The sequence below is a fragment of the Vreelandella sp. 2A-K22 genome, assembly GCF_054065485.1.
The window spans coordinates 225051-281361 of the sequence record NZ_JBSUGC010000004.1 but is presented as its reverse complement, the minus strand read 5'-3'; the positions used below and the strand labels follow the sequence as shown (position 1 = coordinate 281361).

At 54.2% G+C, this 56311-nt stretch carries 55 protein-coding genes, 2 pseudogenes and 2 riboswitches (2 of these 59 only partly in view); of the genes and pseudogenes, 48 read left to right on the top strand and 9 right to left on the bottom strand.

Going from position 1 to position 56311, the window contains the following annotated elements:
- From ACW17M_RS07695 to ACW17M_RS07660, 8 genes are all read left to right on the top strand, one after another.
- Positions 1-255, top strand: the final stretch of a protein-coding gene (locus tag ACW17M_RS07695; protein ID WP_457547179.1) for a bifunctional adenosylcobinamide kinase/adenosylcobinamide-phosphate guanylyltransferase. 315 nt of this gene lie to the left of the window's left edge; only the last 255 of its 570 coding nucleotides appear in the window; its start codon lies beyond the left edge, outside the window; it ends in the stop codon at positions 253-255.
- A complete protein-coding gene (gene cobS / locus ACW17M_RS07690) occupies positions 252-1022 on the top strand; it encodes an adenosylcobinamide-GDP ribazoletransferase (protein WP_457547178.1) in 771 nt (256 codons plus the stop codon). Before ACW17M_RS07695 ends, cobS begins: the two co-directional genes overlap by 4 nt.
- A complete protein-coding gene (locus ACW17M_RS07685) occupies positions 959-1612 on the top strand; it encodes a histidine phosphatase family protein (RefSeq protein WP_457547177.1) in 654 nt (217 codons plus the stop codon). Before cobS ends, ACW17M_RS07685 begins: the two co-directional genes overlap by 64 nt.
- A complete protein-coding gene (locus ACW17M_RS07680) occupies positions 1564-1989 on the top strand; it encodes a bifunctional adenosylcobinamide kinase/adenosylcobinamide-phosphate guanylyltransferase (protein ID WP_457547176.1) in 426 nt (141 codons plus the stop codon). The genes ACW17M_RS07685 and ACW17M_RS07680 overlap by 49 nt, the downstream gene beginning before the upstream one ends.
- 596 nt (positions 1990-2585) lie before the next feature.
- Positions 2586-3296, top strand: a complete 711-nt coding sequence (locus ACW17M_RS07675) for a hypothetical protein (RefSeq protein ID WP_457547175.1) — start codon at positions 2586-2588, stop codon at positions 3294-3296.
- 41 nt (positions 3297-3337) lie between these two features.
- Positions 3338-3814 carry a DUF6985 domain-containing protein gene (locus tag ACW17M_RS07670; protein ID WP_457547174.1) on the top strand — a complete coding sequence of 159 codons (477 nt, stop codon included), beginning with the start codon at positions 3338-3340 and terminating at the stop codon, positions 3812-3814.
- A 55-nt stretch (positions 3815-3869) separates the two neighbouring features.
- Positions 3870-4166 carry a hypothetical protein gene (locus tag ACW17M_RS07665; RefSeq protein WP_457547173.1) on the top strand — a complete coding sequence of 99 codons (297 nt, stop codon included), beginning with the start codon at positions 3870-3872 and terminating at the stop codon, positions 4164-4166.
- A gap of 345 nt (positions 4167-4511) precedes the next feature.
- On the top strand, positions 4512-6293 hold the full coding sequence (locus ACW17M_RS07660; RefSeq protein ID WP_457547172.1) for a hypothetical protein: 1782 nt from the start codon (positions 4512-4514) through the stop codon (positions 6291-6293).
- Positions 6294-6566: 273 nt separating this feature from the next.
- On the opposite strand, the gene ACW17M_RS07655 is transcribed toward ACW17M_RS07660, so the two are convergent.
- Positions 6567-7184 (bottom strand): hypothetical protein, encoded by a 618-nt coding sequence (locus tag ACW17M_RS07655; RefSeq protein WP_457547171.1) that lies wholly within the window; start codon positions 7182-7184, stop codon positions 6567-6569.
- 74 nt (positions 7185-7258) lie between these two features.
- Positions 7259-7480, top strand: a riboswitch (cobalamin riboswitch).
- Between the two features lie 157 nt (positions 7481-7637).
- On the opposite strand from ACW17M_RS07655, the gene ACW17M_RS07650 reads away from it, so the two are divergent.
- From ACW17M_RS07650 to ACW17M_RS07635, 4 genes are read left to right on the top strand one after another with little or no spacing between them, the layout of a single operon-like run.
- The gene (locus ACW17M_RS07650; RefSeq protein ID WP_457547170.1) at positions 7638-9458 is read left to right on the top strand and encodes a TonB-dependent receptor domain-containing protein; all 1821 of its coding nucleotides are present in this window, start codon (positions 7638-7640) and stop codon (positions 9456-9458) included.
- Complete coding sequence (locus tag ACW17M_RS07645; protein WP_457547169.1) at positions 9439-10362, top strand: cobalamin-binding protein; 924 nt, start codon at positions 9439-9441, stop codon at positions 10360-10362. Before ACW17M_RS07650 ends, ACW17M_RS07645 begins: the two co-directional genes overlap by 20 nt.
- Positions 10362-11348: a FecCD family ABC transporter permease gene (locus ACW17M_RS07640; protein WP_457547168.1), complete on the top strand. Its 987-nt coding sequence runs from the start codon at positions 10362-10364 to the stop codon at positions 11346-11348. The genes ACW17M_RS07645 and ACW17M_RS07640 overlap by 1 nt, the downstream gene beginning before the upstream one ends.
- On the top strand, positions 11348-12118 hold the full coding sequence (locus tag ACW17M_RS07635) for an ABC transporter ATP-binding protein (protein ID WP_457547167.1): 771 nt from the start codon (positions 11348-11350) through the stop codon (positions 12116-12118). The genes ACW17M_RS07640 and ACW17M_RS07635 overlap by 1 nt, the downstream gene beginning before the upstream one ends.
- Before the next feature lie 3 nt (positions 12119-12121).
- Here ACW17M_RS07635 and ACW17M_RS07630 read toward each other — a convergent pair whose 3' ends face one another.
- Positions 12122-13012, bottom strand: a complete 891-nt coding sequence (locus ACW17M_RS07630) for an NAD-dependent epimerase/dehydratase family protein (protein ID WP_457547166.1) — start codon at positions 13010-13012, stop codon at positions 12122-12124.
- 168 nt (positions 13013-13180) lie between these two features.
- Here ACW17M_RS07630 and ACW17M_RS07625 point away from each other — a divergent pair, with 168 nt between their 5' ends.
- Complete coding sequence (locus ACW17M_RS07625) at positions 13181-13792, top strand: Yip1 family protein (RefSeq protein WP_427769806.1); 612 nt, start codon at positions 13181-13183, stop codon at positions 13790-13792.
- Between the two features lie 80 nt (positions 13793-13872).
- On the opposite strand, the gene ACW17M_RS07620 is transcribed toward ACW17M_RS07625, so the two are convergent.
- The 3 genes from ACW17M_RS07620 to ACW17M_RS07610 are packed head-to-tail and all read right to left on the bottom strand — an operon-like array spanning position 13873 to position 16714.
- Positions 13873-14637, bottom strand: a complete 765-nt coding sequence (locus tag ACW17M_RS07620; protein ID WP_457547165.1) for an ABC transporter ATP-binding protein — start codon at positions 14635-14637, stop codon at positions 13873-13875.
- A complete protein-coding gene (locus ACW17M_RS07615; protein ID WP_457547164.1) occupies positions 14637-15701 on the bottom strand; it encodes a FecCD family ABC transporter permease in 1065 nt (354 codons plus the stop codon). Before ACW17M_RS07615 ends, ACW17M_RS07620 begins: the two co-directional genes overlap by 1 nt.
- Positions 15698-16714 carry an ABC transporter substrate-binding protein gene (locus tag ACW17M_RS07610; protein ID WP_457547163.1) on the bottom strand — a complete coding sequence of 339 codons (1017 nt, stop codon included), beginning with the start codon at positions 16712-16714 and terminating at the stop codon, positions 15698-15700. Before ACW17M_RS07610 ends, ACW17M_RS07615 begins: the two co-directional genes overlap by 4 nt.
- Positions 16715-16778: 64 nt before the next feature.
- Positions 16779-16970: riboswitch (cobalamin riboswitch) on the bottom strand.
- Positions 16971-17320: 350 nt separating this feature from the next.
- On the opposite strand from ACW17M_RS07610, the gene ACW17M_RS07605 reads away from it, so the two are divergent.
- The 9 genes from ACW17M_RS07605 to cobJ all read left to right on the top strand — a co-directional run bounded on the left by ACW17M_RS07605 (position 17321) and on the right by cobJ (position 29398).
- A complete protein-coding gene (locus ACW17M_RS07605; protein WP_457547162.1) occupies positions 17321-19078 on the top strand; it encodes an ATP-binding protein in 1758 nt (585 codons plus the stop codon).
- Entirely contained in the window at positions 19075-19668 is a 594-nt protein-coding gene (gene cobO / locus ACW17M_RS07600) for a cob(I)yrinic acid a,c-diamide adenosyltransferase (RefSeq protein ID WP_022523068.1), read from the top strand. Before ACW17M_RS07605 ends, cobO begins: the two co-directional genes overlap by 4 nt.
- Positions 19668-21038, top strand: a complete 1371-nt coding sequence (locus ACW17M_RS07595) for a cobyrinate a,c-diamide synthase (RefSeq protein WP_457547161.1) — start codon at positions 19668-19670, stop codon at positions 21036-21038. The genes cobO and ACW17M_RS07595 overlap by 1 nt, the downstream gene beginning before the upstream one ends.
- Positions 21025-22146: a cobalamin biosynthesis protein CobW gene (gene cobW / locus ACW17M_RS07590; RefSeq protein ID WP_457547160.1), complete on the top strand. Its 1122-nt coding sequence runs from the start codon at positions 21025-21027 to the stop codon at positions 22144-22146. The genes ACW17M_RS07595 and cobW overlap by 14 nt, the downstream gene beginning before the upstream one ends.
- Complete coding sequence (gene cobN / locus ACW17M_RS07585) at positions 22146-25976, top strand: cobaltochelatase subunit CobN (protein ID WP_457547159.1); 3831 nt, start codon at positions 22146-22148, stop codon at positions 25974-25976. The genes cobW and cobN overlap by 1 nt, the downstream gene beginning before the upstream one ends.
- The gene (locus ACW17M_RS07580; protein ID WP_457547158.1) at positions 25954-27105 is read left to right on the top strand and encodes a cobalamin biosynthesis protein CobG; all 1152 of its coding nucleotides are present in this window, start codon (positions 25954-25956) and stop codon (positions 27103-27105) included. The genes cobN and ACW17M_RS07580 overlap by 23 nt, the downstream gene beginning before the upstream one ends.
- Positions 27106-27300: 195 nt before the next feature.
- Positions 27301-27930, top strand: a complete 630-nt coding sequence (locus ACW17M_RS07575; protein WP_457547157.1) for a precorrin-8X methylmutase — start codon at positions 27301-27303, stop codon at positions 27928-27930.
- Entirely contained in the window at positions 27927-28652 is a 726-nt protein-coding gene (gene cobI, locus ACW17M_RS07570) for a precorrin-2 C(20)-methyltransferase (protein ID WP_457547156.1), read from the top strand. The genes ACW17M_RS07575 and cobI overlap by 4 nt, the downstream gene beginning before the upstream one ends.
- The gene (gene cobJ / locus ACW17M_RS07565; protein ID WP_457547155.1) at positions 28649-29398 is read left to right on the top strand and encodes a precorrin-3B C(17)-methyltransferase; all 750 of its coding nucleotides are present in this window, start codon (positions 28649-28651) and stop codon (positions 29396-29398) included. Before cobI ends, cobJ begins: the two co-directional genes overlap by 4 nt.
- On the opposite strand, the gene ACW17M_RS07560 is transcribed toward cobJ, so the two are convergent.
- On the bottom strand, positions 29395-30132 hold the full coding sequence (locus ACW17M_RS07560; protein ID WP_457547154.1) for a cobalt-precorrin-6A reductase: 738 nt from the start codon (positions 30130-30132) through the stop codon (positions 29395-29397). The genes cobJ and ACW17M_RS07560 overlap by 4 nt on opposite strands.
- On the opposite strand from ACW17M_RS07560, the gene cbiE reads away from it, so the two are divergent.
- The 10 genes from cbiE to rho all read left to right on the top strand — a co-directional run bounded on the left by cbiE (position 30131) and on the right by rho (position 41512).
- Positions 30131-31354: a precorrin-6y C5,15-methyltransferase (decarboxylating) subunit CbiE gene (gene cbiE / locus ACW17M_RS07555; RefSeq protein ID WP_457547153.1), complete on the top strand. Its 1224-nt coding sequence runs from the start codon at positions 30131-30133 to the stop codon at positions 31352-31354. The two genes, ACW17M_RS07560 and cbiE, sit on opposite strands and share 2 nt — an antisense overlap.
- Complete coding sequence (locus ACW17M_RS07550) at positions 31351-31746, top strand: cobalamin biosynthesis protein (RefSeq protein ID WP_278371777.1); 396 nt, start codon at positions 31351-31353, stop codon at positions 31744-31746. The genes cbiE and ACW17M_RS07550 overlap by 4 nt, the downstream gene beginning before the upstream one ends.
- Positions 31743-32546, top strand: coding sequence for a precorrin-4 C(11)-methyltransferase (gene cobM, locus ACW17M_RS07545; RefSeq protein WP_457547152.1), 804 nt, complete (start codon positions 31743-31745; stop codon positions 32544-32546). The genes ACW17M_RS07550 and cobM overlap by 4 nt, the downstream gene beginning before the upstream one ends.
- Entirely contained in the window at positions 32543-33295 is a 753-nt protein-coding gene (gene cobF, locus ACW17M_RS07540; protein WP_457547151.1) for a precorrin-6A synthase (deacetylating), read from the top strand. The genes cobM and cobF overlap by 4 nt, the downstream gene beginning before the upstream one ends.
- Positions 33296-33378: 83 nt before the next feature.
- Complete coding sequence (locus ACW17M_RS07535) at positions 33379-33819, top strand: YtoQ family protein (RefSeq protein ID WP_022523082.1); 441 nt, start codon at positions 33379-33381, stop codon at positions 33817-33819.
- Between the two features lie 428 nt (positions 33820-34247).
- On the top strand, positions 34248-34553 hold the full coding sequence (locus tag ACW17M_RS07530; protein ID WP_457547150.1) for a BrnA antitoxin family protein: 306 nt from the start codon (positions 34248-34250) through the stop codon (positions 34551-34553).
- 642 nt (positions 34554-35195) lie between these two features.
- A complete protein-coding gene (locus ACW17M_RS07525) occupies positions 35196-37736 on the top strand; it encodes an RNA-binding domain-containing protein (protein WP_457547149.1) in 2541 nt (846 codons plus the stop codon).
- A 318-nt stretch (positions 37737-38054) separates the two neighbouring features.
- Positions 38055-38945, top strand: coding sequence for a hypothetical protein (locus ACW17M_RS07520; RefSeq protein ID WP_457547148.1), 891 nt, complete (start codon positions 38055-38057; stop codon positions 38943-38945).
- 124 nt (positions 38946-39069) lie between these two features.
- A complete protein-coding gene (locus ACW17M_RS07515) occupies positions 39070-39912 on the top strand; it encodes a DUF5677 domain-containing protein (RefSeq protein ID WP_457547147.1) in 843 nt (280 codons plus the stop codon).
- 643 nt (positions 39913-40555) lie between these two features.
- Positions 40556-41512 carry a transcription termination factor Rho gene (gene rho / locus ACW17M_RS07510; protein WP_457547191.1) on the top strand — a complete coding sequence of 319 codons (957 nt, stop codon included), beginning with the start codon at positions 40556-40558 and terminating at the stop codon, positions 41510-41512.
- A gap of 62 nt (positions 41513-41574) precedes the next feature.
- Here the strand turns inward: rho and ACW17M_RS07505 are convergent, their stop codons facing one another.
- Entirely contained in the window at positions 41575-42762 is a 1188-nt protein-coding gene (locus tag ACW17M_RS07505) for a DEAD/DEAH box helicase (RefSeq protein WP_457547146.1), read from the bottom strand.
- Between the two features lie 219 nt (positions 42763-42981).
- Between ACW17M_RS07505 and ACW17M_RS07500 the strand changes: the two genes are divergently transcribed.
- Entirely contained in the window at positions 42982-43119 is a 138-nt protein-coding gene (locus ACW17M_RS07500; protein WP_201304218.1) for a hypothetical protein, read from the top strand.
- A gap of 107 nt (positions 43120-43226) precedes the next feature.
- Positions 43227-43634, top strand: coding sequence for a hypothetical protein (locus tag ACW17M_RS07495; RefSeq protein WP_159177935.1), 408 nt, complete (start codon positions 43227-43229; stop codon positions 43632-43634).
- Between the two features lie 49 nt (positions 43635-43683).
- Here ACW17M_RS07495 and soxR read toward each other — a convergent pair whose 3' ends face one another.
- The gene (soxR, locus tag ACW17M_RS07490) at positions 43684-44166 is read right to left on the bottom strand and encodes a redox-sensitive transcriptional activator SoxR (protein ID WP_457547145.1); all 483 of its coding nucleotides are present in this window, start codon (positions 44164-44166) and stop codon (positions 43684-43686) included.
- Between the two features lie 104 nt (positions 44167-44270).
- Between soxR and ACW17M_RS07485 the strand changes: the two genes are divergently transcribed.
- Positions 44271-44708: a VOC family protein gene (locus ACW17M_RS07485; protein ID WP_009287048.1), complete on the top strand. Its 438-nt coding sequence runs from the start codon at positions 44271-44273 to the stop codon at positions 44706-44708.
- A 116-nt stretch (positions 44709-44824) separates the two neighbouring features.
- Positions 44825-45247 (top strand): VOC family protein, encoded by a 423-nt coding sequence (locus ACW17M_RS07480; protein WP_141440946.1) that lies wholly within the window; start codon positions 44825-44827, stop codon positions 45245-45247.
- A gap of 158 nt (positions 45248-45405) precedes the next feature.
- On the opposite strand, the pseudogene ACW17M_RS07475 reads toward ACW17M_RS07480, so the two are convergent.
- Positions 45406-45561: pseudogene (locus tag ACW17M_RS07475) on the bottom strand (transposase); the annotation flags it as partial.
- A gap of 407 nt (positions 45562-45968) precedes the next feature.
- On the opposite strand from ACW17M_RS07475, the gene ACW17M_RS07470 reads away from it, so the two are divergent.
- The 12 genes and pseudogenes from ACW17M_RS07470 to ACW17M_RS07415 all read left to right on the top strand — a co-directional run.
- Positions 45969-47801, top strand: a complete 1833-nt coding sequence (locus tag ACW17M_RS07470) for a LodA/GoxA family CTQ-dependent oxidase (RefSeq protein ID WP_457547144.1) — start codon at positions 45969-45971, stop codon at positions 47799-47801.
- Entirely contained in the window at positions 47801-48883 is a 1083-nt protein-coding gene (locus ACW17M_RS07465) for an NAD(P)/FAD-dependent oxidoreductase (protein WP_457547143.1), read from the top strand. Before ACW17M_RS07470 ends, ACW17M_RS07465 begins: the two co-directional genes overlap by 1 nt.
- 3 nt (positions 48884-48886) lie before the next feature.
- A pseudogene (locus tag ACW17M_RS07460) lies at positions 48887-49279 on the top strand (VOC family protein); the annotation flags it as partial.
- Between the two features lie 427 nt (positions 49280-49706).
- Complete coding sequence (locus tag ACW17M_RS07455; protein ID WP_039859136.1) at positions 49707-50585, top strand: class I SAM-dependent methyltransferase; 879 nt, start codon at positions 49707-49709, stop codon at positions 50583-50585.
- A gap of 128 nt (positions 50586-50713) precedes the next feature.
- Positions 50714-51775, top strand: a complete 1062-nt coding sequence (locus tag ACW17M_RS07450) for a MerR family transcriptional regulator (protein ID WP_457547142.1) — start codon at positions 50714-50716, stop codon at positions 51773-51775.
- Between the two features lie 943 nt (positions 51776-52718).
- Positions 52719-53183, top strand: coding sequence for an NUDIX hydrolase (locus ACW17M_RS07445; RefSeq protein WP_457547141.1), 465 nt, complete (start codon positions 52719-52721; stop codon positions 53181-53183).
- A gap of 39 nt (positions 53184-53222) precedes the next feature.
- Positions 53223-53648, top strand: coding sequence for an N-acetyltransferase (locus tag ACW17M_RS07440; protein WP_457547140.1), 426 nt, complete (start codon positions 53223-53225; stop codon positions 53646-53648).
- Positions 53649-53709: 61 nt separating this feature from the next.
- Entirely contained in the window at positions 53710-54144 is a 435-nt protein-coding gene (locus ACW17M_RS07435; RefSeq protein ID WP_457547139.1) for a GFA family protein, read from the top strand.
- A gap of 264 nt (positions 54145-54408) precedes the next feature.
- On the top strand, positions 54409-54831 hold the full coding sequence (locus ACW17M_RS07430; RefSeq protein ID WP_457547138.1) for a tetratricopeptide repeat protein: 423 nt from the start codon (positions 54409-54411) through the stop codon (positions 54829-54831).
- A gap of 144 nt (positions 54832-54975) precedes the next feature.
- Positions 54976-55461: a YehS family protein gene (locus tag ACW17M_RS07425; protein WP_159176910.1), complete on the top strand. Its 486-nt coding sequence runs from the start codon at positions 54976-54978 to the stop codon at positions 55459-55461.
- Between the two features lie 131 nt (positions 55462-55592).
- A complete protein-coding gene (locus ACW17M_RS07420) occupies positions 55593-56036 on the top strand; it encodes a hypothetical protein (protein WP_159176909.1) in 444 nt (147 codons plus the stop codon).
- 65 nt (positions 56037-56101) lie between these two features.
- Positions 56102-56311, top strand: partial view of a hypothetical protein gene (locus tag ACW17M_RS07415; RefSeq protein WP_159176908.1) — the 5' end (the start) only. 351 nt of this gene lie beyond the right edge of the window; the window shows 210 of its 561 coding nt (coding positions 1-210); its start codon is at positions 56102-56104; the stop codon falls past the right edge of the window.

Genomic DNA, 56311 nt, shown 5'->3' with positions numbered 1-56311 from the left:
GAAGAAGGCTTAGCGTTGCTAGTAAACGCACTGGCTGATGCCCGCGCGCGCAGCCTTTATCTAGTGATTGTCTCCAATGATATCAACGAAGCTCTGCCGCCTACGGATGCTGAAACCTGGCGCTATCTGGCATTTCTACAGCGGGCTCACTGCTGGGTAGCGCAAGAGGCCGATTCCGTGCTCGAAGTCGTCGCAGGCTGTGCCATTAAGTGGAAGCATCAGGAATGGAAGCATGAGAAGGAGGTAATCGTTTGAAAAATGCCTTGTTCGGTGTGCTGCTGGCGCTGCAGTTTCTGACCCGAGTCCCGATTCCTATAGCTGTTCCCTGGACGCCCAATACCCGTCGCTGGGCAGTGCGGGCCTATCCATTAGTGGGGCTGATGATAGGGGGCTTGCTGGCGCTAGTAGCGCTGGGGATGCAAAACGTTCCTGCGCCGGTCACCGCGTTGACGGTGCTAAGCCTCTGGGTGGCGCTTTCGGGTGGGCTGCATTTGGACGGCGTAATGGACATCGCCGATGCCCTGGGCAGCAATCAGCCCCTGGCGCGCCGCTGGGAAATCATGAAAGATCCGCAAATCGGCAGCTTTGGAATGCTGGCGCTAGTGTTTTTGCTCGCCTGGAAGGGCGTTCTGCTATGGGCGTTGCTGGCCTATCAGGCTCCCTTGTGGTGGCTGTTGATGTTACCTGCACTAGGTCGCTGGGCTGGTGTTGCATTACTGGTGCTAACGCCCTGCGCCCAGCAGAAGGGCTTGGCGTGGAGCTGGCAGCAATCGCTTAGCGGACAGGATGTGGCACTAGCGCTGGTGCCGATTGTGTTGATAGCCCTACTAGCGCCCGCGATAGTGTTGATGATGCTAACGGTTACTGTTTTCGTGTTACTAATCCGCTGGCTAATGTTGCGACTGTTTAACGGCATTAACGGCGATATGGTCGGTGCCACCATTGAAGGAGGAGAGCTTTGGCTACTGATCTTACTGTGGAGCTGGTGGCAGTTCGCCACGGTATCACCGCTTGGAATTTAGAGCGCCGTTACCAAGGCCAGCAGGACATTCCGCTGCTGTTTCCCGATGCTGAAGCAGGGTTGCTGGAACTGCGTGACGCACTGGCGAATGAGCGATTCGATGCTATCTATTCAAGCGATCTTAGCCGCTGCCAGCAAACCCTGGAGTGGGCTGATGTCGCCAAGGCTGGCGTACCGCTTGTACTTGAGCAACGCCTGCGTGAGCTCGATTTTGGCGAGTACGAAGGCAAAGTTTACGATGAGCTGAAAGACTTACCCCATTACCGTGCCTGGATTGATAGCGTGGGCGAACTGCAAATTCCCGGCGGAGAATCGGCGGCCCAACTGCGTGAGCGTTTAGACGCTTGGTTGCATGACCTGGCTACGAATGGCCGCGTCGACGGCCATAAAAAGATTCTGGCCGTCACCCATGGTGGCGTGATTCGTGAGCTGCGCCGCCGCTTTGAAACGATTCATTTCTGGGACGGCACCGTGCTCCAAGCCCAAGGCAGGCGCTGGCAGCTTATTTATCAGCAAGACGACCATGGACAAGGAGAATGGCAATGCAGCTCTTCATCGGCGGTGCCTGCGCTGGCAAACGAGACGCTGTAGCTGAACGTTTTCTCAAGGCGAATTGGTGGCGACTGGATGCTGCTAAGCCCTTCAGCGATAGCCAGCAAGCGCTCGTAGCCGATACGCCGCTTGTTCTCACAGGTGTGCTTGAATGGCTTGGCGCTGCGCTTGAGCGTGACGATAACGATGCCCTGCGACAGCAGTGGCAGAGCGATATGGCAGCACTCTGCCAGCGCGCCGAAGAGCTAAACGCACCGTTAATCATCATTGCCAACGAAGTTGGCCGTGGGATTGTGCCCATGCAGCCCGAACAGCGCCGCCTACGCGATCTTAATGGCTGGTTTGTTCAGGATTCCACTGCCCAGGCTGAACAGGTGTGGTATGTCCGGCATGGGTTGGTGATGGCGGTTAAGTAGCTGACTTAGTTCGATGCCCCAGCCATTTGATGATTTTCATTGGCTTTGTAAGCCATTGCTTAAAATTTTGTAAGCGATCTCTTACGCGTGTAAGTGATCGCTGTGACTTGCCCAGAATTTAACCTTTAAAGGTTGTTTTTAGCTTTTGACTCGCTATCTTAGTCAATTCTCATGAGCAGTGAATGATCCACGGAGCGACTGTCACTAGTAACGAAAAATTCTATCGAACTATCATGGGATATTGATTCGCTATAAGCGCGCTACCAAATAGCCAGCTACGACAAGAGTATTTTCGCGAGAGAAGAACTTATTGGCTTAAACATGTCGATGCACTGTGGTGAAGAAGTCCATATTGATTGGCTGAAGATGCTCACGACTCCGTTACTGAGGCCAAGAACGAACATTGGATGCGCGACAATGACTTGCCTCTCATCCTCAAAATGGTCATCACAGTAGCGAGTTATAACGTGGTCACCAGGTAACTGAAAGCCTTAAAGCTTGTGTCTGATTTTAAGCTGTAGAGTGCTGAATCTAGACGATGCAGGCAGTCCACACTACGTCGATTAACCACTAGTCGGCACATAAGGAATTGATAAATGTCGATGCATGAATTTGAAGATCTGGTTGAAATGTCGGTCAATTATCTTGACCAAGCTGGTGAGCACGGCAGTTTCGAGCAGCGCGCTTTATTCTGGAATCTCTATCAATTTCAAGAAAGTTGGGATACTGGTTTTACTCACTTGAGGGTTATCGATACCCTACTGAAGCATAGGTTTGTGTATCAATTTAACATTGAACAGCATCCTGAATATTCAGAAAATAAAGAATTTTTTTATAGTATTCAAGACTTTACATTTGTAAATCTACATCCAGAAGAAAAGTGGCATAGTCAGACAAACCCGGCCGTAGGGTATGTTAAACCACCCCATTTATTTTGTGATGCCGGTTCGCTGCTCTGGCAACGATTTGTCGATTTAGGCGTGCTTACGGGTAACGACGCACTGCCGCCAGCAGCGATAGATATTGTAGACATGGTAAAAGAAGTGATGATTGCTGCCGCAGCCCAAAATGACCGTGAGTTGATCAGTATTTGGTACACGGCGTTAGGCGCGCATCTCTGGTCGACTTGCTCTGAAGAAGAGCAGGAAGACGTTAAGAAAAAACCATCCCTCGAGGTAATTAGAGCGATTGTGCAGGAAAAGAAAGCGTTAGAGATCGATCCTGGCTATGGCTTTTTGGTGCAGCCTACACCTGATTTAATCGAAGAAGATCCTTTCTTGTCCGAGTGGTTTCAAATAAGTGAATAGTGAATGATTATTATCATTTGAGCAGGGTCTGGCGTTTAATTATGGAATTAACCAGCTGGTTTAAACGCCTTTGTAGGGAAGATGATCTGTTAGTCGGCGAATTGGAGCTGTCATTCCTCGGCGTGGATACTACCGTGGAAATTTGCTTTATACAGCGAGGAAAAGCTCCTAGTCGTATACAGATTGAAACCATCAACGGCTATCTTCAACATCTTGTTGAGATCCATTCCGCAGCGGCAAACTCAATCTACGCGCAATATAACGCGTCATTAGCTGATTATCGTCGGGCTTTTACGGAATGGGGGAGCGAGCCAGACGAGTTTGCACCGTTTCTCAGCAAAGCGTATGAACTGGCGCCATTATTGACCTATCAATCACTGTTTATTCAGGATGCTGAAACCACTGGTGAGTTTGGAATGGGGTTTTGGTCAAAGTGGGAACAAGAACATGGGGTTGGCGTTAAATTTGTGAATTGGGAGCTTCAACAAGTTGATGAAAATTCGATTCACTACCAATAGGAATAAAAGTAGAGCTGGAAGTCGAGCTGGTTTCCCATGAACGGGGAGTTGGTAGGTGGCTAGAATTTTCAGTGTGTCGTTGCTGGCGCAGCTGGTTATCATTGCATTGTTTCTATACTGGAGCTGGCAGGCTGAACAGTTTATGGGTAAGAGCAGTATAGGCGATTATGCGTTATGGCAGTGCTTTAATGAGTTGGCTGGTATAGCTTTTTATAGCGCTGTATTTGCTTGGCTGTTTACGACTGTTTTGTCAGTCTTAGGTGGTGTGTTGGAATTGGCATCAACTCGACTATCCATTGCGTTACCCCCCGTGTTGTTGTTTTTAGGGTGGTTGCTGGTATTGATCATCTAGCAAATTGTTACAGTATTTGAACCGTATGAGGTCGCAAAATTTAGAAGCGAACTAGTTGAATGTAGATTAAAAATGGTAAGAAAGTATCCAAGTTGTTGGCTTTAGAGGGAAAGGCGTTTCCAATGGTTTGGTTTTCTGTCACCACGTTTATGTTCTTTTGAGCGCTGTATTATTGCCTTTGATAGCGGAATAGTTTTTTCCTTAATGCCTTTGCTGGTGCTGGTGTTAAGTAAGTTTTTAATAGATTTTTCCAGATAAAACGCATGCGCGCTGAAATATAGTTCATTGCATTGATGGAAGTAGTGCTGAATAGGTTGTGTATTTATAGGGGAAGGGAGAAACATGGTGAGTAAGCGCAGAAACACTAAAAAGGAACTCGATCTAAGTGTGGCTACGCCAGTAAATCCTGTGCGTATTGCGACCTTGAGGCCGCTTTCAAACTCGTTAGAATTCAGCTACTTCTATAATGGCAAAGCTATCTATAGTGTTTGTCATCAATTTCCTTGGCCATGCGCCAGCTTTCCAGAGCTTGATCCTACTACTATACAGGCCACTTCGTGGGGAATTCGTGATCACCAGTATGCAGTTATTGGTCAGAACTTGATCAATGTTCCACCGCGCCGCTGTAAGCGTATCGGTAAGCATGCACACTATTATTTTATTATTGATGGGACGGTCTTCATGCCTAGAGCGAAGGGTGCAGAGCTCGAATTAATTGCTATGCAAAACATGGACACTCGCACCCTCAAAGTGCTTGGGGAGACCTTTGCAGAAGATATAAATGCAGTCTATAGAAAAGGTGGTTTTAGAATTGATAAAGATGAGCTTGGTGGCCCGGGTTTTGATATGTTGGATTTTTTAGACACTCAGATAGTTAAGGGCGCTAATAAAGTGTGGCTGGGTGGCATTGGGTTCGTCGATGGTATTGATGCACCTAGTTTTAAAATTGTTAAGAGAATTTGTGGCTACCCAGAATTAAATGGTCTAGAAGCAGAAGATGTTCGCGGTTCCCTGCAAATATTTAACTGCAAAGGAGCTAAAGGGCTGTTTGTTAGAAGGCTTGGTGAAAACGAAGCGGAATTTAAAGCATTTCTTGCAAAAAATGCATCTGAAGCTACTGTTCCTGATACATGGTTTCCGCAAATGCCGGCAGGCAGTATATGCGAGCAATTCTCTGCCCTTAAGCATTGGTTTACTACTGATTTTTCTTTGAAGTGGGAGCGGCATGTTGGTAATCTGAGATTCCACAAGTTAGTCATCTTCTTGCTGCAGCTGTGTTGCGAGCTCTGCAATAAAGGGAAAGTTAATAAAACGACTAGCGACGAAGCTGATTCTGCACTGGAAGTTTTTGCCCACTTTGCAGACTATGTGTGGTTGTCGCCTGAGATTCTGCACCCCGCCGCTTGTCTCTATGCTGCTAGCGGGCGCCAAAAAGAAGTGATGGCATGCTGTGAACAAGCACTTGGATATCGTTATGAAAATGTAGCTCATATGCTTGATGACCCTTTGATTGAGTCGAGTCTTCCCTCCGCGAGCTTAGAGGGTTTAAAAGTCCGAGCAGGCGCTTTACAGCGCCATTTGGGCTATATATCTCTTGAGTTGATGGAAGCTTACGAAAAGGTGGCAGATCAAGCCAAAGATAATAGTGCTTTAGCCCATACATTTGAGCGGCATATTCTGTACGGATGGCAGTATTATAATGCGGAAGAATTACAACAGCTTACTACACAGAATAACCCAGAGCAGGAGTACTGGCGTCAGCTTGATGTGAAAATTCGTTGGTATTTTCAACATAAGATGTTGTTGAATTTAAATTTACAGGCACCACCGGAAGTGCGCAAAAAAGTCGATAGTTGTTTCGTTTTTTATCGCCATCATGATTTCTTTAATCCCGTTGCTCTAATTAGTATGGCAGATAGTTTGTTCAAAGACATGCACCGTTGGGCGGATTGGCAAGAAACTTTCTTTAGTGAAGAGGATAAACGGTTACCTCCTAGTCGAAAGATGCTTCAAGCCAGTGAATTGGTCGAGGCCTTTGAAGCTACTATAAAACCGTTGCCACAGTCTCAGCAGCAAGAGTATCGCCTACAGGCGGCCAGCTACTTTGCATTTGATATGTTGAATTGAGAAGGAAAGTGTTTCTATTGCGGGTTCAGGATTACACTACTCAAGCTGAGCATGTGTGGTATGTACGGCATGGGTTGGTGATGGCGGTTAAGTAGTTAGAAACCTCTGATTAACTACTGCGCTTGACCATACAGCGTTAAAAATCGCCTCGTGCGCGAGTCCGATCAAAATGCTCATTTACAGCTCCTAAATTCGCACGCGAATCCGATCCTTTTTTCGTTGATTTTTGCCTTGTCTGGCCTGCGCTCATCACGTTAATCAGAGGTTCCTTAGCTAAGCCTGGCTCCGCCAGCGCTGCAAGCCAATCATCAGCAAATGCACTGGCAGGTAGACTATTACGGGCCAGAGTAGCGAGAGTAGAAACAGATAGAGCAACGGGTTGAGGCTGTCCTGGGGTTGGCCGAAGGGCCCATGCACCCAATTGATATTGCGCTCGGCTTCGGTCAGCAGATAGGTCAATGGCACCACAATCCAGGTCAGTAGGCTCTGCCACAGTAGGGCGCGGCGCGCATAGCCCAGCTTGGCGACGCAGATACCCGCCACCAGCGGCAGTACCACGTGGTAGAGCGACATGGCTCGCGCCATGGGTGGATGCTCCGGGTCAAACATATACTCGGTGCCGCCGATAGGATGCACGCCAGTGAGCGCAGCCGTGGCGACGTCCAGGCTCCATAAACTGCCGACCAGTGCCACCGCTAGCCATTGCATCGACATCAGAGTGCGCTGCTCGCTCCACAGTGCCACCAATAGCAGAAAACTCGCCACATTACACAGCCAAAAGAAGTTCTGCGCTCCCAGCAGCACTACGTAGCTTGGTGCCCAGACCAGGATCCACAGTGTAAAAGCCAGCTTTAACCAGCGTGGCACACCGGCTGCCGAGAAATCGATCATGGCCGTCTCCTGTTCCGTGCACTGCCTTTACTCTAGCAGCTCATCATGAATTGACCTCTCTTGGGCAAGTTGCTAGCTTACGCCCACTCTCAGGTGCTGGCGGTGGATTAAAGCCGCTAGTGAAACGGGAAGTTGGTGAACGCCTTGCGTGATTCCAACGCTGCCCCCGCAACGGTGATCGAGATAAGAACGGCTAAGACGCCACTGTGCTAACGCACGGGAAGGTGGTCGTTCGGAAAGAATGAAGACGTCTTTCGCTCGTCAGCCCGGAGACCGGCCCGAGAGTAATGGTTCAACCTGAACCGATATATGCCGAGGCGCGGAGGGTGCTCTCAGGGCGATTAACGGTGGCGCGATGCGATCATACAGCGCGACCGAGACTCCCTTGTTTGATCCTCCGTTCGGTCAAAAAAATGCGCTGTGCGGGTGAGCACAACGAGCAAGGGGTCTCACATGAACCACCGTTTCCACACCACCGCCAAATGGGCGGCGTTTAGTATGGCTGCTTTACCGCTAGCCTTTCACATCCAAGCCGACGCCCAATACGCCGAAACAGCGACCGATTTGGCCACGCTTGATCCTGTGGTCGTTACCGCTGCGTTAGCGCCCCGCACCGCCAATGAAAGCCTCTCTTCCGTTAGCGTACTGGATGAAGCCACTTTTCGCCGCCAAGACCCCACCAGCCTGACGGATCTTCTGCGCGGCCAGCCGGGCGTTGATGTCACGAGTAACGGCAGCTTTGGCAAAAGTAGCAGCGTTTATCTACGCGGTGCGCCCAGCGATGCCTCTGTGCTAATGATCGATGGTATCCGGCTACGATCCGCCACGGCGGGCGGTGCTGCATTTCAGTACTTGGACCCGCGTATGTTTGACCGTGCTGAGATCGTGCGCGGCCCCCGCGGTAGCCTTTACGGCGCGGATGCGGTCGGCGGAGTGATTCAACTGTTTACCCCTGAGGGTGACGAAGAAGGGCCGCAACCGAGAATGTCAGTCGGCGGTGGTTCATTCAATACCCAGCGGTTAAGCGCAGGCGTTTCGGGGCGCGATGGGGGCACGCGCTACAGCTTTGCCGCTAGCCATTTCAATACCGATGGTCAGCCCATTCGTCGGGGCGGTGAAGACAAAGGATACGACAATACCTCAGCGCTAGCCCGCGTTGCGCATATCTTTGAGAGTGGCGCTGAAGTCGGCGTGTTGGCACTGCGCGTTCGTGGTAACAACGAATATGACGGTGGAGAGAATGACTTCGTCCAGCAGGTAGCAGGCGTCTACGCTGAGTTGCCGGTAACCGATATGTGGCAGAGCCGACTGACCCTTAGCGAAGCCCGGGATGAGCTGGACACGCGAGACAATTTTGGCGACTCAATCATCGATACCCGCACGCAAACCGCCCGTTGGCAGAATAACATTCAGTTTGGTGCCCATGAGTTAATCGCTGGCGCTGAAATCAGCGAAGACCGCGTTTCAAGCACCAACGATTTTGACGTTACCAGCCGTGATAACAAAGCAGTGTTTACCCAAGGGTTACTCGACTTTTCGCCGTTCGCCATTCAAGCAAGCCTGCGTTATGACGATAACGAAGCCTATGGTGATGAAGTCACCGGCAGCTTGGCGCTGGGCTACGATCTGGATAACTACCACACGCTGCGTGCCAGTGTAGGTACTGCGTTTAAAGCACCGAGCTTCAATGACCTTTATTGGCCGGATTCGGGTAACCCTGATCTCAATCCGGAAACCTCTGAAACCGTCGAGGTGGGCGTTCGCGGCCAATACAGCCAGTGGTTCTGGGACTTGGCCGCCTTTCAAAACGACTACGACGACATGATTGCCTGGGCGCCAACGTCGAGTGGCTTATGGGCGCCGCAAAACGTTAACAGCGCGCGTATACGCGGGGCTGAGCTGTCAAGCGGCGTAGAGGTCAACGACTGGACACTCCAAGCTGCCTTCACCTACCTGGATCCGGAAGACCGGGCAACCGGCAATCGATTAGCCCGCCGGGCCACTCAAAGTGTGCGATTGGATGCAGATCGGGAACTTGGCGATTGGTCGTTGGGGGGCTCCCTAGTAGCGCAGAGTTACCGTTACGATAACACCACCAATACCCAGCGTTTAGGAGGCTATGGGCTGGTTAACCTGCGCGCTGGCTGGCAGTTTGCGCCACTCTGGAGCGCTCGTGTTACGCTAGAAAATGCCTTTGATAAAGAGTATTCAACCACCCGTGATTACATCAACGCTGGCCGAGCAGGGTTCTTGAGTGTTCACTTTGGCCAATAGAAAAAGTGATTTTGCGCGCGGGGCCCTGGGCCTCGCGCTGCTGTTGATGGCGTCATCTGCAGCGGCACGCGAGCACTCGCGCTGCGCAGTGGATGATCGTGACCGTGAGGTCTGTCTGCATAATGCTGCTCAGCGAATAGCCACGCTCTCCCCTGGCGCAACCGAGCTGACTTATGCGGCTGGCGCAGGAGATCAAGTGGTCGCCGTCGTCTCGTATAGCGACTATCCCCCGGAAGCCAAACAAGTGGCGTCAGTGGGCAGCCATACCCGGATTGATTTAGAAAAGCTGGTGGGGCTTGCACCCGATATAGTGATTGGTTGGGTGACGGGTAACCCCGCCGAACAGCTTGAAACCCTGGAAGCCCTGGGCATGCCGGTGTTTTATATCGAGCCCCGCAATGTAGAAGGCGTGGCCAGCGCCATTGAGCGCTTGGCAAGGCTGGCAGGCACAGAAACAGCGGGACAAGCAGTGGCCGCCAATTTCCGCAATACCATGGTGGCCCTTGAAGAGCGCTACCGAGACCGGGAGCCGGTACCCACGTTTTACCAAGTGTGGGATGAGCCGCTAATGAGCGTTAACGACCAGCACCTGATCGGCCAAATGGTTGAGATTTGTGGCGGTGAAAATGTGTTTGGCGAGCAGTCGCGCCTGGTGCCGCGTATCGATGATGAAGCCGTGCTGGCAGCGAATCCTGAAGCGATTGTTGCCGGTGGCATGGGGGAAGAGAATCGCCACTGGCTGACGCACTGGGAGCAGTATCCCAACTTGACGGCGGTTGCGGAAGATAACCTCTTTTTTGTGCCGCCCTCACTGATTCAACGGCCCACGCCGCGACTGATGGAGGGCACCCAGCTCCTCTGTGAGAAGCTCGACATCGCCCGCCAAAAACGTGAGCGCAGTTAATGCTCGCACGCTTGGGACTGCCGCTGAGCCTGCTATTACTAGCGGCCTTGACTTCGCTGGTCATCGCCATTGGTGTCGGTAGCGCGCAAATCTCTCCTGCGCAAATTTGGCAGGTGTTGATGGGTGACTATTTGCAGGGCCAGGGTGATGCCTTGGCGCGCACCATGGTGATCGAGCTGCGCTTGCCCAGAGCGCTAAGTGCCTTTGCGGTGGGTGGCTTGCTGGCGGTAGCCGGTGCGTTGATGCAGGTGTTGCTGCGTAACCCCCTGGCAGACCCTTATGTGCTTGGCCTTTCCGGCGGTGCCTCTATTGGCGCATTGGCAGCCATGCTGGGAGGGCTCGGCGGGCTAGCGATTTCTGGTTCAGCATTTGGCGGTGCGCTATTTTCGACATTTTTAGTGTTTGGTTTGGCCCACGGCAGCGGCGGCTGGACGCCGTCACGGCTGTTGCTAACGGGTGTGGTTGTCGCGGCGGGGTGGGGCGCGGTGATTACCTTGATGCTGGCGTTGAGCCCCGCCGAACGTCTGCCGGGTATGCTTTACTGGCTCATGGGTGATCTCTCCTATGCGCGTACGCCTTGGCCGCCGCTACTGCTGTTACTGGCTACCTGCGTGGTGCTGATTCCGCTCGGGCGGAGCCTGAATGTGCTGGCCCGTGGCCCGCAGCAAGCCGCCGCGCTGGGCGTTGCGGTCAGACCGCTTGAGTGGTGTATCTATATTGCCGCCAGTCTGCTGACTGCTGCTGCCGTTACTACCGCAGGCAGCATTGGTTTTGTCGGTCTAGTGGTACCTCATATGCTGCGTTTACTGCTAGGCAATGATCAACGGCTGATACTGCCCGCCTGCGCACTGGCGGGTGGCACGCTGTTGGTGCTGGCCGATACCCTGGCGCGCACCATGATCGCCCCGGAACAGTTGCCCGTAGGAGTAATCACCGCGCTATTAGGTGTGCCTACCTTCCTGTTTCTGCTCTACCGGAGCCGCTGATGAGCGTACTGGCTACCCGTAATCTCATCATCGATGTGCCTGGCCGCGAAGGCGGTACGCAGCTTAATATAACCATCGAACCAGGGCAGGTGTGGGGTGTGTTAGGGCCTAACGGTGCGGGAAAAACGACGCTATTACACACCTTAGCTGGGCTGCAAGCGCCACGTTCAGGCAGTGTTCAGCTCAACGATTTAGCGCTTGGCCAACTGCGCCGCCGCCATGTTGCTCAGTGCTTGGGGTTAGTGTTTCAAGATCGCCAGGATGGGTTTCCAGCAACCGTGTTGGAAACCGCGCTGATTGGCCGTCACCCTTATCTATCGCCTTGGCAGATGGAGGGGGCTGAAGACTACGCCCGCGCGGAAGCCGCCCTTGAGCGCCTGGATGTTGCGCACCTACGTGACCGTCTGGTAAGCACTCTTTCCGGTGGCGAGCGCCAGCGGGTGGCGATTGCCACGGTGCTGACGCAAGCGCCCAATGTGTGGCTAGCGGATGAACCCACCAACCATCTGGATCTTCATCACCAGAGTGCCGTGATGGCGCTAATGGCAGAGCAGGCTGCCCAGGGGCAGGCGGTCATCATGTGTTTACACGACCTAAACCTTGCTGCCCGCTGGTGCGACCATGTGCTGTTGCTTTATCCCAATGGTGAGGCGTGCTGGGGCCCGCGGGATAGCATGCTGGAGCCCAGTGCGCTGGAAGACCTCTACCGCCAAAAGCTAGCGGTAGTAGAGGTGGATGGTGCACCGGTGTTTGTGCCGATAAAGGGGTGATACTTACTGCTCCAGCTCTTCCCGCCAGGAGTGGCGTGGTTCAAAGCCGACCAGACGACGGGCCTTTTCGATGCAGTAGAAGGTTTCGAATTCGCCCATTTCGTGCTTGATGGGTACGCCGGAGTAGAAGCGCTCTATCACTTGTGCGTTGGTCAGGCCCACTGACAGTTCGTTATTGGCGACGTTAAATACCTGGTAGCCAAGGCCATCCGTTTTCAGGCAGCAATCGACCATCTGGCCCAGGTCGCGGGCGTCGATGTAGGCGAAGATATTGCGGCGGCGCAGGGCGGGATCATCCATGTAGGCTGGGAAATCCTGACGGTACTCGTGGGGCTCGATAACGTTGTTGATGCGCAGGCCGTAGATATCGATGCCCGAGCGCGCCTGGAAGGAGCGTGCCGTTACTTCGTTCACTACCTTGCTTATGGCGTAGCTATCTTGAGGCACGGTGGGGTGCTCTTCATCGACGGGCAAGTAGTCGGGTTTTTGCTCGCCATCAGCGAAGCAGACACCGTAGGTGGTCTCGCTAGAGGCGAAGATAACCTTGGGAATGCCCAGCTTGGTGGCGGCATCAAGAATGTTGTAGGTACTTAGGGTATTGATGCGGTAGGTCTCGTTGTCCGGCCGATGCAGAATGGCTGGTATGGCCGCGAAGTGGACTATCGCATCATAACGCGGCACGCCGGTGCCGGGTTCCAGCTCATCGAACCCAGCGTAGGCTTGGCAAGCATTAAACACTTGCCCAGCATCGGTCAGATCGGTTTTCAGAGTAGTAATACCGGGCACATCAGATGCCACCCAGTCCAAATTGGTGACGCGGTGGCCTTGATCGCGAAGATAAGCGGTCGCATGGCGACCAGCTTTGCCACTGCCGCCGGTGAACAGAATACGCATATGAACTCCACCAATGAATAGAATGAGCTACCCCACCTTAGCAAAGAAAAATCCTCACCTCCGAAAATGATTTTGTGTTCTACACTAAAAATGATTCGGAACCTTGTTGATCCGATCGATCATCGTCTGATCCTAACAATAGCGTGTCCACAAAAACGGGAGGTCGTTATGGTCAATCATGTTTGGGGGCTTCTCCATCATCCTGAACGGGAGTGGTATAAGATCAGTGAGGAGCATGAGTCTGTCAGTCATCTCTATGCTCACCATGTCCTGTTACTCGCTGCCGTTCCTGTTGTCTGTGCCCTGATAGGCACCACCCAGGTAGGCTGGACTTATGGTGGTTCGGAAACCTATAAAGTCTCCCTTGCCAACGGTATTGCCTTAGGCGTGGCTTTTTATGCGCTGATGCTAATGGCTGTGGGGGTGGTGGGGAGTGTGATCCATTGGATGGCCCGCCGTATTGAGAATCGACCTAGCCGCCGCGACTGTATTATCTTCGCAGGTTATATTGCGACCCCGATGTTCCTCAGCGGCGTTTTTGCGCTATATCCGGTTTTCTGGTTGTGTGTGCTAGGGATGGTGATCGGCCTGCTCTATAGCACCTATCTGCTCTACAAGGGAACGCCCAGCTTTCTGGGAATCAGTCATAAGCAGGGGTTTATTCTGTCGACCACGACGCTGGGTATCGGTGTTTTGGTGCTGGAGGCGCTGCTTGTCGTCGTTGTACTTCTGTGGAGTATGGGCACGGACCACAGCGTGGTTTGGCATTTTTTCCGGTGAATGGGCACTGTAGCGCCGGGGGGGCACGAAAGTTTGCGCTGTCGGTAACCGGGCATTTTTCCTAGCAGACTAGGAGCTAGCTAAATCGCACTGTGAAAACGCATGACTTGCTTGCCATCGACAGGATCATCGATCACATGGGCATATACCCCAAAGGTCTGTTGTAGCCTGTTAGGCGTGAGTATGTCTTGGGGGAGGCCGCTATCGATCAGGCGGCCGCCGTCCATCACGCCGATGCGGTCACACTCCATGGCGTGATTAAGATCGTGCAGAGAGATAATCACCGTGATGGGCAGTTGCCTAACCAATTCGAGAATCGATAGCTGGTGGCGAATGTCCAGGTGGTTGGTGGGTTCATCCAGCAACAGAATTTTAGGCTGCTGTGCCAGCGCCCGTGCAATATGCACGCGCTGGCGCTCACCGCCTGAGAGGGTATGCCAAAGGCGGTCCGTCATATGCGCCATATCGACGTCGCGCAGCGCCTGCGCCACGATGGCGTCGTCTTCCTTCGACCAGGGGCGAAGCGCGGAAAGGAAGGGAGTGCGGCCCAGTGAGACCACTTGATGCACGGTAATGCGGTCGGTAGTGTCCGCCTGCTGTTCCACCAGGGCGATGGACTGGGCGATCGCCCGTTGCTTGAGCGTGTGCATTGGCTGGTGGTCAACCAGCACCCGGCCCGCCTTGGGTTTGTTCAACCCCGCCAACAGGCGCAGCAGGGAGGTTTTCCCCGAGCCGTTCGGCCCCACCAGGCCAAAGGTCTGGCCGGGCTCGACGGTGAGGTTGACGCCAGTTAGCAGTGGCGTGCCGTGTACCGACCACGCAAGCTGTTCAGCCGTTAATCGCATCAGGACCTCTTGCCGCGGACCAGAATCAGCGCAAACGCGGGCGCGCCGATCAGTGAGGTAATCACCCCGATGGGGAGCACCTGGCCGGAGACCAGCACCCGGGAAAGAATATCCGAGCCGATCAAAAACACCGCGCCGGCCAGAGCCGTAGCCGGCACCAGGCGGGTATGGCGGCTCCCCACGATAAAACGCATGGCATGGGGGATCACCAGGCCGACAAAGCCAATCGCTCCCACGATAGACACCATCACCGCCGTGACCAGCGCCATGGCGATAATCAGCATGCCGCGCACCGGGCGTACCGCGATACCCATGGAGGCGGCGCTGTCGGCGCCGAAGGTAAACGCATCCAGGGAGCGCCGGTGCCACAGGCAAACCAGCAGTCCGAATAGCGCGGCAGGCACCGCCAGGGTCACATCGGCCCAGCGCACGCCGGAAAGATTGCCCATCAGCCAGAACATGATGCCCCGCGCCTGCTCGGCGCTCGCTGACTTGGTGATGATAAACGCGGTCAGCGCATTGAACAGCTGCGAGCCTGCAATGCCTGCCAGAATAATCGCCCCCGCGGCCTGAACACCGCGGCCGCCACCGACGCCGCTGTTGGCTGCATGGGCGAGCATGACCACGATACCAAAGGAGAGCAGGGCGCCGATAAAGGCACCCAGAGAAAGCGAAAGGGCGCCTGCGCCCAGTCCGGCGACCGCTACTGCCACCGCCCCGGTAGAAGCCCCGGCGGAAATGCCCATCAAGTAAGGATCGGCCAGTGGGTTACGCAGCAGTGCTTGAAGCACGACCCCGGCCAGGGCCAAGCTGGTGCCGCAACAGGCGGCGACCACGGCACGGCTGAGGCGGTAGTTCCAGATAATACCCGCGTCGATGCGATCGACCGCGTAATCGGCGCCCAACAGCTGATTGGCGAGCACTTTCAGAATGGTGTCCACCGGAATCGGCGTCTCGCCGATGGCGGTACCCGCGATCAGTGCCGTCACAAGCACCAGCGGTGTTATCCATAGCCAGCGCAGCCCAAAATCCGCCGTAGATAGCCGCGTTAACGCGATGCTCATTCGTCAAATGCCATTGTCGCTAGCGCCTCGGCCAGTGTTTCAAGGCCGTAAATAGTGCGCATCGTAGCGCTCATGGCATGGGCATCCATCTCGACGATGTGGTTGTTTTTAACTGCCGTCATTTCACGGGTGACCGGGTCACTGCGGAGAAACTCACGCTTGGCTTCAATGTCGTCTGCAGGAAAGCGACGGCGATCCATACTGGCGATAACAAGCACATCGGGGTCAGCCCTGGCGATGCTCTCCCAGCCCACTGTGGGCCACTCCTCATCGGACTCAATCACATTACGAATGCCGAGCTTGTCCATCATATAGCCCGGTGCGCCCAACTGACCCGCAACAAATGGGCTAACCCCCAGGTCTGTCGATGAGAACCAAAATGCCGCCGACAAGTCTTCCGGTAAATCAAGGCTGCTCGCCAAGTCGATAGCGCGCTGTTCGCGGGCGGTAAGGTCGGCTATCAGCGCCTCGCCAGCGTTTTGAACATCGTAGATCTCGGCTAACTCGGTGATCCCTTTATAGATGGAATCGGTCGAGAAGGCGGCGGTGCGGGTGCCATCGCCGCCGGTAGAGTTATCCTTGGTGTCGCAATCGGCGGGCATAATATAGGTATTAATACCCAGCTCATGAAACTGCTCACGGGTGGCGACACTGCCGGTGTGCCCTACGTGCCACTCGTACTGCACGGCCACCAGATCAGGCCGCTTATTGACCACGCTCTCAAAGCTCGGGTCGTCGTTGGCGATCCGCTCGATCGCTTCATTGGCTTCAGTAAACTGGGGCAGAATAGGGGTAAACCACACCGAGGTGCCATTCACTCGATCAGCGAGCCCCAGCGAATAGAGAATCTCCGTAGCTGACTGGCCTACCGTTACGGTTCGCTCCGGGGGCGACGCCACGCTGATCTCTACGCCGCAGTTGGTTAGCGTAAGGGGGTAGTCGGTGGAGGCGTAAGCCGCCTGGGCAAGGCCAACAGCGCTCGCGGCGATGGCCGTGGTCAATCTCAACATCATGTACACTCCCGTGCATGATGAGCTCCGCATTCGGACAGAAAACACTGACCGAGCCACTTCGCTCGATGTAAGTAATATGTCGGCAGTTCTCCTGACTGACGGGTCATGGCTAGCTCGCCTTCCCAGACAATGTGCCCAGTGGCATCAAAGAGCATCGCTCGCCGCCTACAGTTGCGGGGGCAGTTCCGGTTCGCGGCAAGCCGCGGCGGATTCTCTATTAAGTTCCGTGGGGAACACCGACATTAGCCATTCTAGGTGGCAGGGGGATAGCGAACAACACAAAGCCTTAAGGATCTTATGAAACCCTATAGTTTGTGTAATGTTATAACATTGTATTTTGATTGGGTGTAAAAGTCCAACTGCCTTCTTCTCTGAACTGATATAAGTTATCGCTAATGTATCCCAAGTGCAACAAATTGGCCTCGCCGCTACCCCTTACTCTATACTGAACGCCTTTTCTGTTCCCACTTATTTATGAGTAGTTTATTATCATTCAGCTAGTTACCATGAATAAGATTCAAGATCGGCGGTGGTCAAATCAGTTGGCAGAGTTTCAGTTGGAAAAGATTGATCGATTGACGGACTTGGCCAGCACGGGAGGTGCCGGTGAGTGAGTTCCCCTTTGCGGCGGTGGTCGGCCAGGAGTCGCTGAAAACCGCGCTGCTCCTTAACGCCATTAACCCGCGCATCGGCGGGGTGTTGATTAGTGGGCCAAGGGGCAGCGCTAAATCCACCTTAGCTCGGGCGCTGGCCGCTATTCTGCCCAGCGATAGCGAAGGAAAGCATGCCCCTTTTGTCACTCTGCCGCTGGGTGCCAGCGAAGACAGGCTGGTTGGCAGTCTGGATCTGCAAAAGGTACTCGCCAATGGTGAAGCTACCTTTCATGCCGGACTGCTTGCTAAAGCCGACGGCGGGGTGCTCTATGTGGATGAAGTCAATCTGCTGTCGGACACCCTGGTTGATTTGCTGCTGGACGTGGCCGCCAGCGGTACCAATATTGTTGAGCGCGATGGCATTAGCCACTCCCACCCGGCACGCTTTAGCCTGATTGGCACCATGAACCCGGATGAAGGTGAACTGCGCCCTCAGTTGCTTGACCGCTTTGGCCTCTGCCTTGAACAGGCTGGAGCCATAAGCATCGACGAGCGCATTGCCATTGTGCAGCAACGGGAAGCCTTTGACCGCGACCCCACCGACACGCTCGAACGCGTTGAGGATGCCCAGGCCGTTCTGGCCGGGCGCATTGCTAAAGCGCAACGCTTGCTCAAAGAGATCACCACCGATACCTGGGTGTATCGAACGATTGCCAACTGCTGCGAAGCCGCAGGCGTTGAAGGTCTTCGGGCAGACGTTACCTGGCACCGTGCGGCCCAGGCCCATGCTGCCTGGCGTGGCGTGGCTAGCGTGGAGCAGCAAGATATCGATACCGTTGAACCCTGGGTGCTGGCGCATCGGCGTACTCAGCCGCCTGAGCAGAGCCCGCCATCATCTCCACCTAATGGAACACCTTCGAAAGACGAGAGCGGTTCGTCGTCGGGCAATAACGCATCGACCGCTGGTTCATCCCAACAGAGCGCTGAACAGGGCCAGTGGGGCGCAATGCCTCCCATAGCCCAGGAAGCGATTAGCCAGCCAGCGGTGAAATTGCCCGATAGCGAAGATCTTTTTAAGCTGGCCAACCGCACCGATACCACCGCTAGCGCGGGAAAAGGGGGGGCGTTGGGCCAGGGGCGATCCCAAGTGACGACTTCCCGGCTGGATGGGTTTGCGACCGTTATCGCCAATCGCGGCCAGTGGCCCTGGCGGCAGTTAAAAATGCGCAATGCCCGGGCGGGGCAGGCAACAGCGCACCTAGTGTTGCTGGACACCTCCGGTTCCACTCTGGGTCAGCGCCTGCTGGGCCAGGCAAAGGGGCTGGTCGAATCGCTGGTTAGCCAAGCCTACGCCGCGCGGGAGCAGGTTGCGGTGCTGGGGTTTGGCAATGGCGGCGTGGTGCCGATACTCTCTCGCCGCCGAGCGCCCAAGAACGCCCGAGGCACGCTTGAGGCGGCCAAAGGCGGTGGCGGCACCCCGCTGCGGGAAGCCATCATTGAAGCCAAGCGGCTGATCCGCCAGTGGCAGCGCCGCGAGCCCGGCCTGAAGGTGCGCACCTATCTGATCACCGATGGCCGCACCCGGGAAACCGTTGACGATCTCGCCCCGCTGGAGGACTGCCTGCTGATCGATACCGAACAGTCCAGAGTCAAGCGCGGGCAGGGCGCGCGAATCGCCCAGCAGCTGGGCGCGCGCTACTGGCCGGCCTCGTTTGGCAAACCCTCTATGGCGCCTACCGTCTCTGCACATCAACCTGGGAACCTCTCATGAGCGACGCAAGCCATTTAGATCGCATGCAGCGTAAAAAAGACGTGGTCGACGAGCGCATCAGCAAGGCGACGGAAGAGCGCGGCGTGCTGATTCTGCTCAAAGGCAACGGCAAGGGCAAAAGCAGCTCCGCCTTCGGCACCATGGCGCGCTCACTGGGGCACGGCCAGCAGTGCGCGGTGATCCAGTTCATCAAAGGCCGTCGCGAAACCGGCGAGTATCTGTTCTTTCGTGATCATCCCAAGCTTGACTGGCACATTATGGGCCACGGTTTTACCTGGGAAACCCAGAACCGCGAGCGAGATATCGAGGCTGCTCAAGCCGCCTGGGCCGTCGCCAAAGGGCTGCTTGAGAACCCCGCCTATCACATGATCGTGCTGGACGAGATGAGCTATATGTTCAAGTACGGCTATCTCGACCCCGAGCCGGTGGTGGAAGCGCTTAAGCGCCGCCCGGCGCACCAGAACGTCATCATTACCGGCCGCACCATGGCCACGCCGCTGCAGGAAATCGCCGATACCATCAGCGTTGTCCAGGACGAGCGCCACGCTTTTCGCGGCGGCGTCAAAGCCCAGGCGGGGATCGAATACTGATGACGACGCCAACCGCTCGCTGCCCCGCGCTGTTTATCGCCGCCCCGGCCTCAGGCCAGGGCAAAACCACCGTCACGGCGGGCCTGGCGCGCCTGCTGCGCAACCAGGGCAAGGTGGTGCGGGTGTTCAAGACCGGCCCGGATTACCTTGACCCGCAGATTCTTGCTCAGGCCTCCGGCCAGCCGGTGGATCAGCTGGATCTATGGATGGCAGGCGAGGCCTACTGCCGCCAGCGCTTTTATGACGCTGCCTGCGAAGCGGATTTAATTTTAGTCGAAGGCGCCATGGGTCTGTTCGACGGCGAGCCCTCCAGCGCCGATCTGGCGGCCTTGTTCGATATTCCCATGGCGATCGTCATGGACGTAAAAGGCATGGCCCAGACCGCCGCCGCGCTGGTCTCGGGGTTAGTCGGCTTTCGCGATGACATCCATATCGCCGGGCTGATCGCCAACGCCTGCGGCTCGCAGCGCCACCGCGAGCTGATCGAAGGGGCGCTGCCGTCGACGATTCCTCTGCTGGCCGCCATGCCCCGCGACCCCGCGCTATCGCTCCCCGAGCGCCACCTGGGCCTCGTGCAGGCGGCGGAAATTCGCGTGGATCTGGAAGCCCGCTTTGAAGCCGGTGCCAAGGCGCTGGAAGCCGCCGGGCTGCTGGACGCGCTCGCCGCGCTTTCACCCGTGATCTTTACCGCCCCCCAGCAACCGCTCGCGGCCGTTAAGCCGTTGCTCAAAGGCCACACCATTGGCGTGGCCCGGGACGCCGCCTTTAGCTTCGTCTATCAGGCCAACCTCGATTTGCTGGAGCAGATGGGCGCCACGCTGCGCTTCTTTTCGCCGCTGACGGATAGCCACCTACCCGAATGCGACGCCCTATGGCTGCCAGGTGGCTACCCGGAGCTTCACGCTCAAACCCTGGCGGATAACGGCGCCATGCGCTCGGCCATTGAGGCGTTCTATAGCGCCGACAAGCCCATTCTGGCCGAGTGTGGCGGGCTGCTGTACTGCCTGGAAACCCTGACCGACTACGACGATATTACCCACACCATGCTAGGCCTGCTGCCTGGGCAGGGCGCCATGCGCGGGCGCCGCGGCTGCCAGGGGATGCAAACCGCCGAGCTGCCGGAAGGCCCGGTTCGTGGCCATGCGCACCACCGCTCCATGGCGGAAGGCACCCTCGAGCCGATTGGCCACGGCCGCCGCCAGCGGCACCCCGCACCGGGGGAGGCGATTTACCGTCAAAAGCGTCTGACGGCGACCTATTTACATCTGTTTTTCCCTAATAATCCTGACGCTGTGGCAAGGCTCTTTTCTGCCAGCCCGGCGTACTGCGAACCGCAACACAGCGAGGCATTTACCCATGCAACTGAATAAGATTCCTGCCACGGTCGTGACCGGTTTTCTCGGCAGCGGCAAAACCACGCTGCTGGCCAATATTCTGCGTCAGGTGACCGGCAAGCGGATCGCCGTGATCGTCAATGAGTTTGGCGAACAGGATATCGACTCCAGCCTACTGCGCAGCTGTGCGCTGGGCTGTGAAGAGGGGAGCGAAGGCGGGCAGCTAGACGGTGAGGACGGCAGCATCTATGAGCTTGCCAACGGCTGCATCTGCTGCACGGTGGAAGAAGAGTTTCTGCCGGTCATGAAAAAGCTGGTCGCCCGCCGCGACGATATCGACCACATCCTGATCGAAACCAGCGGCCTGGCGCTGCCCAAGCCGCTGGTGCAGGCGTTCAACTGGCCCGACGTCCGCCAGCACTGCACAGTGGATGCGATTATTACCGTGATTGACGGCCCCGCGGTAGCCGCCGGCCGCTATGCCAGCGACGTGGATAAGGTGGCCGCCCAGCGCCTCGCCGACGAGAGCCTGGATCACGACCCCAGCCTGCGCGAGCTGCTCGATGACCAGCTCAGCGCGGCGGATCTGGTGCTGGTCAGCAAGGCTGACCTGCTCAGCCCGGAAGAGCGCACAAAGGTGGAAGCGGTGATTCAGGCGCGGGTGACGGCGTCGGTGAAAACGCTGTTTATCGACCAGACCCTGACCACCGACACCACCCAGTTGGAAGCGCTGATGGGCATCGGCGCGGCCAGCGAAACAAGTATCGACCTGATCACCAATCACCATGACAAGCACCACGCCGAAGGCGCTCATCACGACCACGCCCACGATAACTTTGATTCCTGCGTGATCACCCTGGGCGAAGTCGATGGCGACATCCTGGCAGACAAGCTGCAACAGCTGCTGAAAAGTCACGAGATCTACCGCGCCAAAGGCTTTGCGGCGATTCCCGGGAAGCCCATGCGCCGGGTCATCCAGGCGGTGGGCGAGCGCCTGGAAGGCTACTTCGACCGGCTGTGGAGCCAGGACGAGACGCGCCAGACCCAACTGGTGATCATCGGCAAATCGCTGGATAGCCAACTGCTGCAGGACGAACTTGCTGCTGCTGAAATGAACCCTGAACAGGCGCACACGGCCAGTTAATGCACTTATTTGCCGCCAAGCCCGGAGGCTTTGTCGATGATGAAGGCATCATCGACCTGCAACAGAGCCCTGCCGAGGTCGTGATACTCTCCGCCGCCGATAGCAATCTCTCGGCGCTGGCCCAGGCGGTCGATCGTCTGGGCGAGGCATACTCCTCGGTGCGACTGGCCAACTGGATGAACCTGGTAAAACCGGCCGCCTACGATCTCTACGAAGACCGGGTGCTGGAAAAGGCTCAGTTGGTCATCGTCTCGCTGCTGGGTGGCAAGGCCTACTGGCAGTACGGCCACGAACGCCTGCTGGCCTGGGCGGCGGCCAAACCCGAGCGCCAGCTGATACTGGTGCCAGGCTGCGATGCCCCGGATGATGCGCTGCTGGAAGACTCCACCATCGCCTTCGATGACGCGTACCGGGTGTGGCGCTACCTGCGAGAGGGCGGTACCGATAACGCCGAGCAGCTGCTGCGCTTTGTCGCCAATGAGTACATGGACAAGCCGCTGGGCGACTGGCAGGAGCCCAAGGTCATTCCGCCCGCAGTGATTTATGCGTCCCAGGAGCAGCAGGCGTCCAGCCTCAGCGAGTGGCGCGATCGCCAGGTGCCCGGGCGGCCGGTGTGCCTGCTGCTGTTTTATCGCAGCCATTTGCAGGGGGCGAACACGGCCGTACCCGACGGCTTGCTGGCGGCGCTTAAAGACCAGGGGCTGGAGCCGTTGGCGGTGGCCGTGGCGTCCCTGAAAGAAGGGCCGTGCATCGACTTTATCAATCACCTGATTGAGCAGACCGGCGCGATGCTGGTGATCAATACCACCAGCTTTGCGGTCAACCGCAACGCCGACGGGCTGGATGCTCTGGGGGAAGAGTTACCTGACAACTTTTTTGTGGGGCGTCCGGTAGTGCTCCAGGCGATACTTGCCAGCAGCACTAGTGAAGACTGGCAGGGCATGGCCGCCGGGTTGCATAGCCGCGATGTGGCCATGCAGGTGGTGCTCCCCGAGATGGATGGCCGCATCATCACCCGGGCGGTGGGCTTTAAAGCCGAAGCCCACTACAACCCGCGCTGCCAGCTGGCGGTGACCCACCACGTCATCCACCCGGAGCGGGCCGCCTTTGTGGCCGAGCTGGCGAGGCGCATTTGTTCGCTGCGGCTGACCCCCAACGGGCAGAAGCGTGTTGCGCTGATCATGGCCAACTACCCCAATCGCGATGGCCGGATCGGTAACGGGGTCGGGCTGGATACCCCTGCGTCGACGCTGCAGATTCTAAACGCCCTCAAGGAGGCGGGTTACCCGCTCAGCGAGCTGCCGGAAAATGGCGATGAATTGATCCGCCAGCTTCAGGGCGCGGTGACCAACGATCACGGAAGCCTTGACCAGCGCGCCTGCTGGCAGAGCATCAGCGTTGACGACTACTTGGCCTGGTTTCAAACCCTGCCCACCGAGCTTCAGGAAACCGTATGGACGCGCTGGGGCGCGCCTCACGAAGACCCCAAGTGCCGCCAGGGACGCTTGATGATCGCCGGTATTCGTCTGGGTGAGACCTTCGTGGGTATCCAGCCGGAGCGAGACTTTATCGACGACCTCACCCAGTCCTACCACGATATGGAGCTGGCGCCGCCGCACAGCTACCTGGCGTTTTATTTTTGGCTGCGCGCGCACTACCAGGTCGATGCGGTCATCCACGTCGGCAAACACGGCAACCTGGAGTGGCTGCCGGGCAAAAGCATCGCCTTGAGCGCCGACTGCTGGCCTGATATTGCTTTGGGGCCGCTGCCGCATTTTTATCCGTTCATCGTCAACGACCCCGGCGAGGGCGCCCAGGCCAAGCGACGCAGCCAGGCGGTGATTATCGACCACCTAATGCCGCCCCTGGCCCGGGCCGAACTTTACGGCCCCATGGCCGAGCTTGAAGCGCTATGTGATGAGTATTACCAAGCGCTGGATATGGATCCCCGCCGGGAAGCGCTGATTCGCAGCCAGATCCTCGCCCACCTGCGTGATACCGGTATCGACCAGGAACTGGCCCACGTGGCGAGCGGTGAATGTGAGGCCGAGATTCTCAATGCGCTGGATACCTTTCTGTGCGATATCAAGGAATCGCAAATCCGTCACGGCCTGCACATACTCGGCACGCTGCCGCCGGAAGAGAAGCGGGCGGGCACCTTGGTGGCGCTGTTGCGGCTACCCCGTGGCGAAACGGTGGCAAGCCGCGGCCTGCTGCACAACCTGGCCAGCGATTTAGGCTTGGATTTTGACCCGCTAGCCGCGGCCAACGAGCCCTGGCAGGGGCCCGAACCGGCTATTTTAAGTCAGCAGCTCGATACCTCCTGGCGCACCGGGGCGGACGCCCGCGAGCGGCTGGAACTGCTGGCCGAGCGCTGGGTGGCCGATTACGTATTGGCAGACGGCTGCCTGGATGATCTGGCCCAGGACTACCCCGATACGGCAGCGCAGCTGCGCTACGCCCGCGACCAGCTATGGGTCACCATGCAGCGCGGGGTGAAGATGGAGATACAATCGCTGCTCGACGGCCTGGAAGGTATCTTCGTGCCCGCCGGGCCCAGCGGCGCCCCCAGCCGTGGGCGGCTGGATACGCTACCCACTGGACGTAACTTTTTCAGCGTCGATAACCGCTCGATTCCATCGCCCGCCGCCTGGACGCTAGGCGAAAAATCCGCCCAGGCGTTTGTCGAACGCTACCTGCAGGATCACGGCGACTACCCGCGGCGGCTGGGGCTATCCATCTGGGGCACCGCCACCATGCGCACCGGCGGCGATGACATCGCCCAGGCCTTCGCGCTGATGGGCGTGCGGCCCATCTGGTCGCTGGGTTCCCAACGGGTGAGCGACTTTGAAGTGATCCCCTCGATGCTGCTCAATCGCCCACGGGTCGACGTAACGCTGCGTGTATCCGGGTTCTTCCGCGATGCCTTCCCCAACGTGATTCGGCTGTTTGACGCCGCCGTGCAGGCGGTGGCGCGCTATGAAGAGCCGGGCAACAGCAACACCATCCGCGAGGCGGTGCTTTCCCGCCAGCGAGAACTGGAAGACCAAGGGCTAAGCCCCGAGATGGCCGCCCAGGAGGCGAGCTACCGCATCTTTGGCAGCAAGCCCGGCGAATACGGCGCGGGTTTAAACCGGTTGATTGAAAACCGCGCCTGGGACAGCGCCGACGATTTGGCCGAGGCCTACATGGATGCAGGCGCCTACGCCTACGGCCAGTTCAAGGACTCCGGCACAGCCGCGCGGGCGGCATTCGAGCAGCAGCTCCAGGGCCTGGATGCGGTGATGCAAAACCAGGATAACCGCGAGCACGATATCCTCGATTCCAACAGCTACTACGCCTTTCAGGGCGGCATGGCCAACGCCACCCGCTCGCTGAGCGGGAAGGCGCCGGAGATATACCACGCCGACCACGCCAATCCCGCGGTGCCCAAGATTCGCACCCTGAAAGAGGAGCTGGCGAAGGTGATTCGCTCGCGCGTGTTGAACCCCAAATGGATCAACGCGATGCGCGAGCACGGCTACAAAGGCGCCTTTGAGATGGCCGCCACGGTGGACTATCTGTTTGCCTACGACGCCACCACCGACCTGATTGCCGACTACCAGTACGCCCAGGTGAGCGACGCCCTGGTGCTCGACGCCGCCAATCAGCAGTTCCTGCGCGAGCACAACCCGGCCGCCCTGGAAGAGATGGCCGAGCGATTACTCGAAGCCGCCCAACGGGGCATGTGGCAAGCCCCCGGCAAGCACGGCCAGGCGCTTCAGGATCTGCTGCTGGAAATGGACGAAGCCAAAGAGACCAATGGTCATGTCACCCAGCCCGCGCATTAAAGGCTGGTGCCCCGGCGCGTGGCGACCCATGACCACCGGCGACGGCCTGCTGGTGCGCGTGCGCCCGCCGCTGGGCCAGCTATCGCGGGAACAGGTATTGGCACTGTGCGACGCCTCCGAGATCTTCGGCAGCGGTTTGATCGAGCTGACCAGCCGGGCCAACCTGCAGCTGCGTGGGGTGACTGACGAAAGCTGGCCGCCGCTGATGGCGTTTCTGGTCGAGCATCGACTGGTGAGCGATGACTCGGAAGCAGAACGTCAGCCACAGCTGATGCTGGCGCCCGCCTGGCAAAAGGGCGATGACACCCATACCATTGCCTGCTTGTTGCAGGCGCGGGGCAGCGAATTAGCCACCATGCCCGGCAAGGTCGGTATCGCCATTGATGCGGGAAACGCGCCGGTGCTTGGCGACAGCGCCGCTGATTTTCGCATCGAGCGCTCAATGGCGGGCGGCCTGCTGGTACGCGCCGATGGCTACGCGCTAGGCACGGCGGTGCGCGATATCGAGGCCGCCGTTGAGCAGCTGATACGCCTTACCAACTGGTTCGTAGATACCGGCGGCGGGGCGTCAGGCCGTATGCGTCGGCACACAGCACCGCTGCCCGATTGGGCGCCTACTGATACTGCCCCCGCGCCCCCCGGCGAGAAGCTGGCGCTGGGCGAAGATCGCGAGGGCATGGTGGTTGGCCTGCCTTTTGGCCGGGTGGCGGCTGAAACGCTTCGCGAGGCTGTCTCCCAAACGAGTGCCCGCGTCGTGCAGGTCACGCCCTGGCGGCGCCTGTTGTTGAAGGATTGCGATACACTACCCGCGGTTGATGGCTTGATCCGTCATAATAGTGACCCGCGGCTAGCGATGGATGCCTGCCCCGGCGCGCCCTATTGCGAACAGGCGAATGTCGCCACCCAGCCGCTTGCCGAGAAGCTAAACGGCGGGGTGGAGGGAACCGTGCATATATCCGGCTGCGCCAAAGGCTGTGCCCGCCGTTCAGCGGCCGATGTATGCCTGGTCGGCGAGGCAGGCCGATTTAATCTTATTGTTAACGGCAGTGCCGATAGCACGCCGGTTAAGAAAGGCCTCACCGAGAGTGAGGCGTTGGATGTTATAAGAAAGCTCAGCGAAAGCCCTTAGGTTTATCGATATTAAAAAAATAGTGGCTTATATGCTGGATAGCTGAGTGCCAGGGCAGGTTGTAGCGAGGGTCTTTTTCCAGGGATGGAAAAAGTAGCGCCCAAGGACGGGTTAACAGCGCCCTCGCGGAAACCTGTCCTGGCACCGAGGCCTTGCAGACCAGCAACTGCGAATTAGTTTATTTGGAGAGTTTGGGTGCCCTATAAGTATGAAACCAGTGGCCCGGCGATTTACCGGGAGTCGTTTGCGATTATTCGCAGTGAAGCCGAGCTTGGCCGCTTTTCAGTGGAAGAAGAAACCGTGGCGGTGCGCATGATTCACGCCGCCGGGCTGGTGGAATTGGCCGCGCATATTCATTTTCAAAACGACGTGGTCAATAAGGCCCGCGCCGCGTTAGAGCAGGGCGCTCCAATTATCTGCGATGCCCGCATGGTCTCGGAAGGCATCACCCGCAAGCGGCTGCCCGCGGATAATGCAGTCATCTGCACCCTCAACGATGAACGCACCCCCGGCCTCGCCCAGGAAATGGCCAATACCCGCTCGGCGGCGGCGCTGGAACTGTGGCGGCCGCACCTGGAAGGCGCCGTGGTCGCCATTGGCAACGCGCCCACCGCGCTGTTTCATCTGCTCAATATGCTCGAAGACCCGGCGTGCCCGCGCCCGGCAGCGATTATCGGCTGCCCGGTAGGTTTTGTCGGCGCGGCGGAATCCAAGGAAGCGCTGTTGGCTAACCCGGCTCTGCCCAGCTGTATCGTCCGCGGGCGTTTGGGTGGCAGCGCCGTCACGGTAGCAGCTATCAACGCCATGGCGGATCGCATCGAATGACCCAGGGAACGGTATATGGCGTTGGCCTGGGGCCAGGCAGCCAGGACTTGATGAGCGTGCGCGCCGACCGCCTGATACGCGGGGCGACCCACGTGGCGTATTTTCGTAAAAAGGGCCGCTGCGGCCATGCGCGGACCATCGTGGAGGGCATGATCCCCCCCGGCGCAATCGAGCTGCCCATGGAATACCCGGTCACCACGGAAATTCCCTTCGACGACCCGCGCTACAATGAGCTGCTGGCGGCTTTTTACGAACGCAGTGTGGCCCAGCTCATCGAGATGGCGGAGGCCGGGTGCGATGTGGTAGTGCTGTGTGAAGGCGACCCGTTCTTCTACGGCTCCTTCATGCATCTCTACACGCGGCTGTTGAACCGCGTGCCCGTCTCGGTGGTGCCGGGGATTACCGGTATGTCGGCGGCGTGGACGGCCACCGACCAGCCCATTACCTGGGGCGATGACATCCTGACCGTGCTCATGGCCACGCTACCCGAAGACGCGTTGGCCGAGCGCATCGCCCAAACCGACGCGCTGGTGGTGATGAAAATTGGCCGCAACCTGGCCAAGCTGCGTCGGGCCCTGGTTCACGCTGGCCGCGAAGGCGAAGCCTGGCTGATCGAGTACGCCGCCATGTCGCAACAAAGAGTGCTTCCATTAAGTGAGGTTGGCGAAAGCGTGCCGTACTTTTCAATTGTGCTGATCCATGGCAACGGGAGGCGGCCATGAGCGGCTGGCTAAAAATCGTAGGCCTGGGGCCGGGCTCTGAGGCCATGGTCACCCCCGAGGTAACTGCTGCGCTTCAGGACGCCACCGATGTGGTGGGCTATGTGCCCTACGTTAACCGGGTGGCGCCGCGCTCTGGATTAGTCCGCCACGGCTCGGACAACCGCGAAGAGATCCGCCGGGCGGAGCAGGCCCTACAGCTGGCGCTTGAGGGCCATAAGGTTGTGGTGGTCTCTTCCGGCGACCCCGGCGTGTTTGCCATGGCCGCTGCAGTGTTTGAGGCCTTGGAAGCGGGCGATGCCAAGTGGCGCACGCTGGATATTCAGGTGCTGCCAGGCATTTCCGCCATGCTGGCCGCCAGCGCCAGCGTCGGCGCGCCGCTGGGGCACGACTTCTGCTGCATTAATCTTTCCGACAATCTCAAGCCCTGGGCACTGATCGAAAAGCGCCTGCGCCTGGCCGCCGAGGCCGACTTCGCCATGGCGTTCTACAACCCGCGCTCCAAGGCGCGCCCGGCGGGCTTCGAGCGCACGCTGGACGTACTGCGGGAAGCCTGCGGGTCGGATAGGCTGATCATCTTCGCTCGGGCGGTTTCCACGCCGGAAGAATCGATTCGCGTCACCACCCTAGGCGAGGCGACGCCGGACATGGCCGATATGCGCACGCTGGTGATCGTCGGCTCACAGCAGACACGACTGATTGACCGCAGTGGATCGCCGCTGGTTTATACGCCGCGCTCGGCTGATTAAACGTGGTCGCTGAGCCAGATAGACACGTCATCGATGCAATGAACTTCGTGGCGGGATGGCAGTGCTGGCCGTTCGATCATCACAATGGGTAAGCCGAGCATGCGAGCAGCGGTCAGTTTGGACGCCGCTCCTTCGCCGCCGGAATTTTTACACACGATGCGCTGGATTCCCTGGGTTTCAAGCAGGGCGAGATCGCCTTCCAGCGTAAACGGGCCTCTATCAATCACGGTGCTAACATCGGCTAGCGGCAACGGGCTGGTAGGCGGGTCAACCAAGCGCAGCACGTAATGGTGCTGGGGCTGGGCGGCAAAGGCAGCTAGGTGCATGCGGCCGATAGCAAGCAGCACGCGCTGGGGCGGGCCAGCCAGGGCGCTGACGGCTTCATCGATATTTGCCACGCTTTGCCACTGGTCACCGTTAACAGGTCGCCAGGCAGGCCGGGTGAGGGCAATGGCCTTTACGCCGAACTGCGCCGCCGCGGCTAACACGTTGCTGCTCATCTGCGCGGCAAAAGGATGGGTGGCATCGACGATATGGGTGATGCGCTCCTGGGCCACAAAGGCGGCAAGGCCGCTAATGCCGCCAAAACCGCCAATGCGGGTCGGCAGCGGCTGAGGTTTAGGCGTGGCAACACGACCCGCATAGCTGAAAATGGCGGGAAGCCCGCGCTTGGCAACCGCACTGGCCAGGGCGCTGGCCTCTGAGGTTCCCCCGAGAATTAGGATCTTGATCATGGTTGAAATTTCTCACGCTCCAGTAGGTCAGGCTCCCTGGCTGACCTTTTTAGGCTGGGGGGAGGGTGGCACACAGGGACTAACGGCGGCAAGCCGCGCCGCACTGGAAAGTGCCGAGGTGGTATTCGGCGCGCGCCGCCACCTGCGCCTTTTGCCGTCTCTAAACGCCGAGGTGATTGAGTGGCCGGTGCCCTTTGCCGATGGCATTTCTGAACTGCTCAATCAGCGCGGCCGCCGGGTGGTCATGCTGGTCTCGAACGACCCGTTCTGGTTTGGGGCGGGCACAACATTAGCGCAGCATCTTAGCGCTAGCGAGTGGCTGGCTTTGCCAGCGCCTTCCACCTTCAGTCTGGCGGCTGGGCGCTTGGGTTGGCCGCTGGAGCGCTGCACCTGCCTGGGCCTGCACGCTAAACCGCTGACCCGCATTCGACCTTACCTGCATACCGGTAGGCGGTTGCTGGTGCTGGTAAGAGACGGCGAAGCGGTGGCTGAGCTCGCTTCCCTGGTAAGCGGGCTCGGCTTTGGGGATTCCCAGCTAGCGGTGCTGGAAGCCTTGGGCGGCGATAACGAGCGCATTCGCCATTGCCGTGTCGACGCCAGCTTGCCACAGGATATCGCCCATCCGGTGGCGGTAGGGCTGGAAGTCGCCGGTAACGGCCCGGCCTTGCCGTTGACGCCTGGCCTACCGGATCCTTTTTTTGACCACGACGGCCAGATCACCAAACAGACCATTCGCGCCATAACCCTGGCGGCGCTGGCCCCCATGCCCGGCGAGCGGCTATGGGATATCGGCACCGGTTCAGGCTCTATCGCTATTGAGTGGCTGCTCGCTCACCCGGATAATCAGGCGGTGGGCTTTGAGCAAAACGCGGAACGGGCAGCGCGGGCGCGCAGCAATTCAGAGAACCTGGGCGTTGACTGGCTTGAGGTCAAACAGGGCAGAGCGCCGGAGGTGCTGAACGATACACCTCTGCCGGATGCGGTATTTATCGGCGGCGGGTTATCCCAAGCGCTGTTAGACGACTTATGGCAGCGATTGCCCGAGGGCGTGCGCGTCGTCGCCAATGCCGTCACCCTGGAATCCGAAGCGCTGTTGGCGCATTGGCAGCACAGAGTAGGCGGCGAACTCCTGCGCCTCGAACTTGCTAACGCCGCCCCCATCGGCACCCGGCGGGGCTGGAAGGCCAGCTACCCGATCGTTCAGTGGCGGGGCGTTCGGTGAAGCAATTGGCGTTGAGAATAGCGGGATTTGGCTTTCGTAGCGAGGCCACGCTTGCTTCGCTCGGTCAGGCGCTTGATCAACTTGCCGACCAGTACGGGGCAATCGATAAGCTGGCGGCGGCTCATTCAATGCTGCCGTTAGTCGAAGAGCTGGGCCGACTGCGAAGCATCGAGGTTATCGCCGTAGCGGACGCCGAGCTGCCCACGGTGACAACGCTGACTCATTCAGCACAAAGCTTGCAGGCGCGAGGCACGGGTAGCGTGGCCGAGGCCGTGGCGCTATTAGCTGCGGGCCCGGGGGCAACGCTTCTAGGGCCACGGATAATTTCAGCGGATAGGCAGACCACCGCCGCCCTGGCGTTGTCAGAAGTACCAGAAGGAATCACAGAATGACCGTACACTTCATTGGCGCCGGCCCCGGCGCGCCGGATCTGCTCACACTACGCGGGCGCGACCTGATCGCCGCCTGCCCGGTGTGCCTGTACGCGGGCTCATTAGTGCCGGAGCAAATCCTCGAACACTGCCCGGCTGGGGCGCGGGTGATCAACACCGCGCCGTTCTCGCTGGATGACATCATGCAGGAGATCAGCCGCGCCCACGCCTCAGGCCAGGATATCGCCCGGCTGCATTCGGGGGATCTATCGGTGTGGTCGGCCATGGGCGAGCAGCTGCGCCGCCTGCGCGAGCTGGATATCCCCTACAGCATTACCCCCGGCGTACCAGCCTTCGCGGCTGCTTCGGCAACCTTGGGCCAGGAGCTGACGCTGCCCGGTGTCGCCCAGTCGGTAGTGCTCACCCGCACGCCGGGCCGGGCCAGCGCCATGCCCAGCGACGAGACGCTGGCCAATTTCGCCCGCACCGGCGCCACGCTTGCCATTCATCTCTCCATCCATAATCTTTCCCAGGTGGTAGAGAGCCTGACGCCTTACTACGGCGAGCAGTGCCCGGTAGCGATTGTGTGGCGGGCAAGCTGGCCCGACGAGCGGGTAGTGCGAGGGCGGCTAGCCACCATAGAAGCGCTGATCGATGACACCATGCAGCGCACCGCGCTAATTCTGGTGGGGCCGGTGCTCGAAAGTGACGATTTCCAGGAGAGCAGCCTCTACGCCGTAGGCTACGACCGCCGCTTTCGCCCTCAATCGGCGGATTCGCCTTTTGCCACGGCAAGCCAAGACCAAGAGCGCGAATCATGATCACGCTCTCGCTAGTAGGCATCGGCACCGGCAACCTAGATCACGTCACCCTGGCCGCCGTGCGCGCCCTCAACAGCGCCGACCTGATCCTGCTGCCCCGCAAGGGCGAGGCCAAGTCGGATCTTATCGACCTGCGCCGGTTGCTTTGCGAACGGCTGCTGGAAGCGCCGGTAAGCACTAAGATCGTCGAGTTCGATCTGCCTAGTCGTGATGGCCGTGATGACTACCTGGGCGCGGTGGACGACTGGCACGCTGCCATCGCCAACGTCTGGGCGCAGTTGATGGATGAACATCTCCCCAGCGGCGGGCGGGTAGGGATGCTGGTGTGGGGCGACCCCTCGCTTTACGACAGCAGCCTGCGCATTACCCAGCGCCTAAGCGCCGCGGGTAAGCAGGCTGATGTAGAGGTGGTGCCAGGCATCACCAGCCTGCAAGTGCTCACCGCCGAACATAAAATCCCCCTCAACGCTCTCGCCGAGCCAGTGCAAATTACCACCGGCCGTCGCCTCCGCGAGCGCGGCTGGCCAAGCGATGCCGCCACCGTCGCCGTAATGCTGGATAGCGGCGGGGCCTTTACCACGCTGCCGCAAGATGACACCTACATATGGTGGGGCGCCTACCTGGGCATGGAGAAACAGTGCCTGATCAAAGGCCGGCTAAGCGACGTCGGCGACCAGATCATCCAGCGCCGAGCGGAGCTACGCGACACCCACGGCTGGATAATGGATATTTATCTGCTGGCCAGATAGCCTCCGCTATAGTGCTGGTATTAATATGGAATGATTTTCCATAAAATGGCGCTACTGACCAACTAGTATATTGAGGAATAGCCATGAGCTTTTACGTTTACCTATCCGGCGAGATCCACACCGATTGGCGCGAAGAAATCCAGCGCGGCGCCGAGGCTGCGGGCCTGGATATCGTGTTTACCGCCCCAGTCACCGACCACGCCGCCTCTGACGCCGCCGGCGACCACCTGGGCAAACCGGAAAATGGCTTCTGGCGCGACCACCAGTCATCCAAGGTCAACGCCATCCGCACCCGCACGATGATCGAGCAGGCGGATCTGGTCGTTGTACGCTTCGGCGACCAGTACAAACAGTGGAACGCCGCCTTCGACGCAGGCTACTGCGCCGCCCTCGCCAAGCCCTACATCACACTGCACAGCGAAGACATCGTCCACCCGCTGAAAGAAGTCGATGCTGGTGCCCAAGCTTGGTGTACCACTACAGACCAAGTGGTTGAAACTCTACGTTACGTCCTAAAAGCTTAAATCCAAGGCGCCTCCCACAAACCCAACCACAGCATTAGTGCTGTTGCATCGGTATTGTGGGAGGGCGCTTCAGCGCGCGATGCCCCCGCCACATAAATAATCCAGCCCAATATAGTGCCAGGCCACTATTGCGAATGTACTTCACTTACCACGCACTACAAACCCCTTAAAATCAAACGATTGCACACTTGTAGCGCGGCGTAACGCTTGGCGAGGAACGAGCCAAAAGGCACCCGCGAAGGAAGCGTCAGCTGCCCTGATACAGCCCCGAAACCTGCGTACCCACCAATACTAAATACGGCCTGCTAACTCTAATGTTGTAAAAGGGCACATCTTAGATAAATATTTCTAAAATAACCTTGCCACAATACCTATAGCGCGGCGTAACACTGGGGAGGAACGAGCCAAAAGGCAACCCATAGAGCACGATGAACCCTATGGTGGCGAAACAATCCGAATTATCTCAGCGCGCAAGACGGATAAACGAGAGCGAAAAACTTACGAAGGCTATAGACATGCGTGACCATTACGATTTTTCAGAGTCAGTCAAAAACCCATACGCCAAGAAGCTAAAAAAGCAGGTCACGATTCGGCTGGATGAAGATACCATTGCGTATTTTAAGGATTTGGCGGAAGAAAAAGACCTTCCGTATCAGAGCTTGATTAATCTCTATCTGCGTGACTGCGCCCAATCACATAAAGACCTCAAGCTTGACGGTGCTGCGCTGGGTTAGCCCTACATCACCCTGCACAGCTAAGATATTATTAATCCGCTTAAAGCAGATGATGCCAACGCCCAGGCTGTGGTGCACGGCTACTACTCAAGTCGTCGAAACCCTCCTCAGCGCCCTCAAAGCATAAATCCAAAGCGACCCCCACAACCCAGCTACTGCATCAGTGGTGTTGAACCGGTGTTGTAGGAGGGAGCTTCAGCTCGCGAAGATCTAGCCACATAAATAATCCAGCCCAATAGAGTGCTAGGCCACTATAGTGGGTGCGTTACACTTACCACGCACTAAAAAAATATTAAAATCAAACGATTACATATTTATAGCGCGGCGTAACGCTTGGCGAGGAACGAGCCAAAGGGCACCCGCTAAGGCAGCGCAGCTGCCCAAAGCCTATTTCAGAGCAATTTTTTTGCAAAGTCGCGTGACCTAAGCCAATTTTATGAATAGAGTATGACTAAATAAGTAAAACGAGCGGGAGTGTATGTTTTGCATATTCCAACAATTGAGCATAATGCCGACCAAAAAAAACGATAAGTCACGTAATTATAGATGTTCCACACAACACCCTATCTACGCCTTTATTGCAAAGCTGAGTGATTTGGGGTTGCGGTCGAAGGTTTGTATAAATTAATATAGAAGGACTTTATGGATATTATTAAAGTTAAAAAAGAAATATACGAGTCAATACAGAGGGGTGATGTTTCTAAATCTGTTGTTGAGAGTCTGGTAAGGAAAGATGGGGTTTTAATTTCGAAAGAGTGTGAGCTTTGGGATTATAAGAGAACTTTTGAGAACAGTAAAGATGCGATCTTAAAAACATTAAAGGCGATAATTAGTTTTCATAATACTTTTGGCGGGTACATTATTTTTGGTGTGGATGAAGTTGAAAAAGATACCTCTTTTATTCTTTGTGGCGTTGATAAAAAGCTTATTGATCAGCAGAAGCTTAGAGGGCAATTTGATCGATACTTCAATCAAAGATTAGACCTTACATATGAAGAGGTTCTAATTTCGACCGGAGGAAGCGATTTTCTAGTTGGCTTGCTTCACATTCCCAAAAGAGATAAAAGAACGCATTCAATTGCAGCGATAGCTGATGGTGCTAACTCAAATGGAAAATTGATTTTTGCAAAAGATGCTGTTTATATTAGAAAGCTTGATGAGTGTAAACAAGTTGTTGCTCAATCTGACTTCGAGTTCCTTGTGTCCGATAGGGATTTTAATTTTGAAGAAGGTGGGGGTAAGCAAAAAAGAAAGAATATTATTGAACATAATTTGCCTGATAAAAATTTTATATGTCCAGAGTTTATTGGGAGGTTTGAAATACTCCAGGAATTATGGTCTTGGCTTTCAGATGATTTCCAATATACAAAGGTTTTAGCAGCGGATGGTGGTAAAGGTAAAACATCAATTGCTTATGAGTTTTGTCAGTTAATAATTAATTCTGGAACAGAACTGTTTGAGCAAGTAATGTGGTTAACCGCAAAAAAAAAGCAGTTTAAGGCGGTTTATAACGAATTCGTGGGAACTCCTGAGACGCACTATAATGATCTTGAATCACTTCTCAGAGAGGTATGTTTGAGAACAGGATCTTTGCCAGAAGAGGTGAGAGAATTTACTTTGCAGCAGTTGCAAAGGGCTGCCAGAGATGGTTTGAATTTGACCCCATCGTTAATTGTAATCGATGATATTGATTCAAATTCTCCTGAAGAACAAAAGCGTATTATGGAGATTGCTCGTTCAATATCAAATACGTCATCTAGGGTATTGATGACAACGCGAGCTAACAATATTTACTCAAATGACTCTTCTATATTAGTTCCAGGCTTGAAAGGTGAAGAGTACAGAGATTTAGTTGATGCTATATGTGATTCTATTGGCTTGCAAAAATATAATGAGAAAAAAATAGAAAAATTAAATATAGCATCTGAAGGCTCTCCATTATTTACGGAATCAATACTTCGGTTGTGTAAGCTAGGACTTTCGGTAGAAAATGCTATTGTGGATTGGTCTGGGAAAAGTGGTGATACAGTACGAGAGGCAGCATTAAGAAAAGAAGTTTCGGAACTGTCTGCTGAAGCAACAAAAATACTATTAACGATTAGTTATGTTGGTTCTTTGTCTCGAAGTGAATTGCATCAATATACAGATTTGGAAAATTCTGAAATTAGTGCATCAATTGAACAGCTTGGAAATCTTTTTCTCATCAGTAGTGTTGAGTTTATCGAAGAAGAGCCAAGGTTCGAAAGTACTTCATCAATAAGTAAGCTAGTTCTTTCAATAGCGAGTGATATTGTGCCTAATTCTGATCAGTACATAAGCAGAATTAGAGAGATTTGTGAGGGTTTGGAAGCGAATTCGCAAGTACATATTCCAGAGGTTGGTGCAGCCGTTAGGCAGTGTAATTCACTTTTAAATGAAAAAAGATTTGATGACTCAAGAAATACTGTGCATTCCCTTATAAAAAAACCAAGGTATAAAGAGAATAGCGATCTCTTTTTTATTCTAGCGAAAACAGACTATGAAGACCCAGGCGTTAGTGATGGTGTTGCCAGAAAATCCTTCTCAGAAGCATTTATTAAAGGCCAAAGAAAGCCAGCATTTTTTGAGATGTGGTATCAAACGGAAGTCAATTATGGAAGTGGTAGTGCAATATTAGAGGTTTGTGATAATGCTCTTAGAAGTATAGGTAGATTTGATGTTCAATGGGGGGAGAGGTATGCATATGCTAGTTACGATTTAGCAATTAGCACTGAAAATTATGATAATAAAATTCGTTATCTTGTTGCTTGTTATGAGCATTCATCAAAGTTGATAAAAATATCAAAAAAAGAAAAGTGGCAAAAATTTAAAGATTTGAATATTAAAGTTGTTGACACCATTTGGGATGAGTCGGTTAATAGTTCTATGTATGAAGTTGCTGGTCGTGCAATTATAAATGCTGTTAATGGAGGCGATATTAGGAGTATAAATTTTAATAGGATGATTGAAGTTTCTCAATTTTACGTAGACGAGAAATCTGTTTCCGATGAAGCTTTTCGAGAGCTTAGAGACTACCTTGAATGGGCGCCTAAGCTTATCCGTGAAGGTGGTAATAATAGAGAGGGACTTGCACTAAAGCTAGATCAAGCCTATCGAAACATAAAAGCATCGCCGCGTAATAAGAAAATGCAGGTAATAGAATAGTTATCACTGATCTTTGTGCTGCACCTTTTAGAAGCTCCTGTATGTTCCTATGTTTTATGTGGTGTTAGAAGAAAGTTAGGATTGATTCCCATACAGCGCATTAAGCCTCTTGATCAATACGCCATGGATGGCGTATGGCCAGCCCCAACTCGGTACGTTTGAGTATGCAGTACATCGGAATGGGTCAATGTGGAAGTAGCATTATCAGGAAATCGATCAATTTTATGGTCGGCAAAAAAAGGCAGTAGGTGGTATAGCTAGTTGGTAAGTGAGCTTTTCTACTGCTTCGTTAGGTTTACTCGAGAGAAGAGGTGCTGCATGGCCAAGCTAAGACCTGATGCGGTTGGTAAATCAACACTTGCCGAATATCTCACGGAAGTTTCGGATTTCGGCTTTGAGTTGTCTGTTCTGAAAATGCTGCGTGACTTGGGAATCGGTTATGATCACGGAGGCCACTACGAGGATCCGGTCACAAAGAAGTCACGAGAATTCGACATCAGGGCAACAGCCACATTTGGCCAGTTGCGTCTGCGGATGGCCATAGAGTGCAAGAACATTAAAGAAAATTTTCCAATCCTAGTATCCTGTGTTCCGCGCCAACATGAGGAAAGCTATCACCAGATTGCAATGGTGCGTGAACTTGATCGAACTCCTGGTATGCTGCTCCATATAGAAAGGTCTAGAGCGAATGTTCTTAGTATTTTCAAGGAACACACTATTTATCAAGAGAACGATCCGGTAGGTAAGAGCACCGCACAGGTTGGCCGTGATCTGGCAGGCAATATTTCCGCAAATGATTCGGAACTCTTTGAGAAATGGGGTCAGTGCTTGGCTTCTGCTCAGGATCTTGTTGATAGCATGTACTGGGATGGCGATGAAGACGATCCAGAAGATGCGTACATATCAGCAATTATTCCGTTTGTTGTCATTCCGGATGATCGTCTTTGGGTTGTAAATTACAGTGAATCGGGCGATCAGGCTAGTGAACCGGTTCAGACCAACCGTTGTTCTTGTTTTGTGAACAAGCAATACAGGATGAACTCCATAAGTCCCGAGTACATTTTGGTTTCTCATGTCGAAATAGTTACTATTTCCGGGCTTCAGAATTTTATCCAACAATACGCAACTTCCGAGGATGCTCTTTCAGCAATTTGTACACGGGCTGGAATTCTTGCTGCCGTTGAGAGAGATCGTAGCAAGAAAGCGTAAATCGAATAAATCGCTATATGTGCGATTTGATAGCCAGGAACTTTGTTACTGGCAAAGTATGTCCCCCTAAGCTAAGCGCACTGACGCTCAGGCATTAGACAGAAGATTAGGAAAATAACATGCCATGCCAAAATTTGAACCGGAAACTCACGAGCCTGTAGAAGCATACACTGAGGCCATGGAAGCCATTCATGTAGCGGTGGGGATCGCGCTGTTCGAATTCGCGCGTAACTCTTCTGCACCACAAGACACTGTAATTCGAAATTTTCTCGCGCGGGCGGATACAACTGCTCGCGCGGTATTCAAGCTTTGGGATATCCACGACTATCAAGACTGTTGGGTTTTACACCGCTGCTTGCTGGATAGGCTGTTCCATCTTCGCTACCTTGCACGGACTGATTCCTTTTCAGAGTTTGAGGAATGGTCTTTCTACGAACAGTATAAGGGGGTTAATCGCGTTCGAAGTGATCAATCTGTCAAAGGAGTACGCGAACATCCTCTATTCAACCTTACAGTAGAGCAAAAGCGTAGGGCGCAAAATATTTCCGAAGCTGCAAGCAAGTGGAGGCGGCCAAAAGCGGAAGACATTGCAAAGGAAATGGGCCTAACGTTTCTATACTCTTATGGCTATGATTATGCGTCCACGCACGTGCATCCAATGGCCAATGACGGAGATCAAGATTTTTATACGATTACCGGGCTAGAGTCGCAGCAAGAATTCCCTGATCAACGCACGGTTCTAGCCAACACACTTCTTGTTCTAACCATTCTTGTTCAAGAAGCGATGAACTCAAGCACTTTTCAGTGGCGACAAATTATGTACAGGGTAATCGAAGATGTTAGAAAATTTGTTGGTAACGGTGATTATAGCTATAGACAATCATTTGTTATCTTTGTTAACGCAGTTCAAGAAGGAATGAGTATGTCTGAAGTTAATGATATCGCTCAAGAAGCGTCGAAAATCTAAAAAAGATTCGGCCCTGACCAACGATTTCTTCTGACGTTTCGCGACGGTCAGTTATGCTGGAGTTAATAGGCAACAAAATGAACCCTGTCATTCAAGAATAGATATCTGGCTGCGGTATCGCAGCATTCACGGTGCTTGCGGGCATTACCTATGATCAGGCGAAAGAGGCAGCAAGCGCCTAGGGTATCTATGCCGAAGACACAGTGCTTTGGTCAGAACACCGGGTATGTCTGTAAGCTTTTACGTTCGCCGGGTATAACGGTTGTACCCACAGCGACGTCATTCGACACTTTGGAAAGTCTGCCAGATAAGGCACTGTTGGCGATCAAATGTCGCATGGAACAGGGCAGGCCTTTCTGGCATTGGGTAGTGTTCGTCAGAAATGAGCGGGATGCGATGGTGCTGGATTCCAAAAAAGCTCTAAAACAAACACCTACCGCGACTTCGGGCGGATCAAGTCCAAGTGGTTCATTCGTGTAGATTAAGGCTTAGTGGCTATTATGGTCTACGTGCTTGCGTTTGATTGTCTTCTGTTCTTCCTGATCCAGGAGCACCAAGCCGCTACTTGCAAGGCCAATATGGTTTTTCAAAGCGCTGCAGTTATTCTTTAAAACCAGGTTATTCAAGGCGATACATCCATATTATGACGAGAAAAATACTAGGTTTGAAGGCGAAAAGAGAGATAGATGCCAAGCCCGCCGATGAAGTCGAAGATCAATTCCCTAATGATCCCGAAAAACGCTTTTTAAGTGGCGTCGCTATTCATCCTTACCCACGCATTTATTTAGAGCCTGGCTCTCAAGAGCGTACTGTGCGAGCGATGGATTTGATTACGCCCATTGGGATGGGGCAGCGTGGGTTGATTGTTGCGCCGCCAGGCTCTGGCAAAACGACGATGTTAAAACATATCTGTCAGGCCGTGGCGGAAGCTCATCCTGACATAAAGCTGTATGCCTTGCTGATTGATGAACGCCCGGAAGAAGTGACCGATTTTAAGCGCAGTGTGTCGGCAGAAGTACATGCATCGTCTTCAGACGAGAGCTACACACACCATGTAAGTATGGCCGATAAGCTGCTTGAGACGGCGCGTAAGCAAGCAGGCGAAGGTCATAATGTGATGATTGTGATCGATTCTCTTACCAGACTCTCGCGTGTTCATAATGCCGAGCAGCGGGGTAATAGTCGCACTATGTCGGGGGGGCTGGATTCCCGAGCGATGGAGATACCGCGAAAACTGTTTGGCGCCGCGAGAAAGATCGAAAACGGCGGATCGCTCACCATTCTGGCCACCGTGCTGGTGGATACGGGAAGCCGTATGGATCAGGTAATTTTCGAGGAGTTTAAGGGTACGGGCAATATGGAACTCGTGCTGTCCCGGGATGTGGCCAATCAACGGATTTTTCCGGCGATAGATATTGCTAAAAGCAGTACCCGTCGAGAGGAGCTTTTGATTGATGCAAAAGATATTGAAAAGGTAAGGACATTACGTAGAGGTTTGACAGCGCTTAAGCCAGTAGAAGGCGCGCAGAGGCTGCTTGCGTTATTGGATAAATATCCCACTAATGTCGAACTGTTAGATGCATTTTTACCGGATTCGTGAAATATCGATAATAAAGAAGCCCACCCTTTTAAAAGGTGAGCTTCTTGGGTAAGTTTTCACGATTACTTTTTACTGAAATTCAAGTTTGATTCAGGCACTGCTTTTCGAACCGGAAAGCCTGCAATCTCTTTGCGCTCAATAATGCTTTTTAAGCGTCTTTCAATGGCACAAAGATTTTTAAAGTCACTCATGTCGACTAAAGAGATGGCTTCCCCTGAGGCACCCGCGCGGCCGGTTCGGCCAATGCGGTGGATATACTCTTCTGGCTTAAAGGGTAAATCATAATTCACCACACGGCTCAGTTCGCCAATATCCAAACCTCGCGCGGCAACCCCCGTGGCGACCAAGTACTTTAATTCGCCGGTTTTGAACTGAGCCAGAATCTTTTCGCGCATCGCTTGGCTTCTATCGCCATGAATGGAATCCGCTGTGATGCCGCGTTTTTCCAGTTGAGCAACAAGCTTGGCTGCATTGTGTTTTTTCTCGGTAAAAATAAGCGCCTGATCCCACTTTTGTTCGTTGATCAAGTGGCTCAACAAGGCGGATTTCGTGTCTTTATCGACGGTGATTAGCCATTGTTGGACATTAGCGGCGGCGCGGATGTTGGGAGAAATGGATATTTCAGCCGCAAGATCGGTCATCTTGCTATCTGAAAAATCGTAGGCGAGGGCGCGAACGTCGTCTGTCATGGTGGCCGAAAACAGTAGGTTCTGACGGTCTTCAGGCAGGCGATCAATGATTTTTTTGATATCGTCGCCAAAACCCATGTCGACCATTCTGTCCGCTTCGTCCAGTACCATGACTTTAAGTTCATCAAAGTGCAGCGCACGCTGATGCGCCAAATCAAGCAATCTGCCCGGCGTGGCGACTAGAATATCCACTCCTTTGATTAGGCGCTCTTTTTGCGCTTCGGTATCCACACCGCCATACATCGCCATAGAGGTTAGGTGCGTGTGTTTAGCGTATTGAGCCACATTGGCTTCGACCTGAACCGCTAGCTCACGGGTCGGCACGAGAATCAGCGCACGTATGCGTTTGCCGCGTAACGTTCCCGCGTTGCTAAATCGTTCTAGCAGAGGCAGAACAAAAGCAGCGGTTTTGCCCGTGCCTGTTTGTGCGGTGGCGATTAAGTCGTTACCCGAGAGAATGGCAGGAATCGCTTGTTCCTGAATGGGCGTTGGCGTGTTGTAACCTAGTTCGGTAATCGCTTGAACAAGAGGACTGGATAATCCTAGTTTTGAAAATGGCATTAGGAGCTCTGACCGATGGTCGTAAGGTGTGTCGAAAATGAAAAATGATGCAGTATAGCGTAAAAGCAGCCGCTCGTTGCTCGAACAGGGCAATTAGCTTCATAGTGCTGAACGGTGACTTTTGTGATGAAATTAAAGGCATTCATTAAATGAATGGTAAGTGATGCTTTATAGTACGCTAATAATGGTTAGAATTAGCCTTGACGTTGGAGAGATAACATGGGCGATATAGGATTCATTTTTGGAATTATGGGAATGTCGATGGGCATCTTGGGGTTTGTTTTTGGCATCATTTCATTTTCTAAAATTGTTAAGCTCGAGAAAAAATTGGCGAAAGCGGAGTCTCAGGGTAATTGAAGTTAGATCGTGAGTGAGCGAAATAAAAATGCAATTAAATTCACTTATTTAGGTCGCTGCACCCTTGTTCCTCGCACCGTTTATGGCAAACGTTAATCAATATGCAAATGAACCCCGTCATTCAAGAAGAAATATCCGGCTGTGGCATCGCATCATGCGCTGCTCTTGCGGGCATTACCTATGCACAGGCCAAAGAGACAGCTAACGCCTTGGGTATTTATGCCGAAGACACAGCGCTTTGGTCAGACACCGAGTACGTCCGTAAGCTCTTGCGTGCTTTGGGAATCACCGCTGCACCCACGGAGACGCCATTCGATACCTGGGAACGCCTTCCTGACAAGGCGCTGTTGGCGATCAAATGGCGCATGGAGCAGGGCAGACCTTTCTGGCATTGGGTGGTGTTTGTTAGAAGTGAGCAGGAAACCGTGGTGCTGGATTCCAAAAAAGCCTTGAAAACAAACATCCGTCGCGACTTTGGGCGCATCAAGCCCAAGTGGTTCATTCATGTAGATTAAGGTTTGATAGCTATTATTGAGGTCTACTCTTAAGGGCTACTCTTAAGGTCTATGAGCTAGCGCTTGGATCTTGCTGGGCTCTCGCTTTCTGTTCTGCCTGATCGAGAAGCACCGGGCCGCTACCTGATTCCGCCAGCTTGTCGTCCGGGTTATAGAGCGGGCAACTGGTCATGCTCAGACAGCCGCAGCCTATACAGCCTGCCAGGTTACTACGTAGCTTTTGCAGATAAGCAATCCTGCCATCGAGCATCTGCTGCCAGTTTTTTGAAAGCTGTTGCCAGTCTTCAACCGTCGGTGTGCGGTTATTGGGCAGTGATTCAAAAGCTCGCTTGATCTCATCCAGGCTGACGCCGACTTTCTGCGCGGCTTTAATCACCGAAATCCGCCTTAGGACTTCTGGTTTATAGCGGCGCTGATTGCCTGCATTACGCCAGCTATGGATCAGGCCTTGCTGCTCGTAAAAGTGCAAGGTGCTGACTTTAATGCCGCAGCGCTTTGCCACCTTGCCAACACTCCAAATTGCCTCTGCCATCACGCACTCCTGAATCTTTTTTGCCATTTTTTTCCAAAAACAGCTTTACCTCAAGTGAAGTTGAGGTTTTATCCTGCCATTTCACTTAACGCAAGGAGACTCTTATGTACTTGGAACACGTTAATCTGGTCGTTGATGATATGGATGCCATGCTGGATTTTTACCGCGCTGTATTCCCGCATTGGCGGGTACGCGATGAAGGCCATGGCGAGTGGTATGGCAAACCGCGTAAATGGGTGCACTTTGGTGACGACGAACATTACCTGGCGTTAAGCGATCATGGCGAAGGGGCAAACCGCGATCTGAAAGGTCACAGTGTTGGGCTGGCCCATTTTGCCTATGTGACCGATAACCTGGATGCCGTTGTGGCCAGGTTGAATAACGCGGGTTATGCCATTGCCAAACCAGGAGCTGTAGAGCCGTTTCGCAAGAATGTCTATTTTGTCGATCCGGCCGGTTTTGAGGTGGAGTTTGTCGAGTATCTGAGTGACATCCCGGCGGAACGGAATTTAAACCGCGATGCTCAGCAAACAGCAACGTAGGAGAGATAGACAATTAGCGGTGTTTGGTAGTCAAGCATGCTCTTGATAAGCAGGGGTTTGTAAGCAATAACGAGCCAGAAAGTCTCTTTTTTAAAACTAGAAATTTTGGATTGATAATGAAAATAGATGTCGGCTTTACGCACATTGCGTTATCAGCAAGTAACTTAGATCAAAGTATTGATTTTTATCAGCGCTATGCCCACATGTCTGTCATTCATGAGCGAACAGATAAGGAAATTGACAAGCGAGTCGTTTGGTTGTCAGATAAATCACGCCCATTTGTATTAGTGTTAGTACAAAGCAGTAATCCGGTTCCTATATTAGGGCCTTTTGCCCACCTGGGTGTTGGTTGTAAAAGCAAGAGTGAAGTAGATGATTTATGTGACCAAGCTAGGCGCGAAGGAATATTGTCCCGGGAGGCGACTGATAGCGGCTATCCGGTAGGCTATTGGGCATTCATAAATGATCCTGATGGACATGTTTTAGAAATTTCGTATGGACAGGAAATCGGCTTAACGGTTGAAAGATCGGAAACTTAGGGGCACAGCAATACCGCCTCTGTTGCCGATTGCTCCGTTGAGTATCTTTCAAAACTGTCGTGTGAGCTGTTTAAAGCCAATCAGTAAGCAGCCTGCCCAGCAAAGTGAACGCATGGTGGAGGTCAGTACGCCGCTCATATCGTGTTGCAGATGACGTGAGGTAACATTACCCAACGGATGCCTGACTTAAGAACAAACAGGATGCCGGTCAAGACGGCACGGTTGGAAACACATGGCCCACCACCATCATGCTTGGGTGAATCCAGTGGCAAGAGCGGCTCAACAATTCCCCAAAGTTCATCAGGACATTTAATAGCTAAGCTAGGCACGTAGGTGAGCTATTTCAAGGGTTTTGCAAGGAGCTCTTATAAATCCAGGCTGTATAGCTGCCTTCCTGTGTTTAGAGATTAGCTATAAGTTTACACCGACTGATTTTGGGAATCGTAGGGGATAATGGTTGGGTTGTGTTTAATAAACGCTTAAGCGGGGAAGGCCAGTTACCTTGTAAAAGGTAGCAGCGCAATTTGAATAGATGAGACCCAAATTAAATTTCACCTTTTGCAGTGAATAAGTGGCTGTCTTGTTCTATCTTGGTGAGCAGCAGTGTACCGCTGATCCAGCTTTACTATTTCTTCAGTTACAGTTCAGAGATTCATGAGCCTATGCGGCGCCAGAACCCCTTCGCTTCATGGTGTCGTCCCATACAAAAAGGGAGTGACAGATGTCTGAGATCGCTTACGCCAAAATTCACCCGGCCATTGGTATCGCCAGGGTGGGCAATTCCAAGCAAACTGACGGTTTTTACATCGGCCCCCAGGTCACCGAGCCCCTGCCCAGGGAACCGGGGGCCTATCGGGACGCCACTGGTGCCTTGAAACGCGAGGTGGCCGAGTTCCGCATCTACGCTTACGACGGCAACGGTAGGGTAGTGCGGGAACTGACCATGGATCCTACCACCGAGATTACCTGGACAGTGGAGGTAGCTAACCATAAAGCGGCTTGGTACAACTTCGAGCTCGCGTTGGATATCCCCGAAGCTGAGACGGCAGCGCCTTCCACGCGTCGTAACGCCGAGGTGGCTCTGCGGGATAGGCACAATCTGTCCATTACCCCAGGAGCGCGTAGCATCAATACCTGTTCCGGCGTGGCTCAGTTTCAGGGCGGCACGTTCATGGGAATAGAGGTGCCACTGGGGGAGTTACGCACCGACACTGTTGGTCGCCTGCAGGTATTCGGTGGCCATGGGCGCTCCGCTTCCTATCAGGAAAAGCCACCCACTACCTTCGCCAATAATGACGGCTGGTATGATGACACCAGTGACGGCCCCGTGACGGCCACAGTATTGGTGGATGGCCGTCCGATTATCGTGACGCCAGCCTGGGTGGTGGTGGCTCCGCCCAATTACGGCCCACAGCAGAAAGCGGTGCGTACCATGTACGCGCTGATGACGGATGTGGCTATCCAGGCTGGCCAGTTACCGGCACCCACCAGACCTTCCTTTACCGACGACATACTGCCCATCCTCAAAGCCATGTGCGATCTACAATGGATGAATGCGGGCTTTGCCGCTGGCTTCGGCTATGGCATGCCCCAGTACTTCCTGGAGCACCGCTACCTGTCGCAACTGGCCGAGCCGGGTGAAACCTACGCCGAACTTAGGCGCACCGTGGCCAATAGCTTCCGCAATCCCCAGGACGGCGATATCTCCATGAAGCCTTGGCCCTGGATCTATGGCGATGCCATGAATGTTCCCATGCCAAATGTGCCCGACGCTATGAACACCCTGACCACCACCCAACTGGCACTGCTGGACAAGTGGGCGGAAGGCGATTTTGAGGCGGACTACGATCCACATCGGCAATCACCTGAGAGTATCGACAAGGTTCCGTTGGAGCAGCAGCCCGCTATGCTGGACAGAGCAGCGATGGAGTTCTGCATCGCCGACGCTTTCCATCCGGGGTGTGAGATGACCTGGCCGGTACGCCATAGCACCATGTATATGGAACCCTACCGCTGGCGCCACCGCAGTCCCGAAGATCCGGAGCCGGACTACGGCACGACCCTGACTCCGGCCATGGTGAAGTCTTATAACGGTCCTCTGTACGGCCAATCCCCCGGCTCTATCACCCGTTGGATGGCCATTCCCTGGCAAACCGACACCGCCAGTTGCCGCTCCGGCTACGACACCGAATACGATCCTTATCTGCCCACCTTCTGGCCCGCTCGGGTACCCAATCAGGTGCTGAGCAAAGAGAACTATGACACGGTGATGAACGACTCGCTGCCGAGGGACGCGCGCCTAGCTGCCTACCATCATCGCGCCGACTGGGACCGCACTCTGGGCCCTGACCACAAGCAACAGTTGGCGAGAATGGTGACTGATTTCGATCAGATGGGGATTGTGGAGGTGCAGCCAGGGCTCAACGGAGATCCCGACTTCCCGCCGCAGATGCAGGTCGAAGATAGAGGCGGCCGTGACTTGACGCCTGAGGAGCGGCACGACACAGACAAAGGCATGCGGAAGCTGTTGATCGAACAACGACGCGGCCGCTAATGGCTAACTATCGCCCCTTCGACGTAGTGATTGTCGGTGCCGGACCTGCTGGGCTGGCGCTCGGCACTCTGCTGCGGCCGGAGCAGCGGGTGCTGGTGCTGGAACGCCGGGCTTCCCTGGCTAGGACGCCCCCCATTGGTGAGTCCCTGCCGGGAGCAGCAGCTGTGCTGCTGCAGCGCCTTAACTTGATGGCGGCTTTTCGGGACGCGGGACACCGGGAGCGGGGCGCTGCAGTATCGGTGTGGGACGATGATAAGCCGGTCTGGCGGGATGCCATCCAGGATCCGGCCGGACCTGGGTGGTATCTAGATCGGCGAGAATTTGAGCAGATGCTGCGTCTTCGAGCCCAGGATGTCGGGGTGACGCTGGGGGAGGGCTGCAAGCAAGTGGATATCCGCCACCGTCAGGGCCAGTGGTACTTGGACACGACACTGGGATCGTTTAGGGCGCCTGTGATGATTGATGCCACGGGCCGTAGTGGGTATCTGGGGCGTCAATTGGGATTACGGCGCGATGCTGATGATCCTTTGCTGTGCCTCTACAGTTTCCTGGACCAAGCGGCCGAGAGCCAGGACGCTACTATGCGCATTCAGGCGGATGCCCGTGGCTGGTGGTATACGGTGCCCCTGCCTCAAGGGCAACGGGTGTTGGCCTACCATATGGACGTCGATGATCCGCTATGCCGTCAGTTGTTGCGTCACCCCGATGCCTTTCTGGCCCGAGCCAGGGAGCATGCCCTATTGGCAGAGGTACTGGAGAGGGTGGCCCCCGCCCGTGTACGCGGTCGACCGGCGGGTACTTCCCTGTTGGAAGTAGGGCAGTTGCCGAAGGCGGGGCCGGGATTTCTGGCTATCGGCGATGCCCTGCTGGCCTTCGACCCATTGGCTTCACAAGGGCTCTTTCATTCCCTGGCTTCGGCAACCAGTGCAGCCAAGGCCATCGAATCTGGCTTGCACCAGTCACTCGGTGCCTACCAGCAGGAGATGCAAGCAGTCAGCCAGCGTTATCTCTGGCATCTCAAGGCCAGCTACCAGGGGCCAAGGCGTTTCAGTCAGGAGGCCTTCTGGCAACGGAGGCAGTGAATTGAAGGCCATGGCGAGTGATATGGCAAACCGCGTAAATGGGTGCACTTTGGTGACGACGAACATTACCTGGCGCTAAGCGATCACGGTGAAGGAGTGAATCGCGATTTGAAAGGCCACAGCGTTGGCTTGGCCCACTTTGCCTATGTGACCGATAACCTTGATGCCGTTGTGGCCAGGTTGAATAACGCGGGTTATGCCATTGCGAAACCAGGAGCTGTAGAGCCGTTTCGCAAAAATGTCTATTTTGTCGATCCGGCCGGTTTTGAAGTGGAGTTTGTCGAGTACCTGAACGATATTCCGGCCGAGCGGAATTTAAACCGCGATGCTCAGCAACCCGTAACGCAGGGAGAAACGCAGCAACAAGCAGTGCAACAACGGAAGGGGGAGGTGTGATGAACTATGGGTAGGTTTGGATATCCCAGGCAACTACGATCCTGAAATGCGTAACAGACTAGGAGCGCAATCTGGGCTTATCGCTCATTCAGTAGACGGTGTTTTAGATGACACAGACTTGTTCGCTGCGCGTTATTTAGGCCAGCGCGTGATGCAAGTCAGCAAGAAGTTTGCGGCATGCGGCCTATTCAATTGGGTGCTCGGGAGCCCCCTTCCATTTACTTCGTGACGTCAATCCACAGTAAAGAGGGTCCATTATTGCTCATATGCCACCGCTCTGGTGGGTAGATTAGCGTTTTGATACAAAATTCTGGATCTGCCTTAGTAGGTTAAAAAAAGCACTAAATTAATTCGTTCTGGGATATTGACCTTCACGCAACGTGAGGCCTTAGAGTCCCTGCATTGTTAAAAAACGATGGAGCTAACAATGCAGGATCCGAAGACGATTCAGACCTCAAAGGCCAATCCCAACGACTCTGCCCATCGCGTGGCGATTGCCCGTGCGGTGCATCAGTTGTTGGACGAGCCAAGAGTATTAGATGATCCTTTGAGCTTGTCCCTGCTCGGTTCAGAGCTTGGTAAAGCAGTGAGTGCTGACCCATTTGCTTATAACGACTCTAGCGCCCGTTCCATGCGCGCAGGCATTGTCGCCCGTAGCCTGCTTTCAGAAGATACACTAAATGCAGCTGTAGCAAGGGGCGTGTCTCAGGTAGTGAGTCTTGGTGCTGGTTTGGATACCTACGCCTTGCGTTATGGTGCAAGCATGCCTCATGTGAATCTGTATGAGGTGGATCAGCCAGCAATGCTGAAGCTCAAACAAGATCGGGTGGCGCAGGCCGGATTGACGATACCCGCCAAAATGCAGTTTGTAGCAGTTGACCTGACGCGGCCAAGCTGGCTTGAAGTGCTGTCAGGGGCAGGTCTCGATTGTACTCAGCCCGTTGCTATTAGTTGGATGGGCGTTAGCCCTTACCTGACGCCGGAGCAGGTATGTAATGTGTTGGAATCGGTGGCTGGCTTGCCTCCAGGGTCGATTATTGTCTTCGACTATCGTGTGGCTACCAATTTGCTCAACCCCATCGAACAATCGATAGTCGCTGTTTCTGAGCGGATATTCGCTGCCATGGGGGAACCTTGGCTCTCGCAGTTCCATCCTGCAACGTTGGTGGAGGGGTTGCAAGGAATGGGCTTTGCCCAGGTGGACAATAATGATACCACCAGCCTGAACCAGCGATATTTTCACCGGCGTAAGGACGGGTTGCAGATTGCCGGCGGTGGATTTAATTATATTGTTGCTTTGCGATAAATCGTGGTGCGCGTCTGGGGGAAGCGCTGGGTAAAATGGCTCAGTTGCTGTGATAAACGTACACCGAGTCAAATCAATGCAATCAATAAGAGCTGATGGAGAAAGTAGAAGGAGGGAAGGCATCGCTCATGAGGCAAAATAAAAGCGACGATATCCTTAAGCCTATGCAAGCGGGTGAACTAGCTCGGCGCGCTGGTATCACCGTGCGTACTCTGCATCATTACGATGCTTTGGGGCTCCTCAAACCTTCGGGTCGTACCGAGGCTGGCTATCGCCTCTACCATGCTCAGGATATTGCTTGCCTACAGCGTATCCAACTGCTTAAGAACCTGGGGTTCACCTTGGCAGAGGTCGCCTCACTTCTGCAAGACGATGCCCGTCATTCTATCAAAACGCTTGTGGACGACAACATCACAGCCCTAAACGCCCAAATCGATAGCGCTACGCGCTTGAGGGATCACTTGCAGCAGCTGCGGAATACATTCGCTGGAGAAGTAGAACCCAGTACTGAGGCATTTCTCAATACTCTGGAATTACTGGAGGCTTATAGTCGCTACTTCTCCAGGGATGAACTTCAAGATCTGCGTTTTTACACACGTCAGCGTGCCACGCGGGCTCAGTGGCAACTGCTGCTGGATGAATTAAATACTCTCCAGGCCGAAGGCGTAAAGCCGACCGCTCCTTCAGCCCAAAATTTAGCGGTGCGCTGGATGGAGCAACTAGAGCAGGATACTACTGGTAACCCTGAGCTACTCCGTAAGCTGAGCCTGATGGCCGAGCGAGAGCAGGCTCTACGGGACTATCTGTCCATTGAAAGGGAGCAGTTGAACTTCATCCAGCAGGCTTTCCTGGAGCACAAGCTAGCGATCTTCCGCCGCCACCTGAGTCCGTCAGTCTATGCCTACTTGGCTGAGCGTTATGGCGACTATATGAAACATTGGCCGCCTCTCCTCAGGCGTATTAACCAAATGCTGGAACAAGGTATTAGCCCCGAAAGCGAAATCGGTCGAGAGGTGGCTCAGGATTGGTTGGCCATCTTTCAAGGCTATGCTGGTCAGGACCCAAAGGCGCAAGCAGAAATACGCAAGGTGCAGATGAACGAGCCAGAACTTCGCCGCGGTACTTGGCTTCGAGATGTCCAACTCGATTTTCTTCAGCGCGCACTGGCGGCGCTGCGGCAATATCACTGAGCTGCCATCAGGGCATTTGTAATGCCTTGTGACAAGCGGAGACTTGTATTAGATTCAAGCGCTTGGCGTCTAGTTGACCTGCTCCTCGCTTTCTATTCCAAAGTGATCTCAGTAACGTTCATCACTACAGAGGAAAATAAGTTTGAGAGTCGATTCACAGAAGGAAAGATTATCTGCAATCTGAAGCTCCCCGAAGAAGAGAGCGCCCAGGTCAAGAGGCTGTTGGCCGAATAAAATTTAAACCGCCATGTTCAGTAACAAGCATAGCAGCCTCCATAGGGGGGCGCTGGCCAGCGATGGAGTTATTTTTTAGTGAGGTTAAGTATAATTTATATTAGCTGTTAAATTCTGGAGTTTTAATGAGAGTTGAAACTAAAAAAGGGATATCGGAAAGCGAGAGACATTACGTAACCCAATGGAAGGAGAAGGGGCCGGAAGAGGGGCACGGTGAAGAGTGGACACCTGTTTCCTGGCATAGCAGCGCTTACTAGGAAGAGAATAAATCTATTGGGCACATTGGCTTTGATCGTTTTGCAGTCTTAATCGATGCCGTACGTACCTCGTTTAGTGATTGGTGGTGTTTGTTTACTTCCTACAGCAAGGTGAGAAAGTGCTTTCTACCTTTGAGTTCATGCATTGTGGCGACTTAACCACAGATGAAGGGTGCTACAAAGTGAACCCTAGTGATAGGGAGCTAGGCTCTGACTGAAAACTGGCTGTGCTCGACCATACGGCGTTAAAAATCGGCTCGTGCGCGAGTCCGATCCGTCTTTTCGCCGATTTTGGCCTTGTCTGGCCTTCGCTCGCCGACTTTTCAGACAAAGCCTAAAGTAATATTGTATTGCTACTGCGAAGATTGGTCAGTGTATCGGCTGGCCTTTTACACATCTCTGCAGTTGCGAAAGCCGACGTTAATATTTATAGGAGCAGCGGAGCATTAGAAATGGAGACAAGAAAATCATCCAGGTTAATAATCGTTGATGAAGAAGGACGTTTACTGCTGTTTTTATATCAAGATGAACATCAGTCTCCGTTTTGGGCCACCGTGGGAGGTGAGCTAAAACCGGGAGAGAGCTATGCTGAGGCTGCGAAACGTGAGCTATATGAGGAAACAGGTTTAGCACAAGACGTTGGAGAAATGTTAAGGGAGCGTGATGATGTTTACGCCGTTGCGAGATCGGTGCCAGCGCGGTGGCTTGAACAGTACTTTTTAGTTGAGTGGCCAGCAAATAGAAAGGTGTTTGCGGCAAAGTGGACAGATGAGGAGAAGAGCACTATTCAGCAGTGGAAATGGTGGAGCCTTGACGAATTACTCGATAAAGATCCCTCACTCTTCAAGCCTGGGTGGATTCCTGATTTACTTGGCTCTGTACTGTACCGACAACATTTATCACATGGCTCTCCGTGATGCCATTGGTGCAGTTGATTATCAGAAAGGAATATGCAGATGATTCGCAAATACCGAGAGTCAGATATTGATCAAGTGCTGGATATCTGGCTTTCAGCCTCAATTAAAGCACACGCTTTTATTGGATCAGATTTTTGGCGCTCAAAAGTTGGTGAAATGCGTGATGTATATCTCCCTGCATCGGAGACTTTTGTATTTGAATCTGAGGGACAATTAGCTGGATTTTACAGTCTATACGAAAATACGTTGGCCGCCGCTTTTGTGTCTCCAAACTTACAGGGGAGAGGTGTGGGGTCTGCGCTTATTAACGATGCCAAGAGCAGAAGGGAGTGCTTGCAACTGACGGTCTACAGTGAAAATTTACCAAGTATCAATTTTTATAAGAAGCATGGATTTATTGTATTAGATGAGAAAGTGGATGAATTAACGAGTCATCCTGAGTTAGTCATGGAGTGCTGCTGTTAACAGCGATTCGCGGTCAGCGGTTGTCTAGGACCGCTTGCTGCTTAAACCAAAGGAATATTCAATGAAAGGTGAATGTCTGTGTGGGGAGATTAAGTTCGAAATCGAAGGGGAACTGCCGAACTTCTATCAATGTCACTGCTCTCTGTGTCGCAAAGCGACAGGGTCTGCGTCGAATACGGCCACTTTTGTAAAAACGGATAGCTTCCGCTGGCTTTCCGGCCAATCCAAAATCAGTACCTTTCAGAAGCCAACCGGCTATCGGAATGATTTTTGTTCGGTCTGCGGTAGTCTGGTACCCAACCAACTGAGAGACACGGAGTTGGTATGGGTTCCCGCTGGTTTGCTGAATGATGAGATTGCGTCGCAAATATCTATTCACCTTCACCTTTCTTCATCGGCTTCTTGGGCGTCAGAATCAGATGGTTGTGTTCGTTTGGATGGTGGCCCTGATAGTTTGGAGTCACTTAACCAGGCATTGCAGAAGCCAAGTCGTTGAATGCAGGTCGAATCTTTGCCATTGGTAACTGAAATGCCCTCCAATGCCTCTAAGGGGTGGTCTGATGGCGCGAGCAGCTAAGACGACCACTCAAGCAAAACATACCAACACCCCAGCACAAAAACCGTAAAATGATCGCCCGTAGAGCCATCCCCAAAGGGTATAATGCCACCGGTGACGGTGGGGTGGCTTCCTTACATACGTTGATTTTCAGCAGGTTTGTTTACTTGTTACTATTTTTAAATAGAGAAAAGGTAGTCGTTCATGATTAACACCAAAATATACAAGGCGGTTTACGAACTCGCTGAAAAGCTCATGAAGGCTGCCGATAAAGAGGATAGAGAGGCTTTTGATGCGCTCTATGCGGAGCTGGAAGCTATTTGCACCGAGAATGAGAGCACCGATAAAGATCATCCAGAGCAGTGGGAAACATTGGCTGACTTCACCGAAGAGCTGGATGAGGCGCTGGCAGTCTACGAAAAAGCCTTTGAAAAGGCCGTCGCCATTAACTCGAAGGATCACATGTCATCTATCGCGTTCTCCATGGCGAAGTTGCAAGTCGAACTGGGCCAAACCGACGCGGCTATCAGTAATCTTAAAAATGCCCAAGTCACTGCCAATAAAATTGAAGATGGCGAGCTTAAAGACGAAATTGACGAGCTGCTTGGAAAGCTGACAACAGGTTAGGGTTTGTACGGAAAGCCGGCTAGCGCAGTCAGTTTTCGTACAAAGCCTAGTTTATTTAAGCTGCTGGTTTTAATCATATTCACGATAAACGTAGATGCACAAAGCCTGATTGTGCTGGGTTTGCCTAAGACTAGGGACACTATTTTGACCAATAACGATATTTTTCGCCGCATACGTTACACCTTTGATTTAAAAGACAGTACCATCGTGGATATCTTCGCCTTGGCAGAGGTCAGCGTGGCTCAAGAGCAGGTAACGGCTTGGCTGAAAAAGGATGACGACGACGCCTTTGTCACCATGAAGAATAAGGAACTGGCGGCGTTTTTGAATGGGTTTATCAGCTTCAAGCGTGGTAAGCGCGAAGGGCCACAGCCCGTGCCAGAGTCGCAGTTGAACAACAATATGGTGTTTCAGAAGCTGCGCATTGCGCTGAATTTAAAGGCTGATGATATTTTGGCTGCTTTTGAACTGGCTGGCTTCAATCTAAGTAACCATGAATTAAGCGCGTTTTTCCGCAAGCCCAGCCATAAGAATTATCGAGAGTGTAAAGATCAGGTGCTGCGAAATTTCTTACTCGGCATCCAGCTTCAGTTGCGGCCAAACCAGGACGCTTCAAGCTCTGAGTCCTGAGCTTAATCGCCTGAATTCATATAATAGCTGCAGCACTTTGTATCATACGGTATAGGCCAGCTGCGGCTTCGATGTGACGTTTTAACAGCTGTCGAATCGAGCGGTCATTGGCGGTCTAACAGGAGAGTGTAATGTCTATAGATCCAATGGCGGTATGGGCGAATATGACATTGAAAATCTGGCCTGAACGCTACTGGATGCTCGATCTTAGCGACACATCCGCTCAAGATGTGGCTAACGTGTTCGTGGCAAGCGATGCTCGGTACAGCTGTTTAATTCGCGATCAGGCAGGTGTATCCGCGATAGTCGACGAGGCGGCTCTTGAACGCTTAAAAACTGAGGTCTCGATAAGAGATAGCTTCGGCCCGTTTCGAGTTGTATCAACGGATGGCGAGCTTCCTTTCGATGTGATTGGTTTTCTCGGCCCTGTTCTGCGAGTGCTAAATGAACACGGCATTAAAGCTGGCCCGCAGTGTGGTGCCGTATTCGATCACCTGTTTATTTATGAACGAGATGTTGAGCGGGCGATGGCCCTTCTAGAGGACTTCATTAGCCAGGCTAGGGCGTGTCAATAAGTTGCTTCGATGTGTCGCTCAACGGGGCGTTTGATGGCTAGTAGCTTGGCCGAAGGCATGAAACAGTGACTAGACCCCCAGATTTCGCTACACACTATTATTTGCGAGAGACAGGCCCGTTTCGGAGTCTCTCAGAGCTTCCTGCTGGCTCGGAAGATCCTGTATTCCAAGATATCCTAACTCGTCATCAGCGTGATCCCGGCTACCGACGGCGCTATGGTAGGAACTACATAGGAGTCCGACGTGAGGTTGAGGCTCGGCTGCGTGAACTCTTC

What these genes read in the sequence shown, in the direction of transcription:
- ACW17M_RS07470 (WP_457547144.1), top strand. Translation starts at nt 45,969, where the DNA reads ATGTCTGAGATCGCTTACGCCAAAATTCACCCGGCCATTGGTATCGCC.
- cobO (WP_022523068.1), top strand. Translation starts at nt 19,075, where the DNA reads ATGAGCGACGCAAGCCATTTAGATCGCATGCAGCGTAAAAAAGACGTG.
- ACW17M_RS07595 (WP_457547161.1), top strand. Translation starts at nt 19,668, where the DNA reads ATGACGACGCCAACCGCTCGCTGCCCCGCGCTGTTTATCGCCGCCCCG.
- ACW17M_RS07620 (WP_457547165.1), bottom strand. Translation starts at nt 14,637, where the DNA reads ATGCGATTAACGGCTGAACAGCTTGCGTGGTCGGTACACGGCACGCCA.
- ACW17M_RS07465 (WP_457547143.1), top strand. Translation starts at nt 47,801, where the DNA reads ATGGCTAACTATCGCCCCTTCGACGTAGTGATTGTCGGTGCCGGACCT.
- ACW17M_RS07500 (WP_201304218.1), top strand. Translation starts at nt 42,982, where the DNA reads ATGGGCGATATAGGATTCATTTTTGGAATTATGGGAATGTCGATGGGC.
- ACW17M_RS07610 (WP_457547163.1), bottom strand. Translation starts at nt 16,714, where the DNA reads ATGATGTTGAGATTGACCACGGCCATCGCCGCGAGCGCTGTTGGCCTT.
- ACW17M_RS07525 (WP_457547149.1), top strand. Translation starts at nt 35,196, where the DNA reads ATGGATATTATTAAAGTTAAAAAAGAAATATACGAGTCAATACAGAGG.
- cobI (WP_457547156.1), top strand. Translation starts at nt 27,927, where the DNA reads ATGACCCAGGGAACGGTATATGGCGTTGGCCTGGGGCCAGGCAGCCAG.
- ACW17M_RS07650 (WP_457547170.1), top strand. Translation starts at nt 7,638, where the DNA reads ATGAACCACCGTTTCCACACCACCGCCAAATGGGCGGCGTTTAGTATG.
- cobW (WP_457547160.1), top strand. Translation starts at nt 21,025, where the DNA reads ATGCAACTGAATAAGATTCCTGCCACGGTCGTGACCGGTTTTCTCGGC.
- ACW17M_RS07560 (WP_457547154.1), bottom strand. Translation starts at nt 30,132, where the DNA reads ATGATCAAGATCCTAATTCTCGGGGGAACCTCAGAGGCCAGCGCCCTG.
- ACW17M_RS07535 (WP_022523082.1), top strand. Translation starts at nt 33,379, where the DNA reads ATGAGCTTTTACGTTTACCTATCCGGCGAGATCCACACCGATTGGCGC.
- cobF (WP_457547151.1), top strand. Translation starts at nt 32,543, where the DNA reads ATGATCACGCTCTCGCTAGTAGGCATCGGCACCGGCAACCTAGATCAC.
- soxR (WP_457547145.1), bottom strand. Translation starts at nt 44,166, where the DNA reads ATGGCAGAGGCAATTTGGAGTGTTGGCAAGGTGGCAAAGCGCTGCGGC.
- cbiE (WP_457547153.1), top strand. Translation starts at nt 30,131, where the DNA reads ATGGTTGAAATTTCTCACGCTCCAGTAGGTCAGGCTCCCTGGCTGACC.
- ACW17M_RS07435 (WP_457547139.1), top strand. Translation starts at nt 53,710, where the DNA reads ATGAAAGGTGAATGTCTGTGTGGGGAGATTAAGTTCGAAATCGAAGGG.
- ACW17M_RS07615 (WP_457547164.1), bottom strand. Translation starts at nt 15,701, where the DNA reads ATGAGCATCGCGTTAACGCGGCTATCTACGGCGGATTTTGGGCTGCGC.
- ACW17M_RS07625 (WP_427769806.1), top strand. Translation starts at nt 13,181, where the DNA reads ATGGTCAATCATGTTTGGGGGCTTCTCCATCATCCTGAACGGGAGTGG.
- rho (WP_457547191.1), top strand. Translation starts at nt 40,556, where the DNA reads ATGACGAGAAAAATACTAGGTTTGAAGGCGAAAAGAGAGATAGATGCC.
- ACW17M_RS07450 (WP_457547142.1), top strand. Translation starts at nt 50,714, where the DNA reads ATGAGGCAAAATAAAAGCGACGATATCCTTAAGCCTATGCAAGCGGGT.
- ACW17M_RS07680 (WP_457547176.1), top strand. Translation starts at nt 1,564, where the DNA reads ATGCAGCTCTTCATCGGCGGTGCCTGCGCTGGCAAACGAGACGCTGTA.
- ACW17M_RS07495 (WP_159177935.1), top strand. Translation starts at nt 43,227, where the DNA reads ATGAACCCCGTCATTCAAGAAGAAATATCCGGCTGTGGCATCGCATCA.
- ACW17M_RS07515 (WP_457547147.1), top strand. Translation starts at nt 39,070, where the DNA reads ATGCCAAAATTTGAACCGGAAACTCACGAGCCTGTAGAAGCATACACT.
- ACW17M_RS07630 (WP_457547166.1), bottom strand. Translation starts at nt 13,012, where the DNA reads ATGCGTATTCTGTTCACCGGCGGCAGTGGCAAAGCTGGTCGCCATGCG.
- ACW17M_RS07480 (WP_141440946.1), top strand. Translation starts at nt 44,825, where the DNA reads ATGAAAATAGATGTCGGCTTTACGCACATTGCGTTATCAGCAAGTAAC.
- ACW17M_RS07675 (WP_457547175.1), top strand. Translation starts at nt 2,586, where the DNA reads ATGTCGATGCATGAATTTGAAGATCTGGTTGAAATGTCGGTCAATTAT.
- ACW17M_RS07655 (WP_457547171.1), bottom strand. Translation starts at nt 7,184, where the DNA reads ATGATCGATTTCTCGGCAGCCGGTGTGCCACGCTGGTTAAAGCTGGCT.
- ACW17M_RS07455 (WP_039859136.1), top strand. Translation starts at nt 49,707, where the DNA reads ATGCAGGATCCGAAGACGATTCAGACCTCAAAGGCCAATCCCAACGAC.
- cobN (WP_457547159.1), top strand. Translation starts at nt 22,146, where the DNA reads ATGCACTTATTTGCCGCCAAGCCCGGAGGCTTTGTCGATGATGAAGGC.
- ACW17M_RS07445 (WP_457547141.1), top strand. Translation starts at nt 52,719, where the DNA reads ATGGAGACAAGAAAATCATCCAGGTTAATAATCGTTGATGAAGAAGGA.
- ACW17M_RS07640 (WP_457547168.1), top strand. Translation starts at nt 10,362, where the DNA reads ATGCTCGCACGCTTGGGACTGCCGCTGAGCCTGCTATTACTAGCGGCC.
- ACW17M_RS07505 (WP_457547146.1), bottom strand. Translation starts at nt 42,762, where the DNA reads ATGCCATTTTCAAAACTAGGATTATCCAGTCCTCTTGTTCAAGCGATT.
- cobJ (WP_457547155.1), top strand. Translation starts at nt 28,649, where the DNA reads ATGAGCGGCTGGCTAAAAATCGTAGGCCTGGGGCCGGGCTCTGAGGCC.
- ACW17M_RS07430 (WP_457547138.1), top strand. Translation starts at nt 54,409, where the DNA reads ATGATTAACACCAAAATATACAAGGCGGTTTACGAACTCGCTGAAAAG.
- ACW17M_RS07420 (WP_159176909.1), top strand. Translation starts at nt 55,593, where the DNA reads ATGTCTATAGATCCAATGGCGGTATGGGCGAATATGACATTGAAAATC.
- cobM (WP_457547152.1), top strand. Translation starts at nt 31,743, where the DNA reads ATGACCGTACACTTCATTGGCGCCGGCCCCGGCGCGCCGGATCTGCTC.
- ACW17M_RS07485 (WP_009287048.1), top strand. Translation starts at nt 44,271, where the DNA reads ATGTACTTGGAACACGTTAATCTGGTCGTTGATGATATGGATGCCATG.
- ACW17M_RS07520 (WP_457547148.1), top strand. Translation starts at nt 38,055, where the DNA reads ATGGCCAAGCTAAGACCTGATGCGGTTGGTAAATCAACACTTGCCGAA.
- ACW17M_RS07440 (WP_457547140.1), top strand. Translation starts at nt 53,223, where the DNA reads ATGATTCGCAAATACCGAGAGTCAGATATTGATCAAGTGCTGGATATC.
- ACW17M_RS07635 (WP_457547167.1), top strand. Translation starts at nt 11,348, where the DNA reads ATGAGCGTACTGGCTACCCGTAATCTCATCATCGATGTGCCTGGCCGC.
- ACW17M_RS07670 (WP_457547174.1), top strand. Translation starts at nt 3,338, where the DNA reads ATGGAATTAACCAGCTGGTTTAAACGCCTTTGTAGGGAAGATGATCTG.
- ACW17M_RS07530 (WP_457547150.1), top strand. Translation starts at nt 34,248, where the DNA reads ATGAACCCTATGGTGGCGAAACAATCCGAATTATCTCAGCGCGCAAGA.
- ACW17M_RS07580 (WP_457547158.1), top strand. Translation starts at nt 25,954, where the DNA reads ATGTCACCCAGCCCGCGCATTAAAGGCTGGTGCCCCGGCGCGTGGCGA.